Origin of the sequence: Paenibacillus cellulosilyticus, from assembly GCF_003182255.1 — a bacterium.
Taxonomy (GTDB): domain Bacteria; phylum Bacillota; class Bacilli; order Paenibacillales; family Paenibacillaceae; genus Paenibacillus_T; species Paenibacillus_T cellulosilyticus.
The window spans coordinates 115,344-162,318 of record NZ_QGTQ01000007.1 but is presented as its reverse complement, the minus strand read 5'-3'; the positions used below and the strand labels follow the sequence as shown (position 1 = coordinate 162,318).

Genomic DNA, 46,975 nt, shown 5'->3' with positions numbered 1-46,975 from the left:
CCGATGCTCCGCTCACCGATACTGTTGCTGCGCCTTCATCCGAAGATGCTGCCGTAATCGTTAAGGCATCGCCGTCCGCATCTGCAAACACGCCTGCCAGACTCGCTGTCTGATCTCCATCCAGCTCTCCTGCTGTTACATCACTAATCGTGCCTACCACTGTTGGGGCATGGTTCAGTGCAGTAATTGTCACGTCAAACGTCGTTGAGATCGTGCCGCCATTACCATCGTCTGCTGTTACTGTAATGGTCGACGTGCCCGCTGCTACCGGCGTAATGACCACGGATGCTCCGCTCACCGATACCGTCGCTGCACCTTCATCCGACGATGCTGCCGTGATCGTTAAGGCATCGCCGTCCGCGTCTGCAAACATACCCGTCAGGCTTGCCGTCTGATCTCCATCCAGCTCTCCTGCCGTTATATTAGCAATAGCACCTACTACCGTTGGGGCATGGTTCAACGAAGTAATTGTCACGTCAAACGTCGTTGAGGTTGTGCCGCCATTGCCATCGTCAGCCGTTACCGTAATGGTCGACGTTCCCGCTGCTACCGGCGTAATGACCACGGATGCTCCGCTCACCGATACTGTTGCTGCGCCTTCATCCGAAGATGCTGCCGTAATCGTTAAGGCATCGCCGTCCGCATCTGCAAACACGCCTGCCAGACTCGCTGTCTGATCTCCATCCAGCTCTCCTGCTGTTACATCACTAATCGTGCCTACCACTGTTGGGGCATGGTTCAGTGCAGTAATTGTCACGTCAAACGTCGTTGACACCGTACCACCATTGCCATCGTCCGCCGTTACCGTGATCGTTGATGTTCCCGCTGCTACTGGCGTAATGACCACGGATGCTCCGCTCACCGATACCGTCGCTGCGCCTTCATCCGACGATGCTGCCGTGATCGTTAAGGCATCGCCGTCCGCGTCTGCAAACACACCTGCCAGGCTTGCCGTTTGATCCCCATCCAGCTCTCCTGCCGTTATATCGGCAATAGAACCTACTACCGTTGGGGCATGGTTCAACGAAGGTGTTGGAGGTGCTGCCGTGATCGTCACGTCAAACGTCGTTGACACCGTACCACCATTGCCATCGTCCGCCGTAACCGTAATAGTCGACGTTCCCGCTGCTACTGGCGTAACGCTCAACGTCGTTCCGCTCACCAATACCGTTGCTGCGCCTTCATCCGAAGATGCTGCCGTGATCGTTAAGGCGTCGCCGTCCGCGTCTGCAAACATACCCGTCAGGCTTGCCGTCTGATCTCCATCCAGCTCTCCTGCCGTTATATTAGCAATAGTACCTACTACCGTTGGGGCATGGTTCAACGAAGGTGCCGGTGGTGCTGCCGTGATCGTCACGTCAAACGTCGTTGACACCGTACCGCCATTACCATCGTCCGCCGTTACCGTGATCGTTGATGTTCCCGCTGCTACTGGCGTAACGCTCAACGTCGTTCCGCTCACCAATACCGTTGCTGCGCCTTCATCCGAAGATGCTGCCGTAATCGCTAAAGCGTCGCCGTCCGCGTCTGCAAACACGCCTGCCAGGCTTGCCGTCTGATCCCCATCCAGCTCTCCTGCCGTTATGTCGGCAATCGTACTTACCACTGTTGGAGCATAGTTCAACGAAGGTGCCGGTGGCGCTGCCGTGATCGTAACATCAAACGTCGTTGAGATCGTACCGCCATTGCTATCGTCTGCTGTTACCGTAATGGTCGACGTGCCCGCTGCTATCGGCGTAATGACCACGGATGCTCCGCTCACCAATACCGTCGCTGCACCTTCATCCGACGATGCTGCCGTAATCGTTAAGGCGTCGCCGTCCGCGTCTGCAAACACACCCGTCAGGCTTGCCGTCTGATCCCCATCCAGCTCTCCTGCCGTTATATCAGCAATAGAACCCGCTACCGTTGGGGCATGGTTCAACGAAGGTGCCGGTGGCGCTGCCGTGATCGTCACGTTAAACGTCGTTGAGATCGTACCGCCATTGCCATCATCAGCTGTTACCGTAATGGCCGATGTTCCCGCTGCTACCGGCGTAATGACCACGGATGCTCCACTCACCAATACCGTTGCTGCGCCTTCATCCGAAGATGCTGCCGTAATCGTTAAATCGTCGCCGTCCGCGTCTGCAAATACGCCCGCCAAGCTCGCTGTCTGATCCCCGTCCAGCTCTCCTGCCGTTATATCAGCAATAGAACCTGCTACCGTTGGGGCATGGTTCAACGAAGGTGTCGGTGGTGCTGCCGTGATCGTCACGTCAAACGTCGTTGAGATCGTACCTCCATTGCCATCGTCCGCCGTTACCGTGATCGTAGCTACTCCTGCTGCTACTGGCGTAATAACAACGGATGCTCCGCTCACCAATACCGTCGCTGCACCTTCATCCGACGATGCTGCCGTAATCGTTAAGGAGTCTCCGTCCGCATCTGCAAACACGCCTGCCAGGCTTGCCGTCTGATCTCCATCCAGCTCTCCTGCCGTTACGTCGCTAATCGTGCCTGCCACTGTTGGGGCATGGTTCGACGAAGGTGCCGGTGGCGCTTCCGTAATCGTCACGTCAAACGTCGTTGACACCGTACCGCCATTGCCATCGTCCGCCGTTACCGTGATCGTTGATGTTCCCGCTGCTACTGGCGTAACGCTCAACGTCGTTCCGCTCACCAATACCGTCGCTGCATCTTCATCCGAAGATGCTGCCGTATACGTTAAAGCGTCGCCGTCCGCGTCTGCAAACACGCTTGTCAGGCTTGCCGTCTGATCCCCATCCAGCTCTCCTGCCGTTATGTCGGCAATCGTACTTACCACTGTTGGAGCATGGTTCAACGAAGGTGCCGGTGGCGCTGCAGTGATCGTCACATCAAACGTCGTTGAGATCGTACCGCCGTTGCCATCGTCTGCCGTTACCGTTATGGTCGACGTTCCCGCTGCTACCGGCGTAATGACCACGGATGCTCCACTCACAGTTACCGTCGCTGCACCTTCATCCGACGATGCTGCCGTAATCGTTAAAGCGTCGCCGTCCGCGTCTGCAAACACACCCGTCAGGCTTGCCGTCTGATCCCCATCCAGCTCTCCTGCCGTTATGTCGGCAATAGAACCTACTACCGTTGGGGCATGGTTCAACGAAGGTGCCGGTGGCGCTGCCGTGATCGTAACATCAAACGTCGTTGAGATCGTACCGCCATTACCATCGTCTGCTGTTACCGTAATGGTCGACGTTCCCGCTGCTATCGGCGTAATGACCACGGATACTCCGCTCACCAATACTGTCGCTGCACCTTCAACCGAAGATGCTGCCGTATACGTTAAAGCGTCGCCGTCCGCGTCTGCAAACACACCCGCCAAGCTCGCTGTCTGATCCCCATCCAGCTCTCCTGCCGTTATATCAGCAATAGCACCTACCACTGTTGGAGCATGGTTCAACGAAGGTGCCGGTGACGCTGCCGTGATCGTCACGACAAATGTCGTCGACACCGTACCGCCATGGCCATCATTCGCTGTTACTGTGATCGTTGATGTTCCTGCTGCTACTGGCGTAACGCTCAACGTCGTTCCGCTCACCGATACCGTTGCTACACCAGTATCCGACGATGCTGCCGTATACGTTAATGTGTTGTTGTCCGCGTCTGCAAACACGCCCTTCAGACTTGCCGTTTGAACACCATCTTGCTCTCCTGCTGTTACATCAGAAATTGAACCTGCCACAGTCGGCAAATGATTAACATTGCTGATGCCCGTTGAACCTGATCCATTCGATGTATTACGATCGTCAATGCCCGTTTGCACCTGATCGACTTGACTGCTCACTTGATCCAAATTCGCAATGACCTGAGACAGCTTAACATCTACAGGCAATTGAATGCCTTGGACCGTCACGTTACTGCCAAGCGTCAATCTTGCATGCGGGTCCGCAATATTCAATGTATTTACCTGTACATCCCCACCGAGTTGAAGCGCTTGTCCGCCTTCCACCACTAGGTTTTGTACATTGCCATTAATGCCGACACTGGATACCCCACTCGAAACAGATACATTACCTATCGAGTCACCGTTCACTTGAACCCCATTGCCGGAAATACGCAGACCGCCTACATAGTTAGTTCCCGCCAAATCAAGTACGACGCCATCTTGGACAATCTCCAAATTAGACAAGTCGTTAATGTTTCGATTTGCCGTCTGGAAATGTACAATCGCTCCCACGAGCGCTTGACTGTTACGCTCTCCAAGCAACTGCTTCCATTCATCAATAACCAAATACGGTGTACCATCGATAATAAGGACATCTCCGTCTACACTCGTAATCGTCCGCGTTTGCTCGCCACTCTGAAATATATCAACTAGATAGGAAACAATCTCTCCGCGCTGAACCTTAGCTTTTGGATTGAAGTTTCCATCTGTCGTGTCAATTAATCCAAGACGCACAGCTGCCTCTACTTGATTAGCTGCCCATCCGGATACCTGCTGTGCATCCTGAACATTACGATTTAGTCCACCGCGCGTGTTGGCCCCTCCCACAGCACGGACAAACACCGCGGCCATTTCCTCACGAGTGACGGGGTCTTGTGGGCGAAATGAATCTGTTCCTTTACCGGTCATCAGTCCTGCACGAAATACTGCATCTATGTACGAAGCGCTCCAGCTTGAGTCTTGCACATCAGAGAATGAAGCAGTTGGTACATTCGACAGCGGCAAATTCATCGCCCGAACGAGCAAAGCTGCGAATTCCTGACGGGTTAACTGATCAAGTGGTCTGAACGTTCCAACAGAGTCACCTTCCAACAGCCCAATGCTTTGAGCCTTCTGAATTGCCTCTTGTGTATTGGAAGATAAACCGTTCAAGTCCGTAAAACCTGATGAAGCGTTACTTGTCTGGCTCTGAACGGAGACTTGATCCGCATAAGCCACGCCTGGAACAATTCCAGCCAGAAGGGCTCCTGCCAATAGAGAGTGCTGCAAACGCTGTTTCGTTAAGACTGTGCCTTTAAGTCTCTTCTTTTTGCCCATAGTATCCCCTCAGTCAGTGAAATCTGTGTCTAGTTCTATATTTCGACAAAGTCCCTTAATTTCTTAACTTGAAAAATATTACTTTTGAGACTACAGAATCACTCTATCTCAATAAAAAAGCTAGATAAATAGGACTATATAACTATATGTTAGTACTTGCACTTGGAAGATTTGCATTCAAAATCGTATCTACCGGACAAAAAAAACCAGCTCGCATTGTGCGAACTGGTTTCTCATTAATTAGAAGCTGCTTACTACAGCGTCATCGCCTGCCCATACCGAGCAAGGAAGGCTTCTTTTTCCTTATAGTCTGGCATAATACTCCCGACAAGCCGCCAGAAGGAGCGATCGTGATTCATATGCTTCAAGTGGCACAGCTCATGCACGATGACATAATCAATAACCTCAACCGGAGCCATCGCCAGGCGGTAGTTAAACGTTAGCTGCTTGGCAGAACTGCAGCTGCCCCATTTGGTCGCGGACTCGACGATTTCGATAGATTTGGGCATCAGTTTCAACTGCCGCTGATAACCCGTAATTCGTTCCAAGACAACCTTCTTGCAGCTGGCAAAATAAAACTTTTTCAACCGCTGCCGAAGCTCTTCCTCACTATCCACCGCCGTATCGATCAGCTCTTCCAGCTTGTAATAACGGCCGAGGTGCAGAAACTTGCCCTCGTCTTCATATTCCCGAATACCCGATACATCGCGGGCTTTATCAATTCCATCAAGCTGAGCCGCGATGCGTTCCCCATACTGCTGCACGGCACGTACGATCTGCTCTTCGCTCGTACCGTTGGGCGCCTTCACCGTAACAAGCCCCGTCGGATCAACATGAATGGAAAGCTTGTTCCGAGGACCGTAGGATACATGAAATTCAATCGTTCGCTGCCCGTGTACAATCTGCATAATTGCTATCCTTGCTCCCTGATCCATATTCACTGCCTATAACGGCAGCGACAGGTATTCCAACACTGTGTTGCTCCCCTATAAAAAATGCCTCAAACGACTGGTTCGTTAGAGGCATTACCTGTACCCTTATTCGCAATCGATTAGCCCATTGTAAAGGTTCTAATACGGATTAGCAATGTTGTTCACGCATTTTCAAACACGCATCGATCCAACGCTTCGCAAGCCATGGTGCCGATCCGAAATGGATGTGGGTATAACCGGCAGCAAGATTTCCGATAGCAAAGCCTTCCGTTGCCTGCCCATACATCCCCTTCGTGATGTACGCGTAAGGAAGGGGCTGCTCATCATGGCCTTCCGGCTCATAGACCGAGTAGTGGAATTCATGCCCCCGCGCTTGCTCACCTGAACCGATTAGAAAATTGACTGGCACGCCCGTAATTTCACGATAGCCAAATGCGGCGAGCTTACCCTGCATCCGAACTCGACCCGGAATGATGCCCGCCATTGGATAACCCGCTCCACTGCGCGTGACGATCTCTTCTGTCAGCACCATGAAACCGCCGCATTCCGCAAGTGTTGGCAGCCCTCGGCGCACTGCCAAGCGGATCGATTCCAGCGCTTCCGTCTGCTGGGACAGCGTCTCCGCGAATTCCTCCGGAAAACCACCGCCAAGATACAGCCCATCTGCGTCCTCCGGGACTGGCTCGCCGTGCAGCGGAGAGAATGGAACAATCTCCGCACCATAATGAGTCAGCAGTTCGAGGTTGTCAGGATAGTAGAAGCTGAACGCCTCATCTCTTGCTACCGCAATCTTCACCTTGGGCGGAGAGGGGTTCCCTATGAACAGTGAGCTTTCGTCCGTTGAAGAGCTGATGGTGCCCATCGCATCCAGCAGCCGATCCAGTGCAAAGCCGCTTCTCACTCTCTCCGACAGCAGCTCGAAGAACGGGGTCAATTCCCCTCTTTCAATGGACGGAACAAGGCCCAAATGCCGCTCCGGCAGAACAAGCTCGGCTCCTTGCTCAAGGAATCCAACAACCGGAATGCCACACATCTGTTCAACGGCCTTCTGAATCATCTCAAAATGCTTACGGCTGCCAACCTTGTTCGCAACAACACCGGCAATTCTAACCTCCGGGTCGAAGCTTTGGAACCCTTGAACGATAGCCGCTGCGCTTCTTGCCATGCCGCTGCAATCGATGACCAGCAGCACCGGGCATCCGATCAGCTTGGCGATCGCCGCCGTACTTCCCTCGTTGCTCAGCGGCTCCTTCCCATCGAACATCCCCATTACGCCTTCGACGATCGCAATATCCGCTCCCTGCGCACCTCTCTCGAACAGCTCGCGAGCTGCGGCTGGCGCACACATCCAACTGTCCACATTGCGTGAGGGCCGTCCTGTCACAGCCGTATGATAGGTCGGATCGATGTAGTCCGGGCCGCATTTGAAGCCCTGTACAACATATCCCAAGCTTCGATAGGCTGCCATCAGCCCAATAGCGACCGTCGTTTTGCCTTCCCCGCTTCCTGGTCCCGCTATTACTATCGATCGGGTCATACGAACCACTCCTCCGACTTCGCCTCATCATAGGCGGGATACCGATCAGGATGCAGGATGGCTGCCAGCTTGTTAAGTCCCGCGATTAGCCGCGGCGATGGCCGGCAATATAGCGGCTCCTCCATGACCAACAAGCGGTTATCCCGGACGGCCCGAAGCTCCGATGCTCCCGGACGGCTGCGGACCGTATCTGGCTTGATAAGATGCTGCTGAATACCGACCCAAGCAAGCAGAATATAATCGGGATCTCGGCTGATGACATCTTCCCAGTCTGTCTTTACGCTCGCTCTCGCATCGTCGGCATATACGTTAACCGCTCCCGCCAGCTCGCTAATCTCGGTCAGCCAATTAGCACCGCCCGGCGTAAAAACCGGCTTCGGCCACCATTCCCAGTACAGCTTCGGCCTATCCGTTATCGTCCGGCTTATCTCCCGGAATGGATCCAGCATATGCTCATACCGATCCCTTGCCGCAGCAGCGCGCGCTAGCGTATCTGTCGCTTCGCCGACGGTCAGCATATTGCTGCCGATATCGGCCAAGCTGTTCGGATCGAGTACAATATAGGGAAGCTTCCGCTCCTTCAAGCGTTCGATATTTCGTTCCATGCCCGGAACACTTAGTGAAGCAACGACCAGATCAGGCTGAAGCGCCTCCAGCGCATCCATATCGATATCCATATCCGAGCCCAGCCGAGGGATGTTGTCTAGAATCGGCGGCCAGTCCGAATACTTATCTACACCGACAATTTGAGCACCTAAGCCGACAAAAGCGAGTAACTCCGTATTGCTTGGACACAACGAAGCGATTCTCATAGCTCAATCCCCATTTTCATCAAAATTCAATTCCGCGAACAGCTGGCACACCCTCATCGTAGTAGTGCTTGTGCGGCTTCATCTCCGTCACGAGATCCGCGGCAGCCAACACTTCCGGTTGCGCGTCGCGCCCCGTCAACACAAGATGCAGCCCTTTCGGACGAGTCCGAATCGTCTCCAGCACGTCCCCAAGCGGCAGCACATCTTCAATCGGGAAACGGTCGATCGCAAGCGCGTTGTTGATTTCATCCAGCACAATTAAATCATACTCCCCAGAATGAATCCGCTCCTTTGCAAAAGCCCACGTCTTCGCCAGCGCCTCGCGATGCGCTTCCGGCGTCTTCAACCAAGTAAACCCAACACCCATCTGGAGGATCGGAATATCCAGTTTTTTGAGCACGATCGCCTCTCCGTACGTACGCTCCGGCGATTTAATGAACTGAATGATTAACGGCTTTAACCCACGACCCGCAGCGCGAATCGCCACGCCAATTGCCGCCGTCGTCTTTCCTTTGCCGTCCCCTGTATAAACGAGTACCAGCCCTCGTTCCTTGCTGGGCTTATCCGTATCCGTAACTTCATTCATTGCTGTTCACCCCGTTCATGATTTCATAAATTGCCGCGATATCGACGTGCTGCCGGACATGATCGGCAAGCCGATCGAAGCTCATCTCTCGCAGCCTGCCGAACGGCGTTTCCACCTCAGCCAACGGCAGCCCCTTGCTGCGCCGCGCTTCGTTCAACCAATTGTGGCGAAACCGATCATTGTGAAAAATATGATGGATGTACGTGCCCCAAACCAAGCCGTCATGCGAGATGGCTCCATCCAAGTGATAGGCATTCGATTCTTCATTCAGGCGGCTCCTGCGAATGCGAAAAGGCTGCATGATCGGCTCTGTGAATACCGTACGGCCCATATGGATTTCATACCCTTCCACTGTCGTCACTTCGCACAGGCCTGCCGTGAATATACCGGTCACCCGCTCCGTCGTCTTCTCCTTCATGAATACCGTCTCCATCGGGAAGAGCGCGAGACCGTCGAGTTCCGGCAGATTCGATTCGACTCCGTCCGGATCCAGCAAACATTGTCCCATCATCTGATAGCCGCCACAAATCCCTACTGCTCTGCCTCCTTCTTGAATGTGCTTCAGCAGCAGGGACTCAAGACCGGACTCTCTTAGAAATAACAAATCTTCCACCGTGTTTTTGCTGCCGGGTACAATCACGATGTCCGGCGCTCCCCACTCGCGTACATGACGAATGTAACGAAGGGAGACGCCTGGTTCCTGCTGCAGCGGGTCGAAATCGGTGAAATTCGAGATACGGGGCAGTCGGATGACGGCAATATCCAGTTCATCGCTCGATGCCGCTCTCGTGCGATAGCCTCGAGCATCCAGCGATGCGCCATCCTCGTCCTCCAGCTGAAGTCCGCCGAGATACGGTACGACGCCAAGCACAGGTTTGCCGATTCGCTGCTCCAACCACTCCAGCCCAGGCGTCAGCAGCGAGACGTCTCCACGGAATTTGTTAATGATAATGCCCTTCACGCGGTCCCGTTCTTCCGGCTCCAATATTTCCATCGTACCGACGATCGCGGCGAACACGCCTCCTCGATCAATGTCGGCGACCAGCAGCACCGGCGCTTCCGCCCAGCCGGCGAGCCGCATATTAACGATGTCCCGATCCTTCAGGTTTACTTCCGCAGGACTGCCGGCTCCCTCGATCACGACAACGTCATAGTCATTACGGAGACGATTAAGTGCTTCACGAACGATAGCCCCCGCCTTCGGAAGATAGTGCTCCCGATAATCGCGCGCATCCATATCTATCAGCGGCTTGCCATGAACGACAACCTGCGATGCCATATCCTTCGTCGGCTTCAACAGAATCGGGTTCATGTCCGTCGTCGCGTCAATGCCGCAAGCGTCCGCTTGCATCCCCTGCGCCCTCCCGATCTCTTTACCGTCAGGTGTCACATAGGAATTGAGCGACATGTTCTGCGACTTGAACGGTGCCACCGCTTTGCCATCCTGCTTGAATATTCGGCACAAAGCGGTCACAAGCAAGCTCTTGCCGACATCAGATGCCGTTCCCTGCAGCATAATCGTGGCTGCGGGGCGTCGGATGCCTGCATCCGCTTTTCCACCAACCATCTCGTTATCCAATCCACGCATTATCAATGACCTCCTTGCAAGTGAAAGAAAGAGGAGCACGCACTCGGCTCCTCTCCCATCTACTATCTAACTATTTGACCGCTCCGGGATAAAGGGCATTCGAGATCGCAAGCAGACCTTGCGTAATCCGCGGGCCTGGACGGGACAGCAGGTTGCCATCCACACCAATTACCTGCTTGTCTTTCACCGCCTGGATTTGATCCCAGCCAGCACGGCTGTAGATCAGCTGGTCAATCGTTTTGCCGCTGTCGCTGTCCATTCCATCCAATGTGTATAGAATAACGTCCGGGTTGTCGGCAACGATTTTTTCCTCATTAATCTGGTACCAGCCTGCCACATCCGACGCGATATTGATGCCTCCCGCCAGCGTAATGAGCTCATCCATGAATTCGCCGCTGCCGACCGTCCAGCCTGGCGAGAACTCGATGTACATTTTCTTCTTATCCGTAACGGTCGCAGCAGCGTCTTTCACCTTCTGGATGTCCGCCTTCATTTGATCAACAAGCGCTGTCGCTTCAGGCTGCTTATCCGTAATTTGACCCAGCAGCAGAATCTCGTTAAGCACGTCATCTACCGATTTGGGATCCGAAGCAAACACGGTCAAGCCAAGCGAGTTCAGATGGTTGAGTGCCTCTTCGCTAATCGAGATGCCCGATACAACAAGGTCCGACCCCGCTGCTACGATCGCTTCTGTATTAGGCTCGACTACGCCGCCAACCTTTGTTTTGCTCTTCGCTTCCTCCGGATAGTTGTCATAGTCGGATACGCCAACGATCTGGTCATTCAGGCCGAGAGCGAACAGCATTTCTGTCTCCGCCGGCGAAGTCGATACGATTTTTTGCGGTGCTTTCTCAAACGTAATTTCTTTGCCCGTTGCGTCCTTTACTGTAAGCGGATATACGGTACTCTTAGCTCCCTCTGGTGCTTGTGAACCCTCCGGCGTTGTGGTTGAAACTGCCTCCGTATTTCCTGTCGTGTCTGCACTGTTGTCTGTACCGCATGCCGCCAGCATCACTGTGAGCATAGCAGCCGCCAAAACTAGTAAAATCCGTTTCATTCTTCTCTTCCCCTTAACGACTATAATGGCGAGAATGCGCCTCACCAATCCATTTTTATGACATGCCGAAAAATGAAAAAAACCTTGTCTCCAAAGGGAAACAAGGCGATACAAATCAGGAAATTACACAAATCAATAGACATGGCGTCTGCCCTGACCGACCGGTCCTTTCCGCGAAGGATCTTCATTGGCGTACCAATTAGGCAGGTCTCCTGGCTTACGGGTTCATGACTTCCTCGCCTTCCCATTCGTTCACGAACAGTGGCGTTACGAGGTTGTCCCCGGATTACAGTGGCGGGACCGCACCGGATTCGCACCGGTTTCCCTTTTAACCTTGTACCGTCTTCTTAAGCTCGATGAGCTCTTCAGACCGACAAGGCACCTAACGGCATAAAAATATGATGGTTTCACGCAAAATCTCCCACCCATTATACTTGAGTCTAGCCTAATTTGGAAGGCGACGAATGAATTATAGATCATTAACCTCTCTGGGCATATGGGCGGAACTGTACTATTCCATCAATCTGACGAAGACGATGCCGTAATTGCCGATGCCGTTGCCGCCGCTGTAATCGCCGCCTGCTGCGCAATTAGGATGTTCGTCAGGCTTGTGCTAAGCGCAGTAATCGGGACTACGCCGGACGATTCTTTTAAGTGCTGATAGGCAACCAACGCTGAGGCGTACAGCAATAGCTCCTGCGTCGTGACGGACCATCTGCTGAACCCATTCTGCATACGCAGCCACTCAGAGGTTCGGACCAGATCCTCTACGATATCTACATCCTCGCATGGAAGCAGGGTCAACACACCAAGTGAAGACAACGTGTCTGACTTATCCAGCTTGATTCCTTTATCTCGGAAAGCATTCTTCAGCCTCCGTACACGTGCCACGGGGTCTGCATGATGCTGACCAAGCACCAGCACCTGCGTTAACGCCTGCAGGCCGTTACCGATTCGCAGCTCGGGCTTCAATGCCGTATAGAACTGCTCCATCCGCTCTGTCCCCGCCTTGACATCGATATCAGATAACGCCAGCATCGCGGCGAAGATATAATCATCCTGACCGGTCAGATAGGGATGATTCCCTTTCATCTCTGTATAAAACGACTTCGCTCTATCTACTACGTCCGCATACCGCTCAGATCTAGAATGAGCGGCGATTTGATACGCGGCGACCGAGAGATATGGCGACGATCTGAATTTCGATTGCCTCAATCGCTCAAGCACATCCAGCGCGTTGGTAAGCTGTGCTTCCGGCTCACTTGAGAGCGATAGCTGCGCAGCGAAGCTAATCGTCCCACTGCCTCTAAACGTCGAGAAAATTCCGGTGTTTCGTTTGATTCGATCTACATTTTCTTTTATCGCAGGTACATCCACGTTCTTATCTTCAACAGCGTACAACAAAGCCGCCAATCGATTCACCATTGCATGATGCCACTTGAATGACCTCTTCATTACGTCGACATTGTCTACGAACAACGCGAGCCTATCCTTGTTCATTGCCATAGTCCGACTCTCCCTCACTAACGATTAAGACCTTGGGATGATATTACAATTCTATTATTATATGTACAATATAAACTGGCGTTTTCAAATCCAAACAATTGTGAATCGAAAGGAAGTGACGGTTTGAAGAAACAATGGATAGTAACCGGAGCCGCTGCTATTCTGCTCGTAAGTACGAGTGCTGGCGTGTATGCCGGTACACAGCTGCAGCAGATTAAAGCATATTTGGACCCCTCGATGAAATTCAAGGTGGATGGAAAACCGTTTCAACCCCAGAATGACAAAGGTGCCGCTCTAGCCCCAATTTCCTATAACGGTAGTACCTATCTTCCGGTGCGGGCGATCTCCAATGCACTAGGCGTTGCAGTTGAATATGACGGTAAGACGAATACCGTTCTGCTCGGCGAAAAAATAGCGGGCATCCCCATTGCCGATAGCTTTGGCGGCGATCAGCGTACGAAGGATCCCGATCTGACGAGCTACAACGGCAAGGACTACAAGGATGTTTTCTTCAACAACCTCAGCGGCAATCGATCCAGCAGCTTTATGCTTTATCCGAAAGGCAAGTACCAGAAGCTGTACCTTCAAGTTGCTGCTATCGGTGAGGACATCGAGCGGTTCTTCGTCCAGGATGATCGAGACGATAGCAAGCTAGAAATCGATACGATTGAGGTCAGCGAAGGGCTGAAAACGTTCGAGATCAATATTAGCGGTGTAGATGAACTGTTTGTCTACGCGGATGTGAAAGACGGCGGCAGTATGTTCGTCCCGCTCACGACTTCTTATTACAAATAAATATGGATGCACACATAGAAGAAGGGCAGTCTCAAAATCATCTAGTGATGACTTTGAGACTGCCCCTCTTTGCGATAGCTCGCGATTATTTCGCTGCTGCCGCGGAAGTTCTTACTTGCTCGCTTGCTTTCAGCGCTTCGAGGATGTTAATACGGCCGAAACCGCTGCCTTTCACTTCTTTAGGGTAATATACCGGTGGGATCATTGTGTCACCTCCTTTACTTAATATCAGAGCATGATGTCTTGTGCCTCAGTCTAGACTCGCAAATACCGCTTAAGCGCATAGAACGCTGACTCGTACACGAGCTCTGCGCGGCCGCCACGATCAATTTCTTCGATTCTATTAGCGAACTTGCCGTACAGCCTGATCAGATAGGGATGATCGGCCCGCACGAAGAATCGGACTTGTCGAATTTCACTATGTTCCATCATGACATGACGCACCCAGTCCCCGAAGCCCTTATAGAACACGATGCTGCTGCGATAGTCAGGCGATAGAATCGTAGAATCGATGAACAACGTACCGTCAGCCGCCTCATACCGATAAAGAATAAATCCGTGTAACTTGCCCTCTTCATCGTCGAATAACATGATCCGACTATCCTGAAGCGAGATCATCAGGTGAGCAACCGCTTCGTGAAATGTATATTGCTCGTCAAACTCATAGCTATGCGCGATATAGTAGCTGACGAATCTCGCATAATCCCGGTCTTGCACACATGGTGTCGCATAGAGACGCCCCACTACATATTCCCTCCTTGTTGACTGCACTAGTAGACAAGTGTCACACCGATATCCTTCGTTTGAATTTGGACAAATAGGCATTTAGCTGACTTAACGAAACGCGGTATCCAATAACGGCTTCCCCTACGCTTGTCCGCTCAGCGAACTTGCCGAACAGTCTTCCCGTGTAGGCATCCGTTCCCGTCCAAAATACTAGCTCCGTTACCTCTTCATTAAGCCCGCTCAAATGCTCCGCGAGTGTGTGCAAGCCCAGTAGGAACAACGCCGTGCGCCGCCTATACGATTGTGTCAAATAAGCGACCTGCAGCTGCACGACATGCCGATCCTCATAGTTTCCTTCACCTGTGCCGTGAATATAGCTGAACGCGCCAACTGCTTCTCCTTCGTCATCCACGCACAAGAAACATTCGTGACCTAATAGAACAGGGCTAGCTATAAATCGGAACGCAACAGGAAACGAATAGGGCAGCCTCAAATCCTCGTAATTGTTTAAAAGAAAATCCATATACTTTCGTTGATACATCTCGGATGCGCAAATATAAAACGCTTCGTACATGGTGTCTAAGCTCCTAGTTCTTTTGTTACATTATAGGATATTTTTACCTCGTTGACTATTAATATCGCTAATATTTACCAGGGTTTATTTTCTATCAAGCTCTTAAGCATGATGCTCCAAGATAGCAAAAAAACCCGACCTTATGCGGTCGGGGCTGGTAGTCGAATGGTTAAGTTTATAGGATCGAGATTCAATTACCTATTAAGGATGCGGAATCTCAACGCCATTAAGTACGAGTCGATAGCTGATATCCGCTTTGAGCGAGTCAGACACGGCACAATATTTTTTGCTCCCCATATCAATCGCTTTCCACACCCGATAGTCTGGAATGTCGCCGACAATGCGGAAGATCAGCTCAATACCGGTGAAGCTCGTCGGCGTTTCTTCCTTACGGGCACCGTCAGCCTCAATGTCGATCTGCTGGATGGAATCCAAGAATTGATTCAGAATCATCGTCACGTCAATGCCGATGCAGCCGGCCAAACCCGCCAGCACCAGCTCCATAGGGGTAGCGCCCTTGCCATCGCCTCCGTATGCTGGCGTAGCGTCCATCTGAACCGGATAGCCGGAATCGCCTACAGAAGTAAACAAACGTTTGCCGTTCCAAGTCGTCATTACTTTCATCGTTGTAAACCTGCCTTCACTCGTATAATTAATGCTCGCTGAGCTGATTCAAAAACTTCCTTGCCCTGTCCGATTGTGGTTGGCTGAAAAACAAGTCCGGATGCTGCTCTTCAACAATGACTCCGCCGTCCATGAACACAACCCGATTGGCCACCTGACGGGCAAACTTCATCTCGTGTGTAACAACGACCATCGTCATGCCTTCCTTGGCCAGCTGCTTCATGACCTCCAGCACTTCACCAACCAACTCCGGGTCAAGCGCCGACGTTGGCTCGTCGAAGAGCATGATGGAAGGCTGCATGGCAAGCGCACGTGCAATGGCGACGCGCTGCTGCTGTCCACCCGACAAACGGGAAGGATATTCGTCCCGTTTGTCCGTCAAGCCTACCCGCTCCAGCATCTGCATGCCGATAAGTTCGGCTTCTTTCCTCTGCATCTTTTTAACGACCAGAAGAGACTCGATCACATTACCAAGCACTGTCCGGTGCGGATACAGATTGAATTGTTGAAATACCATTCCCGTGTTACGCCGAATCTCATTAAAGTTCGCTTTCTTCCTGCTTACCGGCATGTCGGAATCGACTCGCACGCCATTAACCTCAACCGAACCTCCACTAAGCTGCTCCAACCCGTTCAGGCAGCGCAGCAGCGTGCTTTTACCGGATCCGCTCGGCCCGAGAAGAACGACGATCTCCTGCGCAGCGACGTGCAAATCAATGCTTTTCAACACTTCAACGCCATCAAACGATTTTGACAGCCCCATCGTTTGTATCATCATTCGGTCCACGCCCCGATATTAATAAACTTTGGACAGCCGTTTCTCGATTGACTCGAGAATAGCCGAGAATACCGTACTCATTATCCAGTACATCGCCGCAATCCCTAGATAAAAAGGCATGTACACATAATACTGAGCAACCAGCAGCTGAGCGGAACGGAGCAGCTCCGTTACCGTAATGACAGAGACAAGCGTTGTCTCTTTAAGCATCCCGATGAACGTGTTGCCGATCGGCGCAATCGCCACCCTTGCGGCTTGCGGAAATATGATCCTTCTAAGTGCTTGCCACGAAGTCATTCCCGTCGCATAGGCCGCCTCTGTCTGCCCCTTCGGAATCGATTGAATCGCCCCTCGGAACGTCTCCGACAAATACGCACTGACATTAATGCTTAATGCCACGAACGCCGCTGTGAGCGGGCCAAGCGTAATGCCGTAATCCACAAGTCCGTAATAAACAATGAGAAGCTGAACGAAAGCCGGCGTGCCGCGAATAATCGATACATAAAAGCGTGCCAACCAGCGGATTGGACGGTTTCCTTTCAGCCTGGCAATTGCAATGATCATGCCGAGAATAAGCCCGAAGAACATGGATACTACAGTGACCAGCAGCGTATAGTAGGCACCCTTGAGCAAAAAGGGTATGTTATCCCAGAGAAGGCTCATAAACACTCAAAACCCCTTTTTCTGATCGCAGGGCCATGACGTATCAACGTCATGACCCTGTACCTTCTTGCTTCTTATTCCGAGGCTGGCTCTTCGCCGAACCACTTCTTGAAGATGGTATTGTACGTTCCATCCGTCTTCATATCCGTCAGTGCCTGATTGATAGCATCCAGGAATTCTGGATTGTTCTTGTTAACGGCAACGCCCGCCTCGTCCGACTTGATCGGCTCACCAACTGCCTTGATCTTGAAGCCGTTCTTATCGACAATTGGCTTCAAAGCATACAGATTATTGATCGTACCGTCGATTCGGTTCGAATCCAGATCCTGAAGCGAGGTAATGACATCATCGTAAGTTTTAATCGTGAAGTCGCCTACTTGAGGCAGCACTTCATTACGCAAGTAGGATTCATCATTTGTTCCCAAGCCTACTCCGATATTTTTACCTTTGAAATCTTCAAGCTTCGTAATCGTAGTATTGTCCTCTCGAACAATGATCTTCACATCATTACGAATATAAGGCTGCGAGAAATCGACTTGCTCTTTACGCTCGTCGGTAATCGTCACCTGGCTAATAATCGCATCGATCTTGTTCGCCTTAAGACTAGGAATCAGCCCCGAGAAATCCTGTGGTTCGAATTCAACTTCTACCCCTAAGCGTTTGGCGATCTCTTTGGCAATGTCTGCGTCATAGCCATCGATTTCTTTATTATCATTCAGGAAATTATAAGGGGCATACGTGCCCATCAATCCTACTTTAATAACGCCGGCCTTCTTGACTTCGTCCAACTTATTCGAGCTCTTATCGGAACTAGAACCGCACCCGGCAAGCATTAGCGCGAACAACATAACAGCTGATACTGTAAGAAACATCGATTTCTTCGATTTGTTCAACATCGAGATTCTCCCCATCCTATCTATATATTGAATCTTTATATCCAAGCCTAACCAACAAATACGGGCGCGATGCTCTAAATACCGAGCAGTCCAAAGAACTCAAATCTGGCCGTCTCATACGCCAACTGTCCGGCGGACTTCGAAGTGATACTCTCGGACGGAACGATGTGGAACAACCATCGCGAGATGATGCCTTCGATCAAGCTCATGACTAGGGCCGCCCTAATCTCGGCGTTGATCTCTTCCGGCAGCATGCCTAGTTCAATCGCGCGCTTAATGTTCTGAAGAAAAGCATTCTCCATCGCTGCACGAGTCTCCGCAATCGCCTGCCGCACCGGTTCTACGACACCGCCTCCGCCAAGCAGCAATTCCATTAACGAAGCATTGGATTCGGCGAATTGAAACAGTTTCGTCAGCAGCGCTTCCGACGCTTGAACCATATCCTGAACGGTACCTATATCACGGCGGTAGCCTTGAGCAATGACGTCGAGTAGTTGGCGGCGTCCTTCCATCACTATTTCAAGCGCGACCGCTTCCTTGCTCTTGAAATACCAGTAGAAGGTTCCTTGAGCTACGCCGGCTTCAGCAACAATATCGGATATCTTCGTGGCATGATAACCATCCTTAGCAAATCGCCTAAGCGCGATCTGCATCACAAGATCTTTCCGCTCGCTCACGATCGATGAGTCATTCTCTCCGCTCAATCTTTCTTCGCACCCCACCTGACTGACTCATCAGTCAGTTAGTTTTTTTAAATCCTATCGGATTTATAAAGTATTGTCAAGTTGCATGCTGTACAGGGTTTCCGAGTTCATCACAAGAAGTCATAACGAAGAGCCCCCTGTAGTTATCGTTAGTATAAACATCTTGGATGTTTTCTAACGCTCGCAATAGGGTTCTCTGATTCAATTCATCACACCAATAGCGTATCGCCCAGATTTGAGTAGCTAACAAGAAAAGCCAAGTTCGTATTAGACATCCCCTTCTATTATTAAGCTGAAGATGCGCCTCACTTCCCTATAAAGGTGCGTTTATCCTTGATTCAATTAAGAAGGAGACTGATCTTATTTGCGATCCATACACACACAATCTAACCCGAATGTATTGACTTCTTCATCGTTCCTGCAGAGCCTAAACACGAAATGGCACGAACGGGCACTCCAGCTATTCATGATCATCGTTCTGATGCACTGGGCTGAGCATCTTACACAAGCCTACCAAATTTGGGTCTTGGATTGGCCGCGTCCTAAAGCACTCGGCTTATTAGGTTACTACTATCCATGGCTCGTCCATTCTGAGTGGCTCCATTACGGCTACGCCATCATCATGCTTGTTTTATTCTTCCTCCTGCTGCGCGGGTTCAATGGGCGATCCCGTGCATGGTGGCTCATCGCGCTTTCCATTCAGTTCTGGCACCATATTGAGCATGCCCTACTGTTAGGCCAAACAATAACGAAGCATCCGTTATTCGGCGCCGCTTCTCCAACCAGCATTATTCAACTTCTCGTCCCTCGTGTCGAACTCCATTTGTTCTATAACACAATCGTCTTTATTCCGATGGTCATTGCTATGCTCTATCATATGTTTCCTTCTAGTGAAGAGAAGTCGGGCATGACATGCAGCTGCGCCAAAAATTAATGAAAGCCATCCCATTAAAAGAGGTCATTAAGATGAAGAAACTGCTATTGACGTTGCCTGTAATTCTGCTCTTGATCGCATGCCCCTCCTTTGCAATCTACGCCGCCTCAGACGCAACACAGCATCATCATGACTCCCAGGATACGGTCATGCATCACTCGGAGGTCAGCTCTATACCTCTGATGATCATGTTCGGCATCATCGTCCTGCTATGCTTCTTGATCCTCTTCATCTCCTTTAAAAAGAAAGCCGGAAAGCAGGCGAATTAATGTAGAGGGTTTATGCGGAAGGACGAAGTACAAAACAAAGCTCACTTCATAGTAGACAGGAGTTCCCTGCTGCTGTGAAGTGAGCTTTTCATGTATAAGTGCTGCGTGCAATCAAATTCATACTATCTATAGTGATGGGCTCCGCTAACGCTGTCCATTGAAGTATGATGGGCCGAAATACTCTCCATTCGAAACAACCGTCGCACACGATCTGGCATATCATCATAGACCTGCCTCGGAATCGGCATCCTACCGCTTGTTGCATCCCATGCCCGTTGATAAATCAGCGTCAACATCCCTCTCGGATTATCCGTCAGATTCGGACATCCGCGATGCCATACTTTTTTATCCCGAATCATCAGCGAGCCCTTCGGCATAAGCGCCTTCTCAAAATGCATGGCTTCCCCAAGCCGCTGGATAAGCTTCGGATTATCATATAGATGGTCCGGGTTCAGATGTGTGCCTCCTGGATAAAACTCGGTTGCGCCGTTCAATTCAGTCAGGTCGCACAATGGGATATGCAGCAGCAGGTTATTCGTAGGGGATTGAAAGTATCGAGCTTCTGGGAATAGCGCGCCTGTGTCGGCATGTACGGACTGTTTCTCTGTACCGCCAGGCATGGCATTATTGGAGGCCAAGTATCGAAGCGTCAAATCGTCGCCTAACACCTGCTCTGCGATGGATAAGAAGATCGGATTCGCCACGACATCCGTATCAATGAACGGCGGCATGAAAGGAAGATCCATGCGCAGGTTCTTCATTTTATCCTGTTGGCCGTAGTCATATCCTTCTGCAAACGTTGACAGCAACTCATAGAACGGTTCTGCAATTTCATTCAATCTCGATTCGCTAAAGACGTTCTCGATGATAATAACGCCATTTGCCCGAAGGAGCTCGACAGCGAATTCCAACTTGCCAGGCTCCATTGTCTCGGTGATCCGTTCATCTTCCGTCAACTTCATGTACATACATACCCTCCTCCACGACCTTCTCCATATAAAGCAGCCGCTGCAAACGTGGTGTCATCTGCCGATAGAGGGATTCAGCTATAATCTGCTGTTCGCCCGTAATGTCCCACCATCGTTGATAGGTCAACTCCAGATTCATTCGCGGCACAGCATGTGGATCGCGGTACCAAAGCCTGCTGTCACGAATCAATACGCTGCCGAACGGAACGTTCACGGCCTCAGTCGGCAAACGTTCGGCTAGGCGCTGCATACAGTCCATACCATACTTTCGGAAGTAATGCGGTTGATGAGCGTGGCTGCCTGGCCATATCTCCAGCCAATTTTGGTTCACCTTCAAACTCGCTAATGGTATGGTCACATGCAGCCGGTAACACGGCAGATGTGTCTGCGTCGCCTCAGGAAAAAGGGAGGTCGAATCCATGACAATCTCATCAGAATGTTCTTGCTTGCCAGTGTCGACCCGTATTGTGCGGAGTGTACAGCTGTCCCCGAGTAAACCTTCCACAACGCGTAGTAGATCGGGGTTGTCTACGATTCCCGAATCTACAACCTGATCAGTGATCGGCAATTGCATGCGGCCTTGAGTGGACGGCTCTCCAGCTGTCTTCTCACGAGCCAGATCATGCATGTCTTGAAGCTGTTTCTTACGGAATACGTCACCAAGGATAACGTATCCCTTCAGATCCATACACGCCATTACGGTATCCCAATCTATAGCAGCGCGCTTTCTTCTGCGTTTCTGTGTTTCAAACGTCATCGTGCGTTCCATCCTTTCCACCAGATCGATCATTCTCGTTCGTATCCTATCAGATGCACGCTGCGGTAGCTCGGCTTATTCCACTGGTTCACGCGACAATAGCCGAGCAAACCACAATAAGCATAAGTACACTTATGCTAACGACAGCAAGAAACGGAGGATCATCCGCATGTCCGAGCTCGAACAATGGACGATTGAAACCTATATTCGCGATATCGGGAAGCACGAAGGCGCAGCTATTCTATTGGATAATGACATTCACATCACATACCAGCAGCTAAATCATTTAATCGATCATAACGCAGCTCTACTGCATGCCCACGTGCCTGAATCGAGCGTCATCACGATCGACGTTGCGTTGTCTTGGCGCTTCATCCCGCTCATGCTGGCAGCACTCAAGCTCCACCGTACCGTTATTCCAACTGACGATATTCATGACCAGCGTCTTACCCAAAGCGTATCGGCCGCATTCCCGAATGCGCTTCGCCTCGACGAATCGAATGTTCATGCCAGTGGATACGTGGACGCTGCCAGCTTCTCTCGACTCACATCGCCGTCCGATCCACAATTGGCTGATGTGGCGCTTCTCCTCCAAACTTCCGGCACGTCGGGCTACCCGAAGCTCGTTATGCTAACGCATAAAAATCTGGTCTCCAGCTCTATTGGTATTGCGGATTCCCTCCATCTTCTACCGCACGATCGTATTCTAATCCAGCGGCCGCTTACTTATTGTTCCGCTCTAACAGGCGAGCTGCTGGCCGGGTTGGCGGCTGGCTGCTCTGTCATGATTAAACCACCCAGCCGTTCCCCTTTGTTCAGCCTCTCGCTTGTGGAAAAGTACCGTATTACGACGATTGGCGCTTCTCCTACCCTGTTCGCGATGTTAGCCCCGCACGTTTCCAAACATGATTTATCCTCTCTTCACACGCTGCTTATCAGCGGGGAACGGTTGACGGAACCGCTGCTTCATACCATTCGCAGCGGTTTTCCGAATCGGTCATTGTGGAACGCCTATGGCCTGACTGAGGCCTCGCCTCGGGTTAGTTGTCTATTAATCGAGCCAGACGAGCTGCCATCCGCTTGCGTCGGCAAGCCGCTCCGCCACGTCCGCGTTGCCGTTGTCGACGACATCGGTAAGCCTGTGCCAGAAGGAGAATCCGGCCATCTGCTCGTGTCCGGCCCTAATGTCATGAAAGGTTATTACAGTGATCCGGAACAGACGCGAAGCAAGCTTCATTCTGGTTGGCTAATTACAGGTGATCGAGGTCATATACGACAAGGCATGATCGTTATCGAAGGAAGAGCCGATCATATGATCAACCGGGCAGGCAACAACATTTACCCCGAAGAAATCGAATCCGCTGTTGCTGAATGCCCAGGTGTATGCGAAGCATTCGCCTTCGGTAAACCCCATCCGCGTCGCGGCGCCGAGATTCATGTCTGGATCACGCGTGATGACGGCGTGCAGACTGCGAACGATGTCCATCAACATTTGCTGCAATCCGGCGTGAGTCCAAAATTGTGGCCTGATGTTATTGTAGTGCGCACCGACCTCCCCAAGACGGCCTCCGGGAAGCTGTCGCGAAGCGCCATATCCTATTCTTGAATAATCCAATGAGGTGATCTGCTTGCTGCTTAATAATGGCCTATCCTCAAGCAATACAGTAATAATCGAAGCCCCCATTGCCGCTGTGTGGGAGTATGTCTCCACCGCATCCGGCTGGAAAAAGTTTTTGGCAGATATTTCGTACGTATCCTCCTCTAGAGATGAGATCGGGGTCGGTGATACGGTTACACTGGTCATCGGGGAGCTGACGAATGCTGCCACCTGCATCAAACGACTTGAATGGAAACAAATCTCGTTCGACGAGCAATACTCGTGCATTTTGCCAGACGGGAATGAATGGCGCTATGCGCTGCGTACAGCCTTTCGATTCGAAGAGCGCGACGCAATGACGGAGCTGACCGTCGAGGTCGATTGCTCGGAATCAGACACCGCGATGCTGTGGGTCATGGAATGCGGCGAAATGGGCTGGCGCCAATCGCTGTATCACTTAAAAACAACCATTGAGCTGGGACTCGACTTGCGCAACGAAATATTTAATTATCCCAGACTCGGCGTCATGAATTACACCGCCTCGCGTGAACAGCTTCTTCAGCAGGAAGTACCTCCACATGTGGTTGGCGGCAACTATATTGCTGTGGCATACACCGGAGGACCGGCATGGAAAGCCGGCATACGCGACGGTTCGATTATTACGAGCATTGCGGCGCATCCGGTTCCAACCTATCGGGATTTCGTAAGGGTACTCGGGCAGTTTTACGGTAAACCTGCAGAGCCTTTGGAGGTGATTTACTACGAGGGAGGATGCTGTCATACCACTCGAATCATCTTATCCGACGACGACCAGTTTACAGGTATGATCGACCCTGAACGTGAATCCCCCTCCGAGGTCAGCCAAAGAAGGAAAGAACAGACATTACAAGCGGTCGCCCACGATTCAAATGAGACGACTCACCTTTTCTTAGATGAAGGCTGAAGCGGTAAATATGAGATTCTTTTGATTAGAACAAATGACTATGTTATGCTCCCCTTTATTTAGAAGGGGAGTGTTTTCATTTCTCGAACATCTGCCGACACTAACGACCACGAAAGAAAGATTTCAAGGTAAATAAAACGGACCTAGTCCCTTATATCTAGGAACCGGTCCGCGTATCATTTCATCTTATTTGCGTTTAACTTTTTTTCGAAACGATTCGGAATCTTCGAAAGTCGCTCCGGCCATTCGACCTTACGTTCACCCTTTTCCACTCGACCAGCTCACTCTTCACCTGTCCCCGCTCATTCGTGCCTAACATTTGCTTAAGCTGATTCTCAGCTTCGGTCTTACGGCGCTGCGCATGCTTCTCTTCAGCCTCAGCCAAGCGATACTGGGCAATCCAATCGTTGGCTTCTTCAGGTAAAGTGATGCAGGCAACGTTAACCTCCTCAGGCGGATACTGCCGCGATAACAAGCGAGTAGAAGCGTCGCTTCCGTCCACTTCAGGTGGACGATTGGCAAGAACGTGCTGCTCCCAGAAACGCGAGCCCACTCGAATAATCGTCGCAATCCGCTGCTCGTCACGCTCCACCCGTACAATACTCAGTTTGTTACCCCCAATCATGCCGGCTACCCACCAATGGTCTGTCCCCATGACAGCCATATAATGTTGGCATTGCAGCGCCACAACCTCAGGGATCTTCCCATCTTCCCATTCTGCCTTGCGATACTCACCCACCGATTTACATAGCAAGCCAGCCCCGTCACCTACGACCCATCGATCAATCGTTGCGATGAGATGCCGATGCTGCGAATGAGCGAACAGCATATTGCGCCTGAACGTTCGATAGCCCGTTCTCTCCGAGAATTGTGCAGCGATCACGCTCTTCATCTCCATGCCAAGCGCCATGCTCTCCGTTGTTCCCGCCCCTGGCGATTCCGCCTTTTTATCCAAATAAACTTCACGCGATGTACGCCAAGGGTTGACGCCCATAATAGCTGCAATATCGCTGCCACCAATGCCGGTTCTTCGCCAGCGTTCCCGCTCCTCCGTGGTTATAAGGCGCGTATGCGTCAAAATAGTTGCGGTCACTGTGATTCCTCCCTTTCGGCTATCGATACCGGCCTAATACGATTACGTCCCTTATAGACCCGATATGGCAATCCAATTAGCAATGCGACAAGAAAAGCCGAGTAAAACGTCGAATTCGTAATCTCCTGGATCCGAAGCCAGGCATCCAAGCCTGCAATGCAGAAGGCAAAAACTACGCGAGCCATTCTCGTCGGCGGTGTCGTCTGCGGGTCCGTAATCATAAAGAAGCTGAACAGCTGGAAGGATGCGCCCAACATGGGGCCGAACGCATACAAGAGAGGCTCGTCGAACACATAACATCGGATTAAGGCAAACCATGCAAAGCCCAAGATAAAGGCCAAGACCGTGTCGAGCCGGCCAGCCGAATAGGCAGCGATCGCCCCCAGCAATAAGATAAACGCCATTACCTCATAACCGTTCGTCCACTGCTTGGGCGTGCTTACGGCATATTGCGGCAGGAAATAGAGCATCATGCACATCGCGACGTTATTGGGGTTAAATACATGCTTGCCGCGCAGCCGCACCGCATGTTTGATGATAATTGCGAGGAGTGAAGCGAGAACATAGGGCCACAACAGATAGGAACTTAATAGCAGGCTAATTCCAAGACCTGTTATGAGCGCACTTAATGGTGGCGTCCAGCGTCCGCGAAGCAGACGAACGAGCACCAACTCCGCCGTAACGGATGTACCGACCGAGACGAACAGGCTGTCCCACTGTTGAAAAAAACCTAGCAGCAGTTGTCCGGCCAGCACAAAGCTTATTAGAAAGAGAAGGACCAAATAACGCGGATCTATTCTAGACCATGTCATGAAGGATCCTCAACCCCTTCGACCACCGTTACAATCCGGTCGATCGGAATGTTCGTTCGCTCTTCTACACGCCCGCTTGGCCACTCGATACGAATGCGATCAACTGCCGTTGCCTGCTTCAGGCCAAAATGAATCCGAGGATCACTCTGTCCGCCATGGCTATTACCGCCATCACGCTCGATCAGCGTTGAAACGCCGTTAACTGTAATCGTCACTTTTGCCCCTACGGCCTCCCGATTGCTTGGGGGCGTCCCGATCAGCTTGAGCGTAATCCAATGATTGCCGGTCGTGTTCGTACTCTTGTACATTCGCGCTGGACCACCTTGAACAGCGAATACAAGATCAAGCGTCCCACGATTCCACAGATCGACTGCCGCGACGCCCCGCGTATCGTCGGTAAAGGTCAACCCAACATTTTGCGCTATATCCTTGAATGATTGCCCATCGTTGAGAAACAGCTTCTTCTTCTCATAGCCAGACATGGACTTGTCCTTGAAAGCCGGCCAGTTGTTCGCATCTTCTACAATATAACCAGGCGTCGTCGCCAACGTCCCCATATCAAACCAGTAGTCTTTCTTCTTGCTAGCCGAAATAAAGCCGTTCGTTACCATGAGGCTCATCTGTCCGCTGTTATCGACGTCCAGGAACCTGGCCCCCCAGGAGAAACCAGCTTGCTTTACGCCCATCTCCTCCGCAACGTCGCGGTAAATCCCATCATCGTCCTCATGCCACATCTGGTTTCCTTCGAGCAGATAGGTTTCTTTACTAATATTACTGACGTAATTGGTTAATCGTCCGTCGTGGAATACATCGGCAAAATCGACGTTCATCCCTTTAAACGTATCATCGCCAACACCTCGAGTCTGAACCACCTTCTTAAAACCTTTACCCTCCTGATTGAGAAATAAGGAGTCCGGACCAAAATCGTTCGCATTATAGATATCCGGCCATCCGTCTCCGTTCAGATCGGCCGATCCCGCTGCCAGCGTCCAGCCTGTATCGTCAACCCCAAGCTGGGCGGCAACATCCGTGAAGGTGCCGTCTCCATTGTTATGGTAGAGTACGTTCCGGCCACCGTTACGAGCACGTTCAAAATCACTATGCATAATTTTCGTTGAAGCAAGATTCCACAGATCGTCGGTTTCGCGGAAGTAACAACCCAGATACAGATCGAGCAAACCATCACGATCGTAATCCAACGCGATCACTTTATTGACATATCCGCGGTAGCCAACACCGGCCATATCCGTTATTTCCGTGAAGGTGCCGTCTCCATTGTTCCGAAACATTCTACTCTTGCCCCAACTGCCGATGAACAAGCTAGGGTAGCCGCTATTATTGTAGTCGAGCCAAACGACCGACTCCGACATGCCATCGGTGTTCACGTCGGCTACACCCGCAGCCTCGGAGACATCCTCAAAAGTTCCGTCTCCGTTGTTTTTGTAGAGAGCATTAGCAGCCCCCCGCTTACTGTTAATAAAATAAACATCCATCCAGCCGTCACCGTTATAGTCAGCTATCGCGACACCGGCCCCTGTCGACCCCAACCAAGGATAAATGTTGGAAACCTTCGGGTCGAACGTATCCTTTTCATGCTCGAACGTCACGCCAGCCGCTTGGGTTACATCCTCGAAGGATATACCATAGGCCTGTTGTTCCTGCTCCTTGGCAGAGCACCCCGCCAGTATAATGATCAATGCTGCTGCGCCAATCATTCCGCGCAGCATGCCCCGCATCGTCAATCCGCAACGCCTCACTTTCATTTGAATTCTATTTATTGATGGTTCAGCAAGTACCGCATTTCATCCATCCAGCGAACATAATAAGGACGATCATGATCCGTCTGCTTCGCAATACGCTTCTCCGCTTCATGGACTAGCTCAACAGCTCGCCTAGCCCGGCTTGCCGCTTCTTCCGGGAATCGGCCCAGCATCTCCTCCCAATAAGAAGCATTCTGCAGCTGACGCGCCTCCCAGCCGAAAGCCATTCCCTGATAGAATGCTGTCTGATCAAAGGCAGGTACCTGATCAAGTGCTTCGAAAGCAAATGGCAGTCGGTCGAAATAACTGTAGGCTACCGCTAAGCCTAACCCGCTATAGGCATCACGACGATAGGCCACAGGCAATTGCTCAACTGCTGTGATCGCATCAGATAAACTGAAATAGTTGGAAAACCAAAGGCCCCTGCCGTAGCCTTGCAAGCAAACCCGGCGATAGGATAGAGGGAAATGAGCAAACCGCAAATAAGCATGGGGATTATCGGGGTAATCAAACAGCGCTGCTTTAAAGCCAATGCCGTCGAATACAATTGAAGCGTATCGGGGATCTAAAGTTCGCAACCAGCTATTATAACGGGCATCACGATAGCCATAACGTGTATGCAGCCACCAGCCAAGCCCCACGTAGTATTGGTAGAGATAATTGGGATCGAGCGCTCGGATATATCGCTCGAATCGCTTGCTCTTGTTAGGCCACAACGAGGCTTTTACACCAAAGCCCATGCCGGCCCCCTCATAGGCGAACCCTTTGTAAAAAGGGTCGAAATCTTCTAGATAGTCGCGAGCCTTCTCTAATCGGATGATCGGGCGGATGACACGATTATTCCCACTGAGGAATGCGCGTAATATTTTCGGAAACCGAATGCCGTAAGAGGCTTCCGATTCGTTCTCATTCTCGTTCGCGGCTGTCTTAAACCGTCTAACCATGCTCGGAATGTTAACCTGAAACATGCGTAAATACAGGAGCGGAAATCCGATGACTACCGCAACCAGCGCTGCGACTCGCAGCATTTCTGTCATCATGAACGTTTCTTGTCGGCTACCGTGGTTGCAATATCCGACAGGGTCCGAAGAGACGTCAATTCATCCTCTTCCAGCCGAACACCGTATTCGCGCTCAAGATGAACGGCCAATTCCAGCAGCATGAGCGAATCAATGTTCAACTCCGCCAGCGGACGCTCCAGGCAGCCCATATCCAGCTCCTCGCCCGTTAATTGACCGGCCAATTCTATCAGTCTAGCATTGAACTTATTCAAATCTTGGATCATATTCTCTTCCTCTCCTTTATGCTAATGTTAATCCGCCATCCGCGACGAGCACGTGGCCGGTTATATATGAAGCTGCCTCAGACAGCAGAAAAGCGACGGTGCTTGCGATTTCTTCCGGTCTTCCGTGCCGCCTCATTGGCGATGCTTTCTCCGCCAAGGCTTGCATTCGTATCGGCATGCCTCTCGTCATATCTGTCGCGATATATCCTGGAGCCACAGCGTTAACGCGAATGCCAAGCCCTGCCGTTTCTTTGGCTAATGCTTTCGTCATTCCAATAATACCGGCCTTCGCTGCCGCATAGTTGACTTGTCCACTTGCCCCCGTCATCCCTGCTACCGAAGTCATGTTAACGATGCTGCCTCTAGCAACCGCAAGCGCTCTGATTAATCCTTGCGTCAACACGAATCCTCCGGTTAGATTCGTACTCAATACGTCTTGCCACTGGGAGGACGTCATCCGAACCATCGGAGCGTCAGCCGTAATTCCTACGTTGTTGACCAGATAATCCAACTGTCCGCCAGACGCTTCCAGAATCAAATGCCTAGAGCGAACAATATCCGCTTCATCCGCATGGTCGCATTTAAATGCATGGACGCGGACTGCATAACCGCTGCACAGTCGAATTAGCCCTTCCGCTGCATCGTGATCCGACTTATAAGTAAAAAACACTTCTGCTCCGGATCTCGCCAACAATTGAACGATTTCACGGCCAATCCCACGGGAACCGCCGGTTATGAGCGCCCGCTTGCCACTGAAATCCCATTGAACTCCCATGGAAGAAAGCCTCCCTCTCCTAAATTTGTTCGAACATGGCTGCCGCCATAAATCCACCGTAGGCTGGCACTGTTTTCATAACACGCTTCAATCGGCTCTCCCTTGCTGCGGTGACGACCGGCAGCTCAAGCCCCTCATCGGGGCGATCGCATCCGACTGCTGGAGGAATAATGCCATCCTTCATGCAATGGAGCAGCAGCACAGACTCTAATATCGCATTGGCGCCTAGTGTATGACCCACATATCCCTTAAACGCAGTAATTGGCGGGACCTGCGGGAATGCACGCTGAAGCTCTACTGCTTCGAAGCGGTCCCATAGTACGTTGCCCGAGCCATGCGGTACGACTAGATCAATCGCCTTAGCCCCCCGAGTCGATGCAGTATGCAGGACTTGCGAGATGACGTTTGAATACGTATGCGACACTACGTCAGGCAGCGTAAGATGCCACGTATCTTGACCGAATGCTCCTCCTGCGTATGCTGCCATCCCACGTGTTGTTCGTTTAGACGATTCCAGTGTCATTGCGGCAGCTCCATCACCTAAAACAGAGCCATCCCGATCCCGATCGAACGGCTTCAATCGGCCGAGCGGTGATCCGAACCGTTTGCCAGCAAGCCATAGATGCTCAGTGAGATGTGCATAATCGGCGCAGGTTACGACAACTCTGTCCGCCTTACCAGAACGGATTAGCTGACTACCCGCTTCGAGTCCATACAAACCGGTGGCGCAAGCATTATTAATGGCCAGCGTGAAGCCGCGAATTCGCAGCGCTTTAGATAAATAAAATAGATAAGGGAAAGATTGTAGTTTATAAAAGGGATCACTGTATTCTTGGAAAGCGCCTTCGGGGTCTGAAGATTGAAAGGGCGAGCCCGAATCCGCGTAACGGGGTGAAGTCAATATTCGATCAATCAAACGGTTGACGCCTAGATTCTCGTGGCCGATTACCAACGCGGCCGTTTCCTTGTCCGTCTCCGTCCAGCCTGCTTCATCCATCGCCATAGAAGCTACGGCACAGAGCATGACGAAATCCGGATCTTCGTGCAGTCCTTGCTCTTCAAGCCACTCATACTCGCGCAGCGGGACCCAATCACGTAAATCCAGGGCTGGCGCAGGGTATACCGGATACGGACGTTGACTTCCGTCCCCCATCCGATAGATTCGCTCTCCATGCACGACGCGTTGACTTCGAACGGAGTCCCAGACGGCGGCAGAGCCTATTCCGCCGGAGGAGATAGCCCCCGTGCCGGTAATGACGACGGATTGTTTACTCACCATGCTCCTCCTCAGCCGACATGGCGGTCGTCACACAGAAAGAGTAGTATCCTTCGGATCTGCCGCTTGTCCGCCATTGCTGCTCCTTCGTCTTACTGCTGCGAAGACCATGGTACGCAGAGGCCGCAGCAAGGAAGGCATCGGCAGGATGGACCAGAGGAGCAGCGCTTCCTTCCTCAAGAGCCGACTCCGTCTCCCATCGAATATTCACGGCGCCCGGCTCCATGCTTTCTCTCTCGAACAATAGGGCCGTGACCGACTCTGCTCCAACAAGCGCGTCTTCGCCATGCATGACTTCCGCTAACGCTGTCGGCGGATGAATCGTAACCATGCAGCATATGACAGCATCCGCTCGATCGGATGCAATCAGATCATAAGCGTACAGCATAGCAGAGTTCGGGGATGGCACCGCATCCGATAACGTTACACTAGTGCCTGTAATTTGAAAGTAAATCGAGAGGTGTCCGGCAAACGCGTTCATGACGGTCTCCGGGAACAAGCCAGGATTAACATGGTTAACGCCGTAGTTCTCCGCATCCTTATACATGGCCACGATCGCATTTAGATTGGAGCACCCTGTACATACAACGAGCCCGATCCGCTGCCCGATCCCCGCTTGCAGCGGCGTCTCGTAGCCGGCGGAGGTTAGCGCCTCTCCTACGGCTAAGCTGCCATACTGAACGACTCTTGAATGACGCTTTAGGCCGTTCCATCCGTATGCCGATACATCCAAATCCGGCAGCTTGGACGCGCCCCAGGCAGTAAGCCCTTCCGGCCGCGGCAGGAAAGCTGTTCCTACCCCAGCGGGACTGACGACCCCAACGCCTCCAATACGCAACGATTTCATAGCTTTTCCTCCCTCAAACCTTATGCAGATTGGATACCCATGTCACGGCCCTCATAACGGCCAATAACGATGGATGTATTAATGCCGCCAAAAGCATATGCATTCGACATGATATAATCCGTTCGCATGGCAAGCGGCTCGTTCGCGATGACACGGACGCTGCAGGCAGGGTCTTGCCTTCGCATGTTAATCGTTGGCGGAAGCAGCCCTGATACCAGCGCCTTGACACACACGACCGCTTCAATGGCGCTGGCTGCACCTAATGTGTGGCCGATATGCCCTTTAATGGAGCTTGTCACGATCTCGTCGCCGAATACATGTTGCAGTGCGACCGATTCCATCCGATCATTGGCCGGCGTCCCCGTCCCATGGGCGCTTACATAACCGATCTGCTCCTTATGAATGCCTGCCATTTCGATCGCCGTTTCCATCGCGCGTATCGATCCTGCTGCTTTCGGATCAGGCTGCGTAATATGGTGAGCATCACTGCTCAAGCCGTATCCAAGTAAGTAAGCAAGTGGTTTGGCACCTCTTCGCAGCGCGTCAGATTCACGCTCTAATACGAGGGCCCCTGCACCTTCACCTAGCATGAGCCCGCGGCGCTCGGCATCAAAGGGTCTGCATAAATCCGGGGTCATCGCCCGTAAGCTCGCAAACCCGGTGAAAGCAACCCATGACATGGCATCAACACCTGCCGCGACCATCATATCGACTCTTCCAGCAGCCAGCTCGTCCACCGCTCTCGCAATCGCCATGTTGCCTGCCGCGCAAGCATTCGTAATCGTCCATTTGGGACCAGCTAAATCAAAATAGTCGGCAACATTCTCGGCAATGACACCCGGGCCACCTATCGATTTGGGCTGTTGTCCCGCCATTAATTCCTCGAGCGGCGTGATTTCGCCCATTGTCGTACCCACGCATATGCCATAACGTCGAGCTTTCCCCTCCGATTGCCCAAAGTAAAGTCCAGAAGCGTATAGCGCATCCTCAACGGCTGGAATGAGCAGCCGCGTCGCCCTGCCCCCCGGCACAGGCATCAGTGACAAATGATCGACGTCATCAACCTCGCAGCCGAATTTACATGAATGCCCCGAGGAATCAAACGTTCTAATCGTTCGGGCAGCGCAATCTCCTTGAAGCAGTGCGTCCCACGTGCTCGCGACGGTTGTCCCGACAGGCGTGATGGCCCCCACTCCGGTAATCACGATTGGTTCACTCAATTTCAAGCTTATTCACCCCTATTCATGTCGTCCCAGACCATGCTTAGATCCGATACGCTCGGATCCGGCCGGCGGAATTCGTCAATTCCCCGCTCCCCCCTGACCGTATCCCGCGCTCCTTGTTCACTAAGCCCTGCGCGGCGGCTTAATGCATCGTCGGTTTTGTATTTACGGAAGCCGTCTTTCCACACTTCAATTCCTTTCTTCACCTGCCCATCCTTCACAAGGGCATCACCGTACGCAATGTAGGTCAACGGCCATATCGCCAAATCCAGTTGGCCCTCCAGCTGCTTAGCCACTGCTAAGCAATAGCCGAGATCTTGAATGGCCTTATCCGTCCGCTGCAGGCCGGATGGCCAATATAAATTGTTCAGGCCCCTTGCGTAATGGGCGAACCAGTCGTATGGCCGCTCGTTAATAATCTCGTTCAACAATGAGATCGACCGCATGGAGATCTGGCCAAGCGAAGCAGTACCTAGATCCGGATCTTGGAGCAAATCAACATAGGCAAGCGCCTGCTGCAGTTGAAGCTCAGGCGTTGCTGGCTTCAGCTGTTGTACGTATGAAATGTAGTCCTCGGTCATGCCTGCTTCTCGCATCTGAATGCGCAGTGCGTTGGAATAGGCTAGGTTATCCGGTGCTTTCTCCATCTTCTCCTTGAGCTCCGCTATCTGATCGCTCGCAGGCAGCGCTTCGATCGCAAGCTGTGCTTCTTGCTCGCCCTCGAACGTCAAACCGTATTGGTCAAGCGTAATGCCGTCCTCAACCTTCGGCAGCGAGTATGGCGCAGTCCACCAATAATAAAGTGCGACTGCGGCTACGCCGGCTATAACGGACACTGTGACAAAATAAAACGTTTTCGTTTTTCTTTTCATGCTAACGCTCCAACCTCCAATTTATAGTTGCTGTCGTATTTGGTCCGATAGACCGATGGATTCTGACCGAATGTTTTGCGAAACACTCTGGAAAAGTGCGTCAAATCGTTATACCCAACAGCAAAGCATACCTCCGTCACTTGATGCCCCTTTCGAAGTAAACTCATCGCCTTATTCATTCGCTTCTTAATGACGTATTCTTTAAACCCTGTCCCCACATACCGCTGGAAAATGCGCGAGTAATGATACTTGCTGACAAAAATTTGCGAAGCAACCATCTCCAGTGATAAATCGTGATCGAAGAGATGTTCCTCGATAAAGTCGAGTGATTCCGTAAAATGGTTGATTGGTTCAGCCGACCTCGAACTGTTTCTCAGGCTCTCAAGCATGGTGACTAGAACTGGGAAGTTAGTTGCGTTCATGCCGCTTAAGAGGAAGAACGGACAGGACAGCAGGGACTTGATTTGCTGCCACTCCGGGGGCAAGACGTTATCCATCGTAACGACCGTAACAAGTTGATATGAACGTTCTCGGATCAATTGGACCAGTAGATCCTTGTCTTCGGGATGGGAAATGTGCAGGATGTGCGAGATATGCGACAGAGCATCCAAATGATCGCTGGATAGGAAACGATTTTGGCTGTTAATGATACAAAGTAGAATATCGTTCACCAAAACACCACCACTATTTATTTTTTTTACAAGTTTCATTGCTAACTATTCCATTTTAACAATGCCAAAATTAAAAAAATCTGATAAATTTGCCTAAAAACCTGTTTTTCTTGATATGGTTTATTCTGGAACCAATTGGGTAAGTTGATTATATACGCATATTCGAATACAATCAACCGTATAAGCGTATGAAAATTTGTTTCATTACACTATGCAGCCGCCCATTTGTTTGTCATAATAGAACGTATGTTTGATTATTCAACCCCGCAGGGGAGGAGCAACGATGCACAATATTAACTTAAAAATACGGGAACTGCGGCTTAGTCACCGATTAACGCTTGCCCAGATGGCCGAGTTAATCTGCGTATCTCCCGGCAATATAAGCGACTGGGAAAGTTCCAAAAAGAATTCGACCCCAAGTGCCAAGGCATTAGTCGCAATTGCTAACCAGTTTAAAGTTTCGCTCGATTGGCTTATGAATGATTCTGACTCAGACACACTGCCTACCCCCAGCCCCTACATCCGTAAAATCGAACTGCTAGCCGATCAATTGAACGAGCAGGACCTCCTTTTAATTCACTCCTTAGCTGCTCATCTTGCGGGCAAGAACAAAGCAAATAGCACGCCTGCAGCAGACGTTTACGGTCTACCATCAACCGATGGAAAATCTATTCTACGAGAGTCTTCTTTGGCCGCCGAATACTTTGTGAGACTTCCGCTCGTCGGCAAGATTACAGCAGGCGTGCCGATTCTTGCCGTAGAGAACGTGGAGGAGTATGTGAGCGTACCCAATCATCTTGTCGGGTCCGGGCATTATTTCATCCTTCGCGTTCAAGGGGAAAGCATGATCGAGAAAGGGATACTCAGCGGGGATCTGGTTATTATCCGGCAGCAGCGGACGGCTGAGAACGGAGAGGTCGTAGTCGCACTCGTTAACGATGACGAAGCGACGCTCAAAACCTTTTTCAAAGAAAAAGACATGATTCGTCTCCAACCGGCAAATCCCGCTTATGAGCCGATATACTCCCGTAAGGTGGACGTTCTTGGGAAGGTAACAGGTGTCCTCCGCTCAGCAGAGAAGACAACAACAGACACCGAGGGAAGCGCAACGAAAAAGGAGTGAGTGACCCGACGGATGTCGTAAGCTGAATTCAACTGAAACATTTAAAGGAGGAGTTAACATGCCAGCCTTTGATCGGTTTGAATTCGGCATGAAGGATCCACAGTCTGAGGAGCCGGTACCGCTATGCGAATGCGCCTATGACAAATGCCGCAATCTGATTTACCAAGGAGAACTCAATTGGGATTACTACGGGGAATGGTTGTGCAGCACTTCCTGCCTGACCAAGTATATCGGCGCGGAGAAACATTATGCCGAATGAGACGGTAACGTACGACGGTTGCGCGTATACCATGCTGTATCAGCATGCAGCCGGCCACGTTCAATGGACGACAGCATACCATCTCGATGATAACCGCCACGTACAGCTGCTTCGTTTGACGGAGGATCTGAATACGGGGCACATTCAACCGGAGATGATGAGCTTGCATATCTCAGACATCACGCAGTTGATGTCTGCTATCTTATTGGAAGAAACGGAGGTGTATGCTGTCTAATTCGAAATCTATAGGGATAAGTTTTGATCTCACAGATAGCACGATCGCCTGCTTATGTCTTAGTGACATTTACATAAGCACGGCGATCTTTTTTGTTTGTTACTTGGGACACCTCACGGTCAGCTCGTAACTCGAACATAACCATCCTCGTCTGGCTGAAGCATAATCGGAGGACTGGCAGTTTCTGAACCTGCCTCTCGCTCGAATTGGCGCAGGCTAATCTTGCCTAACATGAAATCGAGATACCGCTCGACTGCCCTGTCTGCATGCTTGGCGTGAAACACCGCATGGCTGTTCATAATGAGCGAACTATAGGATTGCCCGCCGCGCGAGTGAGCGATATGCACATTCGCAGCGTCCGCCTCATAGCGGAACGGTACCCCCTTCTTATGAACACGATAGCCGAATTCCATATGCTCAAATCCCCATTCCTTGAACCGCCCGTCGAACCCACCTATTGCGCGAATCGTCTCTGTTGGCATTGACAGATTACCGCTTAACGTCGCTACCCAAGCAATCGGCGAGCTTGTAGCCCCTTGGACGTCAAATAGCTTATAGACAAGTTTGCAATATTGTGGTGTTCGAAGCATGCGATCATTCATATACCGCTCAATGACCACGTTCCGGTTGGCCTGAGGCGAAGAAACATACATTTCCTTTACGTGACCTACCGTCACTTGTTCGTCCGCATTGCTGTGAGATCGAGCATGCGCGGCCAGAAAGCCAGGGCGGGGAATGCGGTCCGCATCGCAGAACACGATTAGTTCACTGTCGGCAGCCCGTACGCCTGCGTTGCGTGCCGCTGCCCTCCCGCTTCTCGGCAAACGTATATACTCCAGGTTCAACTCGTTGGAATAGGCGGCGATCACAGCATCGATTGGCTCTTCGGAGCCGTCGTCGACAATGATGATACGACTGTAATTATATGGTGGATTCTGCTGCGTAAATCCCCAAAGCGTTTGCGCAAGCGCAAACGCTTGATTATATACCGGGATGATGACATTTAAGGTCATAGCCATGATTGTTTAATGAATGATCCACGCACCATATAGATCCGGTTATCCAAGTGGTCTCTTTTCTTCTGCAGTGTGGCGCGTTGCTCTTGTTGGAAGTTCTTCTCTTCCAAGTAAGCGTCTCCGCTTTGAGTCGATGCTTCCGCTTTACCCTTTGAACATCCCGAACCTGCTATAGCACAATCTTTATTGCACTGACGCTTGCACATTCACTACTCCCTCCCCTCTCCTATATCAGCTCTATCGTACTCTCAGAAGGTAGTCATACGCTCGGCCATCGTTGTCCCCTAATGTGGGCATTCATTCAAAAAAAAGAAGGACCTCGCCGAGGTCCTTCTAACAAGACATTTCCTACATCATGCCACCCATGCCACCCATGCCGCCCATGCCACCCATACCAGGTGCAGGCGCAGCCTCTTTCTCTGGCTTATCGGATACGATTGTCTCCGTCGTCAGAATCATTGCGGCAACCGATGCCGCATGCTGAAGCGCAGAGCGCGTTACCTTCGCTGGATCAACGATTCCGGCTTCCATCATTTCAACCCATTCGTCCGTCGCTGCATTATAACCGATTCCTTCCGGCTCGCTCTTAAGCCGCTCGGCGATAACAGAACCTTCTTTGCCCGCATTCGATGCGATAATGCGTACAGGCTCTTCCAACGCACGAAGGACAATGTTCACACCTGTCTGCTCGTCGCCTTCTGCAACGATTGCCGCTACCGCACCAACCACGTTCATTAGTGCTGTACCACCGCCGGCTACGATGCCTTCTTCCACGGCTGCGCGCGTCGAGTGAAGGGCGTCTTCGATTCGCATTTTCCGCTCCTTCATCTCCGTTTCCGTCGCAGCGCCAACTTTAATAACCGCTACGCCGCCAGACAGCTTGGCAAGACGCTCCTGCAGCTTCTCTTTGTCGAATTCCGAAGTCGTCTCCGCCACTTGCGCCCGAATCTGCTGCGTACGCTTGATGATCACCTCACGTTCGCCGCCGCCGTCAACAATGATCGTATGCTCCTTCGTTACCCGAACCGAACGCGCTCTTCCTAGCTGATTCAGCTGTACCGACTTCAGGTCCAAGCCGATCTCTTCGCTAATGACTTGCGCACCCGTCAGCACAGCGATATCCTGCAGCATTTCTTTGCGGCGATCACCAAAGCCCGGCGCCTTAACGGCCACGCAAGTGAACGTGCCACGGAGTTTATTGACGACAAGTGTCGCCATGGCCTCGCCTTCGACGTCCTCGGCAATAAGTAGCAGCGGCTTACCTTGCTGCATGACTTGCTCCAGCACAGGAACGAGTTCTTGGATGGACGCCAGCTTTTTGTCCGTGATCAGAATATATGGTTCATCGAGGCGCGCCTCCATCTTCTCTTGATCCGTAACCAGGTACGGGGAGGAATAACCACGGTCGAATTGCATACCTTCCGTTAGTTCCATCTCCGTCTGGAAGCCTTTGGATTCCTCTACGGTAATGACACCGTCCTTACCGACCTGCTCCATCGCTTCTGCGATCAGCTCGCCTACGCTTTCGTCAGCTGCAGAAATAGCGGCAACCTGCGCGATGGACTGCTTGCCTTGAATCGGCTTGGCAATTTGCGTAAGCCGTTCAACTGCCACCTTAACCGCTTTGTCCATCCCTTTGCGAATAACCATCGGATTAGCGCCGGCCGCTACGTTTTTCAACCCTTCGCGTACCATAGCCTGCGCCAGCACCGTCGCCGTCGTCGTACCGTCACCGGCCACATCGTTCGTCTTCGTTGCGACCTCCTTCAGCAGCTGCGCGCCCATGTTCGCGTTCGGATCCTCCAGCTCGATCTCCTTGGCGATCGTAACGCCATCATTCGTGATAAGCGGACTGCCAAACTTTTTCTCCAATACGACGTTCCGACCTTTCGGTCCAAGCGTGACTTTCACTGCATCCGCCAATGCATCAACGCCGCTTAGCAGTGCGCGACGCGCTTCTTCTCCGAACAACAATGTTTTCGACATTTCAATGTCCTCCTTGTATATGAACGATTAAAGCTGATCAATTATGAAAGAATGGCCAAAACATCGCTCTCATGCATCAGCAGCACATCCGTGCCGTCTACTTTCAATTCTGTTCCAGCGAACTTATTGAACAGTACTCGATCGCCTACTTGCACCTCAGGTGCTACACGTTGTCCGTCGCGAAAGGCGCCAATACCGACTGCAACTACTTTGCCTTCCTGCGGCTTCTCCTTCGCAGTGCCCGGCAGCAAAATACCTCCGGCTGTTTTCTCTTCTTGCTCAATCGGCTCGATAATAATTCGATCCCCAATCGGCTTGATCATTGCTAAATTCCTCCCAAGTGAATATTCATGGTTTATTGCGGTTCGACACTTCTTATTTTGCTTGAAACGAGATTTGTTTTCTCAGCTTTAATTTCAGGAAATCGGCTATTGTTTCGTATCATCTGGAATTTTCAAACCGCTGCCTTTAATAAGGTGCGCATAAAAAAACAAGCAAGGAATCCCTGCTTGTTTCAAGTTGCTATTTAACTAGGCCTCCGCAATCGGGGCAAACCTATGCTTGTTGATGTTATAATCGATAAAAATAAAGAAGGTACAACCTGTCTCGGTATACACATCATGTGCTTCATCAGCGATTGCAGTCAGGAAGTCGCCCGCTCGCATAATATCATCGTTGAGCCTAACCTCGCCTTCTACCAGATAGGCAACTTCTCGCCTTGGATGGTTATGAAAAGGAATCGAACATCCAGGTGCCACTTTCACAAGAAAAGCGACCCGTCCCGTCTCATCCTCTTCCCATAGATAGGTCATTTCCGTATCCGGATACATGCCATACTCCCATTTCATGTCCTCTTGCCGCACGATTAAATGCTTCGTAGATTCCGTCATGTGAGGTCGCCCCCTCCTTATTTGTTCTCCATATTGCACCAGAAGCCGATCTTTCGCTCGACATTTGCTTTCTGCGAATCTGCTCCTGCTCCTGCGCGTCGACCGTCCCTTCTATCAGCCCCGTAAACATACGATCAATCGACACGTCGGCAAATACACGGCAGTACTGCCCATCTCGGCAGTACTCGATTTCTACGGGTTCCTTCTTCCCGTAATAACTGGATATTGCCCGTACAAAGGAACGATAATCGGGCACCGGGACAGCCCCAATGGCAGTAATAACGTCGCCACAGCGCAATCCTGCTTCTTCGGCCGGCCCGCCTGGAAAGACGTCCAGCAAATAGTTGCCTTCCCCTTCGCCAATTCCCGTCACCACACTTTGCTCCGCATTGACTGTACAATTCGTAACACCAAGCCGAGGATAACTAAATAGCTCCGTCCGTAAATCCATTCCAAGCTCAAGCACGCTCTTGAGATTCGCTAGCGACCTTCGCCACCCCATCTCCAGGCATTCCCGAAACCACTGACCATGGGTATTATTGGCAAATCCCTGAACCTCTAACGTCAGCCTCGTGAATTCTCCCTCTTCCTCAAAGGTATATTCCGTTCTAACAAGAAAAGGGTCCACGGTGCCGTCAGGTGCCATCGATTCATAAGAATCGGCAAGCACGAACCGACGCTTATGCTCCACTTCAAGCACGACAGCATGATTCGTAATATCACCGTAGAACAGCGTCAATCGGTCGTCCACTCTTGGTTCGTCTGTATTTCCCGTCGTATCGACGCGATCGGTTAGATAGCAGTTACTCCCATTCGGCGTTGCAACCGCTTGCCATACGCTATCGATCGAAGCCTCTATATAAGTAACGTTAATTGAGCGATCCTTAGGACAATGTATCACGGTTCAATCGACACTCCTTCGGTAATCATCTTCATAATTTGTGCGGCTCTTTGTCCTGCCCCATGCACGAAACTCGGGAACGTGCAAAGCATCCTCAATTGCTCCTCGTCATCGGACGAAATGCTCTCACCAGCTCGTGCAAGCGTCTGAAGTGCGGCTTCATACTGCGGGCGTATTCGCTCGTCCCGCTGATTGGCATACTTAGACATGGCATGCTCCCAACTTTCCTTTCCAGAGAAATAACGGTGGAGCGCTCCCGCCAAATATTCCGCACAGCACACGGCGTTGTCTATACCGACGCCTGACACGGGATGAAGATGAGCTCCTGCATCTCCGACGAGCGCCCAGCCGGGACCATAACTTTGCCTCATATAGCCTTGCATATCGAGCGCCCTTCTGATCGGACCGACAAAGGCAAGATTGGACAAACGAGGCGCGAGCATTCGGATTTGTCCAAGCCAATCGATCATTTGCTGCCTCGACTGCGCTTCCCACTTATGCATCCTGTCACGAGGGAGCATGACGGCAACGCAGTGCATGCCTCTATCGATCGGATTGACAAGCACGATCGATCCGTCATGCCAGTACCATTCGACTGTCGGAACCATTTGCGCCACAAGGCCTTCCATATACGCATACAATACGTCGTGTGAATAGATATCTTGCCTAAGTATCCCCGCTTGAACCTGGTCGGCAACCAAGGAATGGCGTCCATCCGCACCCACGACTACACGAGCATGAACGGGTTCATTCTGTTTGTTCGAATCCTGGATAATCAGCCCTGTCGTTCGCCCTCTCCGAATCACGGTTTGAACCGTTCGGTTTAGACGAATCTCAACGTTCGGCCAAGCGGCAGCCGCCTCTAACAGCAGTGGATCAAACAATTCTCTTCGCAGGCCGATGACCCGCGAGGTAACGACGATATCGGACTCGAACGACGATCCGTTCAGATCGACCCGCATTCTAGTAATGGCAGGAGCTCCGGCGTTCTCCATCCGTCCTCGGATGCCAAGACGTTCATAGACGTCCGTCTCTCCGATCAGATGAGTGGAGAGCGTCGGACCCGGTCGCGTATAGCGATCCACTAGCAATACCTTGTATCCGAACCTCCCAAGAAACACAGCAAGTGCGGCGCCCCCGCAACGAGCTCCTACAATTGCAACATCATACATGCTTGCACCTCTGAATCCGCTCGTCATAAAACCAAAGAGACCAGGGGATGGTCTCTTTGGCTAAGGAGAGTTAAGCGGGGATTAGTTGGATTGCAGGCAGCCGTAAAGCGTACCTACGCGATCTTCCTTCTCATCAAAAATCGCGATCGTGCCTTCGGAGTGGAACGTAGCGTCTTTCGGAGGAAGGCCCGTAATGCGGCCTTTCATGTGGATTGGCTCGTTGTTGTGGAACGTGCCTTCCGGCGTCTCGATGACCCAGTACAGGAACGAGTCGGCTTGCACGCCGTCAGCCATTTTTTTGCCCAGCGGAATTGTCGCCGAAGCTTTGATCGGCTGGCCTTGACCATGAACGCCGCCGCGAACGCGAACTTGCTGGCCCGGCCACAATACTTGGGAGGTAGCAACAAGGTCAACGTTTTCGATTTCGAGTTCAACGGTTGCACCCGTTTTGAAGCTGAATTCCGAATCGTTTACCGTGAATTTCGTCGGGTTGACTTGCGAGAAGTGGAGTTCTTCGCAGCGACCGTCAACCAGCTCAAGATACGTTTTGCTATTCGAGCTTGGCAGTGTCATTTGGATTTTTTTCGAGGAAAGTAGTTTCATTGTGAAACCTCCTTATGAAGTGGGGTTGTCTCCCGGGGACATCTTCATTATCTCATCCCATCCTACTTCGCACTCTGCGTTTCCTTGATGCATCATTCGTCTTTTTCGCTCATCGTCCGTCTTCGTCATCCTCCAGGCATTCAATCACGATCTGTGCGAGCGCATAATCGCCAGAATGCGAGATGCTGACCCATACGCACCAATGCTGCCGACGGCAGTCTTCCAATGCTTTACCGTGCAAAATGACATGTGGTTGACCGGTTTCCATATTGATTGTCTCAACATCGGTTAAACGATATCCACCCGTCAGCCCTCTTCCGGTTGCCTTGAAGAACGCTTCCTTCACCGCCCAACGGGCAGCGTAATGCTGTGCGGGATTCCGGAATTTAGCGCAGTACGCAATCTCGCCCGGCGTAAAAATTTTAGCTAATGCTTGCGGTTCCTGTCGCGTAATCATGCCTTGCATCTGCTCGATCGATTGAAGATCAGTACCGATTCCGAAAATCATCTCGAACCTCCAGCCAATTGATTCCTAAGGGAACGCGCAATCCTGTAAGCTTGTTCCGCTCCGCCGTACTGTCGGGCCTCCACAGCGCTGTTCAATTGAAACAGCCTATGTCTATAACTATCCTCCATGACATGACGTGCAAGCGCATAGAAGTGACTAGGCAGGCAGGTGTCCGGCATCACATACTCGCCGCCCCCAAGCTCACATAGGCGGCGGGCATTGTATTCGCGTTCGGAGTGGGTAGGTACGATCAACGACGGGATGGCTTGCATAATTGACGAAAGGCAGCTTCCATGTCCACCATGATGAATATATAGCTTGGCCTGGGATAGCCAGGATTGCTCAAACCGTTCCACCCGAGTAATCGATTCAGGCATTGCCTTCGCCGTTTCGACCGGCAGCTTGCCTGTGTATACGAGTGCCACGCGCTCCGGCCTATCACGGAATGCATCCTGTACAAGTCGTATCAGGCGTAGTCCGCTATCACCGGAAGTATCCTTCAATCTGCCGGCATAAACGATGACATCAGGGCATGCTCCCACTGACCGCGGGGACGGGAAAGGTAGCCCATCCTTTCCAATTGGCCCGACATAATGAATATAGTCCGATCCGATGGAGTCCAGTTCGGGGATACTCGGAACAATCGTGACATCACCAACCATTAGTTGCTCCATTTTCTGAATAGCAGGCAAACCTAGCTCTTCGAGCACACAATTAATGATCGGCGTTACTTTCGAAATGTTCCTGGGATGCTCCTCCCAATAATGCAACGACTTGCCGTTTGGATGAAAGCAGGCCTGCACGATGCTGGCGACTGGGATACCCAAATACCGAGCGGCAATGATGGTGTGCGGACTTAAGTCGGCATAGACCAATTCAGGCCGGAATTCCTCTAGCATTGCTATCCGATGCCGAATCCATGAGCGAACGAATATCGGATCGAGTAAACCAAGCGATGCATAGTAATGATCAAGATGATAGAAGGTTTTCCCCCTTGGTAAGGTTAAGGCAAGATCGGGCATTACGGGGTCGTCGTCTACAAGATGCTCAAATCCCCTGCTCTGCAAATACGTCGCCGCATGCTCGTCATAAATGCTGAATGCCACCTTATCACCTGCTTCCCGATGCTTGTCCGCAATAGGTAACGTACGCATCACAGGCCCTAATCCGCCGCTTAATCCAATAAAAACGCGCCTGCTCAATCAGATTCCTCCTTGAATACAACATGTTCCGTAAAAGCTTGAAGTTGTTTTGGCGTTCCGAGTGGATGACAGAACAAAGCGTAATCGACGCCGATCCGGCAGCCTTGTGCAATCATCCGTTCGTACAATGGTGCCACATACCATTCACCTTCCGGCGGCATCGGTTCGTCCAGTACCTGGGCCATTAGTTCAAGATACGCTGCCGTGGATCGAAAATAATAAAGCCCGGACGTTGCCCAGGCGGAGATGACCTTCTTCTCCCGGACCGACCGGACCAATTCGTTTGAATCAAGATCTACATAGCTATAGGCAGGATCTGATGATGGGAATACGTTAATGAGGCCTTCGACTGACGCCGGACACTCCTTGATTTTTTTACCTATCTCAGTACCAACATAAGTATCTCCGTTAAATATAAGCAGCGAATCTACTGAGTCCAATACAGATCGGGCCATCCAGACTGTTTCTGCTTGTCCGTTGGTAGGCTGATCAATCGGGATGATGATAGCTTCCGGACAACGGGACAGTATTACTTTACGCAACGTTGTTCGTTCCAGCACTTCTCGCAATGCTACGAATATAAACCGATTATCTATAAGAGATGGCAGCAGACTATCCAGTGCCCAGTGCAGCATGGGTCGTCCAGCAACTTGAATCAGCATTTTCGGCTCACGGTAGCCTGCCGACTGAAAACGGCTTCCTGCACCCGCAATAGGAATAACGATGTTCATCTAGCTACTCCCTCCTTTCCCTGATGGCATCCAAGGTATCATCCCAGTTCAAATACCGATATCCCAAATCGTCGATATAGATGTCACCGTATGGCTTGCCAAATACAATCTCGTCATAAGGGACCGCATGTCGCTCTAGCCATTGGTAGGTGACCATTCCGACATTTGCGCCCACTTTTCCGACATTGCCCCCGCACGTCCGCATGTTTCGTGCCGTATGGATAATAATCGAATGTCCTTCCATCCTCAATTGATGCAAAGCCTCAATCGCCCCTTCCAGCGGAACGACATCGGCATACGATTGATTCTCCTGTCTCAATTCGCAAATCGTTCCGTCCAGATCCACAACAATACGCATCAACACCCCTCCTACCTACTCCGATAATGCTTGCTCCAACAATTCGGTTCCAAGCGCGAAAAATGCTAATTGGCGATCAGGCGTATCTTTATGCAGTGGAAGCATCGACAAGAATAAAAGCGCTTCGATGATTCGTACTGTTTTTATTTGCTTAGGCTGTAACCAACTATCGAGTCTACTACGAAGTCTGACTGCATCTTCGTTCAACTCAAGCCTCAGATCTATGGAATCGGCCCCTACATTAATATCGAACTTCCCCCGAACGATATGTTCATAGCCCGTAAGACTATGCCGAAGCTTCGCCCAGTCGTAGCGGTGATCGCCATATATGGTGCGAATGCCAAAGCTGCCACGCGGGTCAATCGCAGTCATGTTATTCGATTGCGGGGAATAAAATAGATTAGATAAGCAAAAGTCTCCATGCACAACTGTAATCTGCGGCTCCTCCAATAAATGAAGAACTTCTTCCGTGCCCTTCTGCAGCATGACCGTCGGACTCATTCGAGTCTTGCCATTTAGCCAAAAGTATCCCCTTGCATGCACCTGCCTCGCCCACTCGCACTGGTGGAGGAACCTATCCATTCTCTCGCGTGTCTTTCCTATATACATTTCGTACAAATATGCTTTTGACATATTGCCGGAGAAACTCGCGAAATCTTCAAGCGTTTGCCGTAGGCATCGGAATGCCGCATCCCACTCCCTTTTGGTCCATCCTTCTGCAACGAGTGCATCCCCTAATGTCCCACCAGGCACAAAGTCTAGAGTAATAGAGGGAACCTTCCTGTCCAACGAAAAGGAATGTACTTTGGGAATATAGCATTTCAGCTCATCAGGCAAATCCAAGTACCATACGATCTCATCGATTAACTTATGGGTATCATCGCTAGTCTTTGTAACCTGCGTGCCATTGGAATGGATCTTAAGGCTGTTGAAATATCTTGCCTTCACAAACACCCTCCTTTATGCCATGTTCGGCACCATCCTTGCATTTTTCTTACGATAATCAGATGGTTTTTCACCAACCAATCGTTTAAAAACTCGACCGAAATGAGTAAGGTCCCCGTATCCTACAGCATAGCAAACGTCCGTTACAGGTACGCCCTCCTGCAGCATTACCTTTGCCTTC

General features: G+C 51.3%; 50 protein-coding genes and 1 riboswitch (1 of these 51 running past the window's edge). Of the genes, 8 read left to right on the top strand and 42 right to left on the bottom strand.

The window, feature by feature from the left end:
* The 8 genes from DFQ01_RS12160 to DFQ01_RS12125 all read right to left on the bottom strand — a co-directional run.
* The coding region (locus DFQ01_RS12160; RefSeq protein ID WP_110044153.1) for an S-layer homology domain-containing protein at positions 1 to 5,005 on the bottom strand (5,005 nt) is incomplete at its 3' end.
* Positions 5,006 to 5,259: 254 nt separating this feature from the next.
* Entirely contained in the window at positions 5,260 to 5,913 is a 654-nt protein-coding gene (locus DFQ01_RS12155) for a M48 family metallopeptidase (RefSeq protein WP_110044152.1), read from the bottom strand.
* Positions 5,914 to 6,085: 172 nt separating this feature from the next.
* Positions 6,086 to 7,474: a cobyrinic acid a,c-diamide synthase CobB gene (locus DFQ01_RS12150; RefSeq protein WP_110044151.1), complete on the bottom strand. Its 1,389-nt coding sequence runs from the start codon at positions 7,472 to 7,474 to the stop codon at positions 6,086 to 6,088.
* A complete protein-coding gene (locus DFQ01_RS12145; protein ID WP_110044150.1) occupies positions 7,471 to 8,286 on the bottom strand; it encodes a cobalamin-binding protein in 816 nt (271 codons plus the stop codon). The genes DFQ01_RS12150 and DFQ01_RS12145 overlap by 4 nt, the downstream gene beginning before the upstream one ends.
* 19 nt (positions 8,287 to 8,305) lie before the next feature.
* Positions 8,306 to 8,872 (bottom strand): cob(I)yrinic acid a,c-diamide adenosyltransferase, encoded by a 567-nt coding sequence (locus tag DFQ01_RS12140; protein WP_110044149.1) that lies wholly within the window; start codon positions 8,870 to 8,872, stop codon positions 8,306 to 8,308.
* Positions 8,865 to 10,460: a cobyric acid synthase gene (locus DFQ01_RS12135; RefSeq protein WP_110044148.1), complete on the bottom strand. Its 1,596-nt coding sequence runs from the start codon at positions 10,458 to 10,460 to the stop codon at positions 8,865 to 8,867. Before DFQ01_RS12135 ends, DFQ01_RS12140 begins: the two co-directional genes overlap by 8 nt.
* Positions 10,461 to 10,530: 70 nt before the next feature.
* Positions 10,531 to 11,517: an ABC transporter substrate-binding protein gene (locus DFQ01_RS12130; RefSeq protein ID WP_110044147.1), complete on the bottom strand. Its 987-nt coding sequence runs from the start codon at positions 11,515 to 11,517 to the stop codon at positions 10,531 to 10,533.
* Positions 11,518 to 11,702: 185 nt separating this feature from the next.
* Positions 11,703 to 11,917: riboswitch (cobalamin riboswitch) on the bottom strand.
* Between the two features lie 119 nt (positions 11,918 to 12,036).
* The gene (locus tag DFQ01_RS12125) at positions 12,037 to 13,023 is read right to left on the bottom strand and encodes a DUF4003 family protein (RefSeq protein WP_110044146.1); all 987 of its coding nucleotides are present in this window, start codon (positions 13,021 to 13,023) and stop codon (positions 12,037 to 12,039) included.
* Between the two features lie 123 nt (positions 13,024 to 13,146).
* On the opposite strand from DFQ01_RS12125, the gene DFQ01_RS12120 reads away from it, so the two are divergent.
* Positions 13,147 to 13,818, top strand: a complete 672-nt coding sequence (locus tag DFQ01_RS12120) for a stalk domain-containing protein (RefSeq protein ID WP_245946643.1) — start codon at positions 13,147 to 13,149, stop codon at positions 13,816 to 13,818.
* Between the two features lie 255 nt (positions 13,819 to 14,073).
* Here DFQ01_RS12120 and DFQ01_RS12115 read toward each other — a convergent pair whose 3' ends face one another.
* The 7 genes from DFQ01_RS12115 to DFQ01_RS12085 all read right to left on the bottom strand — a co-directional run bounded on the left by DFQ01_RS12115 (position 14,074) and on the right by DFQ01_RS12085 (position 18,732).
* Complete coding sequence (locus DFQ01_RS12115) at positions 14,074 to 14,562, bottom strand: hypothetical protein (RefSeq protein WP_110044145.1); 489 nt, start codon at positions 14,560 to 14,562, stop codon at positions 14,074 to 14,076.
* 40 nt (positions 14,563 to 14,602) lie between these two features.
* Positions 14,603 to 15,118 (bottom strand): hypothetical protein, encoded by a 516-nt coding sequence (locus DFQ01_RS12110; RefSeq protein WP_110044144.1) that lies wholly within the window; start codon positions 15,116 to 15,118, stop codon positions 14,603 to 14,605.
* 201 nt (positions 15,119 to 15,319) lie between these two features.
* Positions 15,320 to 15,742: an OsmC family protein gene (locus DFQ01_RS12105; RefSeq protein WP_110044143.1), complete on the bottom strand. Its 423-nt coding sequence runs from the start codon at positions 15,740 to 15,742 to the stop codon at positions 15,320 to 15,322.
* Between the two features lie 28 nt (positions 15,743 to 15,770).
* Entirely contained in the window at positions 15,771 to 16,517 is a 747-nt protein-coding gene (locus DFQ01_RS12100) for an amino acid ABC transporter ATP-binding protein (protein ID WP_110044216.1), read from the bottom strand.
* Between the two features lie 21 nt (positions 16,518 to 16,538).
* A complete protein-coding gene (locus DFQ01_RS12095) occupies positions 16,539 to 17,183 on the bottom strand; it encodes an amino acid ABC transporter permease (RefSeq protein WP_110044142.1) in 645 nt (214 codons plus the stop codon).
* A gap of 74 nt (positions 17,184 to 17,257) precedes the next feature.
* On the bottom strand, positions 17,258 to 18,079 hold the full coding sequence (locus DFQ01_RS12090) for a substrate-binding periplasmic protein (protein ID WP_245946642.1): 822 nt from the start codon (positions 18,077 to 18,079) through the stop codon (positions 17,258 to 17,260).
* A 74-nt stretch (positions 18,080 to 18,153) separates the two neighbouring features.
* Positions 18,154 to 18,732, bottom strand: a complete 579-nt coding sequence (locus tag DFQ01_RS12085; protein WP_110044215.1) for a TetR/AcrR family transcriptional regulator — start codon at positions 18,730 to 18,732, stop codon at positions 18,154 to 18,156.
* A 415-nt stretch (positions 18,733 to 19,147) separates the two neighbouring features.
* Between DFQ01_RS12085 and DFQ01_RS12080 the strand changes: the two genes are divergently transcribed.
* Both DFQ01_RS12080 and DFQ01_RS12075 read left to right on the top strand, forming a co-directional pair.
* Positions 19,148 to 19,717, top strand: a complete 570-nt coding sequence (locus DFQ01_RS12080) for a hypothetical protein (protein ID WP_245946641.1) — start codon at positions 19,148 to 19,150, stop codon at positions 19,715 to 19,717.
* On the top strand, positions 19,696 to 19,986 hold the full coding sequence (locus tag DFQ01_RS12075) for a hypothetical protein (protein WP_110044140.1): 291 nt from the start codon (positions 19,696 to 19,698) through the stop codon (positions 19,984 to 19,986). The genes DFQ01_RS12080 and DFQ01_RS12075 overlap by 22 nt, the downstream gene beginning before the upstream one ends.
* Positions 19,987 to 20,108: 122 nt before the next feature.
* Here the strand turns inward: DFQ01_RS12075 and DFQ01_RS12070 are convergent, their stop codons facing one another.
* Positions 20,109 to 20,954: a phytanoyl-CoA dioxygenase family protein gene (locus DFQ01_RS12070; protein ID WP_110044139.1), complete on the bottom strand. Its 846-nt coding sequence runs from the start codon at positions 20,952 to 20,954 to the stop codon at positions 20,109 to 20,111.
* A complete protein-coding gene (locus tag DFQ01_RS12065; protein ID WP_146216863.1) occupies positions 20,929 to 21,711 on the bottom strand; it encodes a phytanoyl-CoA dioxygenase family protein in 783 nt (260 codons plus the stop codon). The genes DFQ01_RS12070 and DFQ01_RS12065 overlap by 26 nt, the downstream gene beginning before the upstream one ends.
* Before the next feature lie 169 nt (positions 21,712 to 21,880).
* Here DFQ01_RS12065 and DFQ01_RS12060 point away from each other — a divergent pair, with 169 nt between their 5' ends.
* Together DFQ01_RS12060 and DFQ01_RS12055 are read left to right on the top strand one after the other, a co-directional pair.
* The gene (locus DFQ01_RS12060; RefSeq protein WP_110044137.1) at positions 21,881 to 23,317 is read left to right on the top strand and encodes a class I adenylate-forming enzyme family protein; all 1,437 of its coding nucleotides are present in this window, start codon (positions 21,881 to 21,883) and stop codon (positions 23,315 to 23,317) included.
* A 22-nt stretch (positions 23,318 to 23,339) separates the two neighbouring features.
* Complete coding sequence (locus DFQ01_RS12055; RefSeq protein ID WP_245946640.1) at positions 23,340 to 24,251, top strand: PDZ domain-containing protein; 912 nt, start codon at positions 23,340 to 23,342, stop codon at positions 24,249 to 24,251.
* A gap of 196 nt (positions 24,252 to 24,447) precedes the next feature.
* On the opposite strand, the gene DFQ01_RS12050 is transcribed toward DFQ01_RS12055, so the two are convergent.
* The 11 genes from DFQ01_RS12050 to DFQ01_RS12000 are packed head-to-tail and all read right to left on the bottom strand — an operon-like array spanning position 24,448 to position 34,865.
* The gene (locus DFQ01_RS12050; protein WP_110044136.1) at positions 24,448 to 25,344 is read right to left on the bottom strand and encodes a YqaJ viral recombinase family nuclease; all 897 of its coding nucleotides are present in this window, start codon (positions 25,342 to 25,344) and stop codon (positions 24,448 to 24,450) included.
* Entirely contained in the window at positions 25,341 to 26,156 is an 816-nt protein-coding gene (locus DFQ01_RS12045) for an RnfABCDGE type electron transport complex subunit D (protein WP_110044135.1), read from the bottom strand. The genes DFQ01_RS12050 and DFQ01_RS12045 overlap by 4 nt, the downstream gene beginning before the upstream one ends.
* The gene (locus DFQ01_RS12040) at positions 26,153 to 27,892 is read right to left on the bottom strand and encodes a CRTAC1 family protein (RefSeq protein WP_245946652.1); all 1,740 of its coding nucleotides are present in this window, start codon (positions 27,890 to 27,892) and stop codon (positions 26,153 to 26,155) included. Before DFQ01_RS12040 ends, DFQ01_RS12045 begins: the two co-directional genes overlap by 4 nt.
* A gap of 38 nt (positions 27,893 to 27,930) precedes the next feature.
* Positions 27,931 to 28,956, bottom strand: a complete 1,026-nt coding sequence (locus DFQ01_RS12035; RefSeq protein WP_110044133.1) for a DUF1702 family protein — start codon at positions 28,954 to 28,956, stop codon at positions 27,931 to 27,933.
* Positions 28,953 to 29,201, bottom strand: a complete 249-nt coding sequence (locus tag DFQ01_RS12030) for an acyl carrier protein (protein ID WP_110044132.1) — start codon at positions 29,199 to 29,201, stop codon at positions 28,953 to 28,955. Before DFQ01_RS12030 ends, DFQ01_RS12035 begins: the two co-directional genes overlap by 4 nt.
* Positions 29,202 to 29,217: 16 nt before the next feature.
* Positions 29,218 to 29,976, bottom strand: a complete 759-nt coding sequence (gene fabG, locus DFQ01_RS12025; RefSeq protein WP_110044131.1) for a 3-oxoacyl-ACP reductase FabG — start codon at positions 29,974 to 29,976, stop codon at positions 29,218 to 29,220.
* Positions 29,977 to 29,995: 19 nt separating this feature from the next.
* Entirely contained in the window at positions 29,996 to 31,255 is a 1,260-nt protein-coding gene (locus tag DFQ01_RS12020) for a beta-ketoacyl synthase N-terminal-like domain-containing protein (RefSeq protein WP_110044130.1), read from the bottom strand.
* Positions 31,245 to 32,099 (bottom strand): beta-ketoacyl synthase N-terminal-like domain-containing protein, encoded by an 855-nt coding sequence (locus tag DFQ01_RS12015; protein WP_110044129.1) that lies wholly within the window; start codon positions 32,097 to 32,099, stop codon positions 31,245 to 31,247. The genes DFQ01_RS12020 and DFQ01_RS12015 overlap by 11 nt, the downstream gene beginning before the upstream one ends.
* A 20-nt stretch (positions 32,100 to 32,119) precedes the next feature.
* Positions 32,120 to 33,325, bottom strand: coding sequence for a beta-ketoacyl-[acyl-carrier-protein] synthase family protein (locus DFQ01_RS12010; protein ID WP_245946639.1), 1,206 nt, complete (start codon positions 33,323 to 33,325; stop codon positions 32,120 to 32,122).
* 2 nt (positions 33,326 to 33,327) lie between these two features.
* On the bottom strand, positions 33,328 to 34,194 hold the full coding sequence (locus DFQ01_RS12005) for a hypothetical protein (protein ID WP_110044127.1): 867 nt from the start codon (positions 34,192 to 34,194) through the stop codon (positions 33,328 to 33,330).
* The gene (locus tag DFQ01_RS12000; protein WP_245946638.1) at positions 34,191 to 34,865 is read right to left on the bottom strand and encodes a helix-turn-helix transcriptional regulator; all 675 of its coding nucleotides are present in this window, start codon (positions 34,863 to 34,865) and stop codon (positions 34,191 to 34,193) included. The genes DFQ01_RS12005 and DFQ01_RS12000 overlap by 4 nt, the downstream gene beginning before the upstream one ends.
* A 283-nt stretch (positions 34,866 to 35,148) precedes the next feature.
* On the opposite strand from DFQ01_RS12000, the gene lexA reads away from it, so the two are divergent.
* From lexA to DFQ01_RS11985, 3 genes are read left to right on the top strand one after another with little or no spacing between them, the layout of a single operon-like run.
* Positions 35,149 to 35,988: a transcriptional repressor LexA gene (gene lexA / locus DFQ01_RS11995; RefSeq protein WP_110044126.1), complete on the top strand. Its 840-nt coding sequence runs from the start codon at positions 35,149 to 35,151 to the stop codon at positions 35,986 to 35,988.
* Between the two features lie 58 nt (positions 35,989 to 36,046).
* Positions 36,047 to 36,247: a hypothetical protein gene (locus DFQ01_RS11990; protein ID WP_110044125.1), complete on the top strand. Its 201-nt coding sequence runs from the start codon at positions 36,047 to 36,049 to the stop codon at positions 36,245 to 36,247.
* Entirely contained in the window at positions 36,237 to 36,482 is a 246-nt protein-coding gene (locus DFQ01_RS11985) for a hypothetical protein (protein WP_110044124.1), read from the top strand. The genes DFQ01_RS11990 and DFQ01_RS11985 overlap by 11 nt, the downstream gene beginning before the upstream one ends.
* 119 nt (positions 36,483 to 36,601) lie before the next feature.
* Here the strand turns inward: DFQ01_RS11985 and DFQ01_RS11980 are convergent, their stop codons facing one another.
* From DFQ01_RS11980 to DFQ01_RS11915, 14 genes are all read right to left on the bottom strand, one after another.
* A complete protein-coding gene (locus DFQ01_RS11980) occupies positions 36,602 to 37,501 on the bottom strand; it encodes a glycosyltransferase family 2 protein (RefSeq protein WP_110044123.1) in 900 nt (299 codons plus the stop codon).
* A complete protein-coding gene (locus DFQ01_RS11975; protein WP_110044122.1) occupies positions 37,492 to 37,704 on the bottom strand; it encodes a hypothetical protein in 213 nt (70 codons plus the stop codon). Before DFQ01_RS11975 ends, DFQ01_RS11980 begins: the two co-directional genes overlap by 10 nt.
* A 142-nt stretch (positions 37,705 to 37,846) precedes the next feature.
* On the bottom strand, positions 37,847 to 39,484 hold the full coding sequence (groL, locus tag DFQ01_RS11970) for a chaperonin GroEL (protein WP_110044121.1): 1,638 nt from the start codon (positions 39,482 to 39,484) through the stop codon (positions 37,847 to 37,849).
* Between the two features lie 41 nt (positions 39,485 to 39,525).
* The gene (gene groES, locus DFQ01_RS11965) at positions 39,526 to 39,807 is read right to left on the bottom strand and encodes a co-chaperone GroES (protein ID WP_110044120.1); all 282 of its coding nucleotides are present in this window, start codon (positions 39,805 to 39,807) and stop codon (positions 39,526 to 39,528) included.
* Positions 39,808 to 40,014: 207 nt separating this feature from the next.
* Positions 40,015 to 40,332 (bottom strand): cupin domain-containing protein, encoded by a 318-nt coding sequence (locus DFQ01_RS11960; RefSeq protein ID WP_245946637.1) that lies wholly within the window; start codon positions 40,330 to 40,332, stop codon positions 40,015 to 40,017.
* On the bottom strand, positions 40,271 to 41,275 hold the full coding sequence (locus DFQ01_RS11955) for a PDZ domain-containing protein (RefSeq protein ID WP_110044118.1): 1,005 nt from the start codon (positions 41,273 to 41,275) through the stop codon (positions 40,271 to 40,273). Before DFQ01_RS11955 ends, DFQ01_RS11960 begins: the two co-directional genes overlap by 62 nt.
* Complete coding sequence (locus tag DFQ01_RS11950) at positions 41,272 to 42,447, bottom strand: NAD(P)/FAD-dependent oxidoreductase (RefSeq protein WP_174812490.1); 1,176 nt, start codon at positions 42,445 to 42,447, stop codon at positions 41,272 to 41,274. The genes DFQ01_RS11955 and DFQ01_RS11950 overlap by 4 nt, the downstream gene beginning before the upstream one ends.
* A gap of 81 nt (positions 42,448 to 42,528) precedes the next feature.
* Positions 42,529 to 43,050 (bottom strand): hypothetical protein, encoded by a 522-nt coding sequence (locus DFQ01_RS11945; RefSeq protein ID WP_110044116.1) that lies wholly within the window; start codon positions 43,048 to 43,050, stop codon positions 42,529 to 42,531.
* A 109-nt stretch (positions 43,051 to 43,159) separates the two neighbouring features.
* Positions 43,160 to 43,558 carry a holo-ACP synthase gene (gene acpS, locus DFQ01_RS11940; RefSeq protein ID WP_110044115.1) on the bottom strand — a complete coding sequence of 133 codons (399 nt, stop codon included), beginning with the start codon at positions 43,556 to 43,558 and terminating at the stop codon, positions 43,160 to 43,162.
* On the bottom strand, positions 43,555 to 44,760 hold the full coding sequence (locus tag DFQ01_RS11935; protein WP_110044114.1) for a glycosyltransferase: 1,206 nt from the start codon (positions 44,758 to 44,760) through the stop codon (positions 43,555 to 43,557). The genes acpS and DFQ01_RS11935 overlap by 4 nt, the downstream gene beginning before the upstream one ends.
* Positions 44,757 to 45,491 (bottom strand): glycosyltransferase family 2 protein, encoded by a 735-nt coding sequence (locus DFQ01_RS11930; protein ID WP_110044113.1) that lies wholly within the window; start codon positions 45,489 to 45,491, stop codon positions 44,757 to 44,759. Before DFQ01_RS11930 ends, DFQ01_RS11935 begins: the two co-directional genes overlap by 4 nt.
* Positions 45,492 to 45,495: 4 nt before the next feature.
* On the bottom strand, positions 45,496 to 45,849 hold the full coding sequence (locus DFQ01_RS11925; protein WP_110044112.1) for an HAD hydrolase family protein: 354 nt from the start codon (positions 45,847 to 45,849) through the stop codon (positions 45,496 to 45,498).
* Between the two features lie 15 nt (positions 45,850 to 45,864).
* Positions 45,865 to 46,797: a hypothetical protein gene (locus DFQ01_RS11920; RefSeq protein ID WP_110044111.1), complete on the bottom strand. Its 933-nt coding sequence runs from the start codon at positions 46,795 to 46,797 to the stop codon at positions 45,865 to 45,867.
* 12 nt (positions 46,798 to 46,809) lie between these two features.
* Positions 46,810 to 46,975, bottom strand: partial view of a helix-turn-helix transcriptional regulator gene (locus DFQ01_RS11915; RefSeq protein ID WP_110044110.1) — the end only. 503 nt of this gene lie beyond the right edge of the window; the window shows 166 of its 669 coding nt (coding positions 504-669); its start codon lies off the right edge, out of view; its stop codon occupies positions 46,810 to 46,812.

Bases quoted from the DNA above. Each gene is read 5' to 3' on its own strand.
- acpS (WP_110044115.1), bottom strand. From the start codon at position 43,558: ATGATTTTCGGAATCGGTACTGATCTTCAATCGATCGAGCAGATGCAA.
- DFQ01_RS11990 (WP_110044125.1), top strand. From the start codon at position 36,047: ATGCCAGCCTTTGATCGGTTTGAATTCGGCATGAAGGATCCACAGTCT.
- DFQ01_RS11950 (WP_174812490.1), bottom strand. From the start codon at position 42,447: ATGTATGATGTTGCAATTGTAGGAGCTCGTTGCGGGGGCGCCGCACTT.
- DFQ01_RS12045 (WP_110044135.1), bottom strand. From the start codon at position 26,156: ATGACATGGTCTAGAATAGATCCGCGTTATTTGGTCCTTCTCTTTCTA.
- DFQ01_RS12075 (WP_110044140.1), top strand. From the start codon at position 19,696: ATGCAGCTGCGCCAAAAATTAATGAAAGCCATCCCATTAAAAGAGGTC.
- DFQ01_RS12155 (WP_110044152.1), bottom strand. From the start codon at position 5,913: ATGCAGATTGTACACGGGCAGCGAACGATTGAATTTCATGTATCCTAC.
- DFQ01_RS12130 (WP_110044147.1), bottom strand. From the start codon at position 11,517: ATGAAACGGATTTTACTAGTTTTGGCGGCTGCTATGCTCACAGTGATG.
- DFQ01_RS12125 (WP_110044146.1), bottom strand. From the start codon at position 13,023: ATGGCAATGAACAAGGATAGGCTCGCGTTGTTCGTAGACAATGTCGAC.
- DFQ01_RS12040 (WP_245946652.1), bottom strand. From the start codon at position 27,892: ATGCGGGGCATGCTGCGCGGAATGATTGGCGCAGCAGCATTGATCATT.
- DFQ01_RS12110 (WP_110044144.1), bottom strand. From the start codon at position 15,118: ATGTACGAAGCGTTTTATATTTGCGCATCCGAGATGTATCAACGAAAG.
- DFQ01_RS12070 (WP_110044139.1), bottom strand. From the start codon at position 20,954: ATGTACATGAAGTTGACGGAAGATGAACGGATCACCGAGACAATGGAG.
- DFQ01_RS12005 (WP_110044127.1), bottom strand. From the start codon at position 34,194: ATGAAAAGAAAAACGAAAACGTTTTATTTTGTCACAGTGTCCGTTATA.
- DFQ01_RS11930 (WP_110044113.1), bottom strand. From the start codon at position 45,491: ATGAACATCGTTATTCCTATTGCGGGTGCAGGAAGCCGTTTTCAGTCG.
- DFQ01_RS11980 (WP_110044123.1), bottom strand. From the start codon at position 37,501: ATGGCTATGACCTTAAATGTCATCATCCCGGTATATAATCAAGCGTTT.
- groES (WP_110044120.1), bottom strand. From the start codon at position 39,807: ATGATCAAGCCGATTGGGGATCGAATTATTATCGAGCCGATTGAGCAA.
- DFQ01_RS12100 (WP_110044216.1), bottom strand. From the start codon at position 16,517: ATGATACAAACGATGGGGCTGTCAAAATCGTTTGATGGCGTTGAAGTG.
- DFQ01_RS12065 (WP_146216863.1), bottom strand. From the start codon at position 21,711: ATGACGTTTGAAACACAGAAACGCAGAAGAAAGCGCGCTGCTATAGAT.
- DFQ01_RS12085 (WP_110044215.1), bottom strand. From the start codon at position 18,732: ATGCAGATCGCGCTTAGGCGATTTGCTAAGGATGGTTATCATGCCACG.
- DFQ01_RS12145 (WP_110044150.1), bottom strand. From the start codon at position 8,286: ATGAGAATCGCTTCGTTGTGTCCAAGCAATACGGAGTTACTCGCTTTT.
- groL (WP_110044121.1), bottom strand. From the start codon at position 39,484: ATGTCGAAAACATTGTTGTTCGGAGAAGAAGCGCGTCGCGCACTGCTA.
- DFQ01_RS12150 (WP_110044151.1), bottom strand. From the start codon at position 7,474: ATGACCCGATCGATAGTAATAGCGGGACCAGGAAGCGGGGAAGGCAAA.
- DFQ01_RS12090 (WP_245946642.1), bottom strand. From the start codon at position 18,079: ATGTTGAACAAATCGAAGAAATCGATGTTTCTTACAGTATCAGCTGTT.
- DFQ01_RS11985 (WP_110044124.1), top strand. From the start codon at position 36,237: ATGCCGAATGAGACGGTAACGTACGACGGTTGCGCGTATACCATGCTG.
- DFQ01_RS12035 (WP_110044133.1), bottom strand. From the start codon at position 28,956: ATGATGACAGAAATGCTGCGAGTCGCAGCGCTGGTTGCGGTAGTCATC.
- DFQ01_RS11945 (WP_110044116.1), bottom strand. From the start codon at position 43,050: ATGAAACTACTTTCCTCGAAAAAAATCCAAATGACACTGCCAAGCTCG.
- DFQ01_RS12030 (WP_110044132.1), bottom strand. From the start codon at position 29,201: ATGATCCAAGATTTGAATAAGTTCAATGCTAGACTGATAGAATTGGCC.
- DFQ01_RS12135 (WP_110044148.1), bottom strand. From the start codon at position 10,460: ATGCGTGGATTGGATAACGAGATGGTTGGTGGAAAAGCGGATGCAGGC.
- DFQ01_RS11960 (WP_245946637.1), bottom strand. From the start codon at position 40,332: ATGAAATGGGAGTATGGCATGTATCCGGATACGGAAATGACCTATCTA.
- DFQ01_RS11975 (WP_110044122.1), bottom strand. From the start codon at position 37,704: ATGTGCAAGCGTCAGTGCAATAAAGATTGTGCTATAGCAGGTTCGGGA.
- DFQ01_RS11925 (WP_110044112.1), bottom strand. From the start codon at position 45,849: ATGCGTATTGTTGTGGATCTGGACGGAACGATTTGCGAATTGAGACAG.
- DFQ01_RS12105 (WP_110044143.1), bottom strand. From the start codon at position 15,742: ATGAAAGTAATGACGACTTGGAACGGCAAACGTTTGTTTACTTCTGTA.
- DFQ01_RS12020 (WP_110044130.1), bottom strand. From the start codon at position 31,255: ATGGTGAGTAAACAATCCGTCGTCATTACCGGCACGGGGGCTATCTCC.
- DFQ01_RS12095 (WP_110044142.1), bottom strand. From the start codon at position 17,183: ATGAGCCTTCTCTGGGATAACATACCCTTTTTGCTCAAGGGTGCCTAC.
- lexA (WP_110044126.1), top strand. From the start codon at position 35,149: ATGCACAATATTAACTTAAAAATACGGGAACTGCGGCTTAGTCACCGA.
- DFQ01_RS12140 (WP_110044149.1), bottom strand. From the start codon at position 8,872: ATGAATGAAGTTACGGATACGGATAAGCCCAGCAAGGAACGAGGGCTG.
- DFQ01_RS12060 (WP_110044137.1), top strand. From the start codon at position 21,881: ATGTCCGAGCTCGAACAATGGACGATTGAAACCTATATTCGCGATATC.
- DFQ01_RS12015 (WP_110044129.1), bottom strand. From the start codon at position 32,099: ATGAAATCGTTGCGTATTGGAGGCGTTGGGGTCGTCAGTCCCGCTGGG.
- fabG (WP_110044131.1), bottom strand. From the start codon at position 29,976: ATGGGAGTTCAATGGGATTTCAGTGGCAAGCGGGCGCTCATAACCGGC.